This window comes from Mucilaginibacter panaciglaebae, assembly GCF_039539265.1.
GTDB lineage: Bacteria > Bacteroidota > Bacteroidia > Sphingobacteriales > Sphingobacteriaceae > Mucilaginibacter > Mucilaginibacter panaciglaebae.
Map to the genome: position 1 here is coordinate 172,281 of NZ_BAABCV010000009.1, position 57,671 is coordinate 229,951.

Annotated in this window: 42 protein-coding genes (2 of these 42 cut by a window edge); 20 read left to right on the plus strand and 22 right to left on the minus strand. The window is 44.9% G+C overall.

Annotation, left to right across the window (positions count from 1 at the left end):
• From ABD772_RS13600 to ABD772_RS13610, 3 genes are all read right to left on the minus strand, one after another.
• Positions 1-238, minus strand: the 5' end (the start) of a protein-coding gene (locus ABD772_RS13600) for a Gfo/Idh/MocA family protein (protein ID WP_345105389.1). Its footprint begins 911 nt before the window's first position; only the first 238 of its 1,149 coding nucleotides appear in the window; the start codon lies at positions 236-238; its stop codon lies off the left edge, out of view.
• Positions 239-414: 176 nt separating this feature from the next.
• Positions 415-1,245 carry a class I fructose-bisphosphate aldolase gene (locus ABD772_RS13605; RefSeq protein WP_345105393.1) on the minus strand — a complete coding sequence of 277 codons (831 nt, stop codon included), beginning with the start codon at positions 1,243-1,245 and terminating at the stop codon, positions 415-417.
• A gap of 46 nt (positions 1,246-1,291) precedes the next feature.
• Complete coding sequence (locus tag ABD772_RS13610; RefSeq protein WP_345105396.1) at positions 1,292-3,532, minus strand: GH92 family glycosyl hydrolase; 2,241 nt, start codon at positions 3,530-3,532, stop codon at positions 1,292-1,294.
• 176 nt (positions 3,533-3,708) lie between these two features.
• On the opposite strand from ABD772_RS13610, the gene ABD772_RS13615 reads away from it, so the two are divergent.
• Complete coding sequence (locus tag ABD772_RS13615; protein ID WP_345105399.1) at positions 3,709-4,425, plus strand: GntR family transcriptional regulator; 717 nt, start codon at positions 3,709-3,711, stop codon at positions 4,423-4,425.
• Here the strand turns inward: ABD772_RS13615 and ABD772_RS13620 are convergent.
• Genes ABD772_RS13620 through ABD772_RS13635 form a run of 4 tightly spaced genes read right to left on the minus strand, consistent with a single transcriptional unit; the run spans position 4,422 to position 10,777 of the window.
• Entirely contained in the window at positions 4,422-5,039 is a 618-nt protein-coding gene (locus ABD772_RS13620; protein WP_345105402.1) for an HAD family hydrolase, read from the minus strand. The two genes, ABD772_RS13615 and ABD772_RS13620, sit on opposite strands and share 4 nt — an antisense overlap.
• Before the next feature lie 57 nt (positions 5,040-5,096).
• The gene (locus tag ABD772_RS13625; RefSeq protein WP_345105405.1) at positions 5,097-8,396 is read right to left on the minus strand and encodes a DUF5107 domain-containing protein; all 3,300 of its coding nucleotides are present in this window, start codon (positions 8,394-8,396) and stop codon (positions 5,097-5,099) included.
• Positions 8,397-8,405: 9 nt separating this feature from the next.
• Positions 8,406-9,749: a sugar porter family MFS transporter gene (locus tag ABD772_RS13630; RefSeq protein ID WP_345105408.1), complete on the minus strand. Its 1,344-nt coding sequence runs from the start codon at positions 9,747-9,749 to the stop codon at positions 8,406-8,408.
• 17 nt (positions 9,750-9,766) lie between these two features.
• The gene (locus tag ABD772_RS13635) at positions 9,767-10,777 is read right to left on the minus strand and encodes an aldose epimerase family protein (protein WP_345105410.1); all 1,011 of its coding nucleotides are present in this window, start codon (positions 10,775-10,777) and stop codon (positions 9,767-9,769) included.
• 166 nt (positions 10,778-10,943) lie between these two features.
• Between ABD772_RS13635 and ABD772_RS13640 the strand changes: the two genes are divergently transcribed.
• The 3 genes from ABD772_RS13640 (at position 10,944) to ABD772_RS13650 (ending at position 16,607) form a co-directional block, all read left to right on the plus strand.
• Positions 10,944-11,837, plus strand: a complete 894-nt coding sequence (locus tag ABD772_RS13640) for an AraC family transcriptional regulator (RefSeq protein ID WP_345105413.1) — start codon at positions 10,944-10,946, stop codon at positions 11,835-11,837.
• A 182-nt stretch (positions 11,838-12,019) separates the two neighbouring features.
• Positions 12,020-14,359 carry a glycoside hydrolase family 95 protein gene (locus tag ABD772_RS13645; RefSeq protein ID WP_345105416.1) on the plus strand — a complete coding sequence of 780 codons (2,340 nt, stop codon included), beginning with the start codon at positions 12,020-12,022 and terminating at the stop codon, positions 14,357-14,359.
• Positions 14,360-14,417: 58 nt separating this feature from the next.
• On the plus strand, positions 14,418-16,607 hold the full coding sequence (locus ABD772_RS13650; RefSeq protein ID WP_345105419.1) for an alpha-galactosidase: 2,190 nt from the start codon (positions 14,418-14,420) through the stop codon (positions 16,605-16,607).
• Positions 16,608-16,743: 136 nt separating this feature from the next.
• Here ABD772_RS13650 and ABD772_RS13655 read toward each other — a convergent pair whose 3' ends face one another.
• Positions 16,744-17,472: a GntR family transcriptional regulator gene (locus ABD772_RS13655; RefSeq protein WP_345105422.1), complete on the minus strand. Its 729-nt coding sequence runs from the start codon at positions 17,470-17,472 to the stop codon at positions 16,744-16,746.
• A gap of 167 nt (positions 17,473-17,639) precedes the next feature.
• Here ABD772_RS13655 and ABD772_RS13660 point away from each other — a divergent pair, with 167 nt between their 5' ends.
• From ABD772_RS13660 to ABD772_RS13670, 3 genes are read left to right on the plus strand one after another with little or no spacing between them, the layout of a single operon-like run.
• The gene (locus tag ABD772_RS13660) at positions 17,640-19,460 is read left to right on the plus strand and encodes a class I mannose-6-phosphate isomerase (RefSeq protein WP_345105424.1); all 1,821 of its coding nucleotides are present in this window, start codon (positions 17,640-17,642) and stop codon (positions 19,458-19,460) included.
• A 2-nt stretch (positions 19,461-19,462) separates the two neighbouring features.
• Positions 19,463-20,860, plus strand: a complete 1,398-nt coding sequence (locus ABD772_RS13665; RefSeq protein ID WP_345105428.1) for a sugar porter family MFS transporter — start codon at positions 19,463-19,465, stop codon at positions 20,858-20,860.
• Between the two features lie 10 nt (positions 20,861-20,870).
• On the plus strand, positions 20,871-23,225 hold the full coding sequence (locus tag ABD772_RS13670) for a GH92 family glycosyl hydrolase (protein WP_345105431.1): 2,355 nt from the start codon (positions 20,871-20,873) through the stop codon (positions 23,223-23,225).
• A 37-nt stretch (positions 23,226-23,262) separates the two neighbouring features.
• On the opposite strand, the gene ABD772_RS13675 is transcribed toward ABD772_RS13670, so the two are convergent.
• Positions 23,263-23,838, minus strand: a complete 576-nt coding sequence (locus ABD772_RS13675) for a DUF1543 domain-containing protein (protein ID WP_345105434.1) — start codon at positions 23,836-23,838, stop codon at positions 23,263-23,265.
• Between the two features lie 140 nt (positions 23,839-23,978).
• On the opposite strand from ABD772_RS13675, the gene ABD772_RS13680 reads away from it, so the two are divergent.
• The gene (locus ABD772_RS13680; RefSeq protein ID WP_345105436.1) at positions 23,979-25,472 is read left to right on the plus strand and encodes a glycoside hydrolase family 76 protein; all 1,494 of its coding nucleotides are present in this window, start codon (positions 23,979-23,981) and stop codon (positions 25,470-25,472) included.
• Between the two features lie 140 nt (positions 25,473-25,612).
• Here the strand turns inward: ABD772_RS13680 and ABD772_RS13685 are convergent, their stop codons facing one another.
• The 4 genes from ABD772_RS13685 to ABD772_RS13700 form a co-directional block, all read right to left on the minus strand.
• Positions 25,613-26,656, minus strand: coding sequence for a phosphotransferase enzyme family protein (locus tag ABD772_RS13685; RefSeq protein WP_345105439.1), 1,044 nt, complete (start codon positions 26,654-26,656; stop codon positions 25,613-25,615).
• Between the two features lie 79 nt (positions 26,657-26,735).
• Complete coding sequence (bshA, locus tag ABD772_RS13690) at positions 26,736-27,875, minus strand: N-acetyl-alpha-D-glucosaminyl L-malate synthase BshA (RefSeq protein WP_345105444.1); 1,140 nt, start codon at positions 27,873-27,875, stop codon at positions 26,736-26,738.
• 110 nt (positions 27,876-27,985) lie between these two features.
• Positions 27,986-29,779, minus strand: coding sequence for a serine hydrolase domain-containing protein (locus ABD772_RS13695; protein WP_345105447.1), 1,794 nt, complete (start codon positions 29,777-29,779; stop codon positions 27,986-27,988).
• Positions 29,766-31,397: an amidohydrolase gene (locus ABD772_RS13700; protein ID WP_345105450.1), complete on the minus strand. Its 1,632-nt coding sequence runs from the start codon at positions 31,395-31,397 to the stop codon at positions 29,766-29,768. Before ABD772_RS13700 ends, ABD772_RS13695 begins: the two co-directional genes overlap by 14 nt.
• Positions 31,398-31,620: 223 nt before the next feature.
• Here ABD772_RS13700 and mutL point away from each other — a divergent pair, with 223 nt between their 5' ends.
• From mutL to ABD772_RS13730, 6 genes are all read left to right on the plus strand, one after another.
• Entirely contained in the window at positions 31,621-33,504 is a 1,884-nt protein-coding gene (gene mutL / locus ABD772_RS13705; RefSeq protein ID WP_345105453.1) for a DNA mismatch repair endonuclease MutL, read from the plus strand.
• Between the two features lie 29 nt (positions 33,505-33,533).
• Positions 33,534-34,256, plus strand: coding sequence for a rhomboid family intramembrane serine protease (locus tag ABD772_RS13710; RefSeq protein ID WP_345105457.1), 723 nt, complete (start codon positions 33,534-33,536; stop codon positions 34,254-34,256).
• 18 nt (positions 34,257-34,274) lie between these two features.
• Positions 34,275-35,159 carry a rhomboid family intramembrane serine protease gene (locus ABD772_RS13715; protein ID WP_345105460.1) on the plus strand — a complete coding sequence of 295 codons (885 nt, stop codon included), beginning with the start codon at positions 34,275-34,277 and terminating at the stop codon, positions 35,157-35,159.
• Positions 35,137-36,255: an endonuclease/exonuclease/phosphatase family protein gene (locus ABD772_RS13720; protein WP_345105462.1), complete on the plus strand. Its 1,119-nt coding sequence runs from the start codon at positions 35,137-35,139 to the stop codon at positions 36,253-36,255. The genes ABD772_RS13715 and ABD772_RS13720 overlap by 23 nt, the downstream gene beginning before the upstream one ends.
• A 123-nt stretch (positions 36,256-36,378) precedes the next feature.
• Positions 36,379-37,839 carry a cysteine--tRNA ligase gene (gene cysS, locus ABD772_RS13725; RefSeq protein WP_345105464.1) on the plus strand — a complete coding sequence of 487 codons (1,461 nt, stop codon included), beginning with the start codon at positions 36,379-36,381 and terminating at the stop codon, positions 37,837-37,839.
• A gap of 92 nt (positions 37,840-37,931) precedes the next feature.
• Positions 37,932-38,798, plus strand: a complete 867-nt coding sequence (locus ABD772_RS13730; RefSeq protein WP_345105467.1) for a Cif family virulence factor — start codon at positions 37,932-37,934, stop codon at positions 38,796-38,798.
• Positions 38,799-38,920: 122 nt separating this feature from the next.
• Here the strand turns inward: ABD772_RS13730 and ABD772_RS13735 are convergent, their stop codons facing one another.
• Complete coding sequence (locus tag ABD772_RS13735) at positions 38,921-39,883, minus strand: AAA family ATPase (protein WP_345105470.1); 963 nt, start codon at positions 39,881-39,883, stop codon at positions 38,921-38,923.
• A 10-nt stretch (positions 39,884-39,893) separates the two neighbouring features.
• Positions 39,894-41,285, minus strand: a complete 1,392-nt coding sequence (locus tag ABD772_RS13740; RefSeq protein ID WP_345105473.1) for a peptidylprolyl isomerase — start codon at positions 41,283-41,285, stop codon at positions 39,894-39,896.
• A 172-nt stretch (positions 41,286-41,457) separates the two neighbouring features.
• Here ABD772_RS13740 and ABD772_RS13745 point away from each other — a divergent pair, with 172 nt between their 5' ends.
• Both ABD772_RS13745 and ABD772_RS13750 read left to right on the plus strand, forming a co-directional pair.
• Positions 41,458-42,045 carry a hypothetical protein gene (locus ABD772_RS13745; RefSeq protein ID WP_345105475.1) on the plus strand — a complete coding sequence of 196 codons (588 nt, stop codon included), beginning with the start codon at positions 41,458-41,460 and terminating at the stop codon, positions 42,043-42,045.
• 1 nt (position 42,046) lies between these two features.
• Entirely contained in the window at positions 42,047-42,625 is a 579-nt protein-coding gene (locus ABD772_RS13750; protein WP_345105479.1) for a non-canonical purine NTP diphosphatase, read from the plus strand.
• Here ABD772_RS13750 and ABD772_RS13755 read toward each other — a convergent pair.
• Complete coding sequence (locus ABD772_RS13755; protein WP_345105482.1) at positions 42,622-45,300, minus strand: OstA-like protein; 2,679 nt, start codon at positions 45,298-45,300, stop codon at positions 42,622-42,624. The two genes, ABD772_RS13750 and ABD772_RS13755, sit on opposite strands and share 4 nt — an antisense overlap.
• 50 nt (positions 45,301-45,350) lie before the next feature.
• On the opposite strand from ABD772_RS13755, the gene tilS reads away from it, so the two are divergent.
• The 3 genes from tilS to ABD772_RS13770 all read left to right on the plus strand — a co-directional run bounded on the left by tilS (position 45,351) and on the right by ABD772_RS13770 (position 48,589).
• Positions 45,351-46,688, plus strand: a complete 1,338-nt coding sequence (gene tilS / locus ABD772_RS13760) for a tRNA lysidine(34) synthetase TilS (protein ID WP_345105485.1) — start codon at positions 45,351-45,353, stop codon at positions 46,686-46,688.
• A gap of 79 nt (positions 46,689-46,767) precedes the next feature.
• On the plus strand, positions 46,768-47,256 hold the full coding sequence (locus ABD772_RS13765; RefSeq protein WP_345105489.1) for a hypothetical protein: 489 nt from the start codon (positions 46,768-46,770) through the stop codon (positions 47,254-47,256).
• Between the two features lie 22 nt (positions 47,257-47,278).
• Entirely contained in the window at positions 47,279-48,589 is a 1,311-nt protein-coding gene (locus tag ABD772_RS13770) for a DUF3472 domain-containing protein (protein ID WP_345105492.1), read from the plus strand.
• 65 nt (positions 48,590-48,654) lie between these two features.
• On the opposite strand, the gene ABD772_RS13775 is transcribed toward ABD772_RS13770, so the two are convergent.
• Positions 48,655-49,620 (minus strand): isopenicillin N synthase family dioxygenase, encoded by a 966-nt coding sequence (locus tag ABD772_RS13775; RefSeq protein WP_345105495.1) that lies wholly within the window; start codon positions 49,618-49,620, stop codon positions 48,655-48,657.
• Positions 49,621-49,852: 232 nt separating this feature from the next.
• On the opposite strand from ABD772_RS13775, the gene ABD772_RS13780 reads away from it, so the two are divergent.
• The gene (locus ABD772_RS13780; protein ID WP_345105498.1) at positions 49,853-51,796 is read left to right on the plus strand and encodes a DUF6600 domain-containing protein; all 1,944 of its coding nucleotides are present in this window, start codon (positions 49,853-49,855) and stop codon (positions 51,794-51,796) included.
• A 520-nt stretch (positions 51,797-52,316) separates the two neighbouring features.
• On the opposite strand, the gene ABD772_RS13785 is transcribed toward ABD772_RS13780, so the two are convergent.
• The 5 genes from ABD772_RS13785 to ileS all read right to left on the minus strand — a co-directional run.
• Entirely contained in the window at positions 52,317-52,682 is a 366-nt protein-coding gene (locus ABD772_RS13785; protein WP_345105501.1) for a hypothetical protein, read from the minus strand.
• Positions 52,683-52,853: 171 nt separating this feature from the next.
• Positions 52,854-54,161: an ammonium transporter gene (locus tag ABD772_RS13790; protein ID WP_345105504.1), complete on the minus strand. Its 1,308-nt coding sequence runs from the start codon at positions 54,159-54,161 to the stop codon at positions 52,854-52,856.
• Between the two features lie 607 nt (positions 54,162-54,768).
• Positions 54,769-55,374 carry a lipoprotein signal peptidase gene (locus tag ABD772_RS13795; RefSeq protein WP_345105507.1) on the minus strand — a complete coding sequence of 202 codons (606 nt, stop codon included), beginning with the start codon at positions 55,372-55,374 and terminating at the stop codon, positions 54,769-54,771.
• Positions 55,375-55,758, minus strand: coding sequence for a TraR/DksA family transcriptional regulator (locus ABD772_RS13800; RefSeq protein ID WP_345105510.1), 384 nt, complete (start codon positions 55,756-55,758; stop codon positions 55,375-55,377).
• A protein-coding gene (gene ileS / locus ABD772_RS13805; protein WP_345105513.1) for an isoleucine--tRNA ligase crosses the window boundary here: on the minus strand, positions 55,755-57,671 show its 3' portion. 1,695 nt of this gene lie beyond the right edge of the window; only the last 1,917 of its 3,612 coding nucleotides appear in the window; its start codon lies off the right edge, out of view; its stop codon occupies positions 55,755-55,757. Before ileS ends, ABD772_RS13800 begins: the two co-directional genes overlap by 4 nt.

Here is a 57,671-nt window from a genome sequence, read left to right on the forward strand (position 1 = left end):
GGGCCACGTAAACCACGTCGATATCGTCACGCTGTAACAATTCTTTATAATCGGCGGTCAATAAGTCGACTGACGAAATATTTTTATACCACTCCAACACTTGCGGATTCAGATCGCAAACAGCCTTCAATGCCACCTGTGCCGGGAAATCATTCAGCGCAAACCAGCGGCCAAACGAACTGGCAGCCTCGCGGCCCATCAGTCCGCCACCTATAATACCTATGTTGATTGTTTTCATTGTAAATGTGAGTTTTTACTTATAAATACCTTTTTCGCTATTGCATAGCATCACAAATCCTTTTTGTCATGCTGTCGAGCAAAGCATCTGCCGACTTGCAATAATCGCCTTGCTATGCATAGTTTGCAGATTCTTCGCCCCCGCTCGGAAGGACAATTTTTTTATCACCTAACTGATTATTTCAACAAATGCATTACATCAGCCGGTTTGGCGCCATCGTGCACCAGGGCCATCAGGGCTTTGGTCATACCAGCCGGGTTAGCGTGCTGTATCACGTTGCGGCCGTACACAATGCCTTTAACGCCTTGCTGCATCAGGCCGTAAGTTCTTTGCATGATCTCTTCGTCGCTGGCCTTGCCGCCGCCACGCACCAGTACCGGGATATTACCCGCAACTTCAACCACACGGTGATATTGATTAACGTCGTCGGTTGGGTCCGCCTTAATAATGTCGGCACCCAGCTCAACACCTTGCCTTACCAATGGGATGATCTTTGACGGGTCGCCATCAACCATATAGCCACCGGCTTCGGTATTAGGGCGGAATACCAATGGCTCAATCATCAGCGGCATAGCATATTGCTCGCACACCGGTTTTATTTTCAGGATGTTTTGGATACATTGATCGGCAACCTCCGGTTCGCCCGGAATGCTGAATAAATTTACCACTACGCAAGTAGCATCTAAACGCAAAGCCTGCTCAACCGGGTTTTCAATCATGCGGCTGAACAATGCTCTTGGCAAATCCTTGCCATACACGTTAGCTACGTCGGTACGCAGTACCAATGACGGTTTTTGTCGGCCGGGAATTGACTGCAAGTACTGCGCCTGACCAATGGTTAGCTGTATGGCGTCCGGAGCAGCATCAACCAAAACGTCGACTGCTTTTTTGATATTTTCAATCCCATTTAAGAACGGATATTCGTTAAAAAATCCATGATCTATCGCTACGTCAAAGCAATTGCCCGAGCGGCCGTTAAATAATCTGTTTAATCTGTAGGTCTTCATTCTTCAAAGATATGTCTTTATGGGTTGTGTATACAAGTTAATGGGTTTATTTATGGCTATCTGATAGATAAACATTCATTACGCCGCCTTTTGCAATGGTTTTGTAAGCAATACTATTCAATTTATAATTGGCGCCGTTTAAGTTTACGGACCTAATATAAACTGAAGATGCCGTATTTTTAGACACATTGATGATAAACTTTTTACCATTGTCCAAATTGATCACCGCCTTTTTAAATAGCGGCGTACCCAGCTGATAATCGGCAGAGACCGGATCGACCGGGTAAAAACCCAAAGACGAGAAAATATACCAGGCGCTCATCTGCCCCGAATCGTCGTTACCGCTCAGGCCGCCAGGGCCGTCAGTATATTCTTCTTCACGTACGCGGGCAACAACCTGCTGGGTTTTCCAGGAATGATTGGTAAAATTGTACATGTATGGCGTTTGATGTCCCGGTTCATTGCCATGCCAGTATTCATCTTTTATAAAAATACTGTCGAGCGCGTTTTCCAGTTTGTCCTTGCCGCCCATCAACTGCGTCAAACCTGCCACATCCTGCGGGACATAAAAAGTATATTGCCGGGCTGTACCCTCTGTGATATAAGATGTTTTTTTGTCAGGATAAAAAGGAGTGATCCAAGTACCATCGGCATGTTTGCCGCGCACTAAACCGGTAGACGCATCGAAAACATTTTTATAATTTTTTGAGCGGGACAACAGTTGATCGTAATCCGCTTTATCACCCAATGCTTCAGCGAATTTAGCCAGCGCATAATCGTCATAAGCATATTCCAACGTACGCGACACCTGTTCATTGCGATGCGGCGCATCTTTAACCTCATCTTCTAAGGGGATGTAACCGTATTTAAGGTATGAGTCCAATGCGCGGCGGCCTTTGCCGGCCTCATAATCTGCCTCTGGCGCTGCATCAAAAGCGTTTTGCCTTAGCAGGCGATACGCTTCTCTTACATCATAATCAGCAATCCCTCTTAAATACGCCGAAGCAACAAACGGTGCAACATGATCGCCGATCATGGCACTGGTATAGCTGTTCCATATCGGGAATATCGGCATCCAGCCGCCCTGTTGTCCTTTCAGGATCATGGAATGGATGATATTGCTTACCAGTTTGGGTTGTAGTATCTCCAGCAATGGCAGCTCTGCCCGATAAATATCCCACATCGACAAATCATCATAATAATTTTTTCCTGCGGATAGCTGAGCATTTTGATACTGATGTGAGAACTTTGGATAGGTACCGTCAACATCATTATATAATCTCGGCATAATCATGCTGTGATACATGGCGGAGTAAAAAATGTGCTTATTCTTTTCGCTTGGGTCAGTAATCTCAATTTTGTGCAATGCTTTTTCCCAGGCCAAGGCCGCTTGTTGGCGTACCTGGTTAAAGTTCCAACCGGCAATTTCGGCATCCAGATTCTTTCGGGCTTCAGCAATACCGGTAAATGAGGTGCCGATCTTAATACGGATCACTTCACCCTTCTTCACTTTAAAACCGGTAAAAGCACCAATATCTTTCTTATCAGCGATGCTATCTGCTTTAGAATGCTCCGCACCTGCAAAAGTGCCGCCGTTAGATAACTGCTTTTCAAATCGAATAACAAAATAACCGCTAAAACCGGCAGGCTTACCGCTACCGGTATAAATGCGATAGGCCGGATTATAGCCCGATATTTCATTTTTTTGCCGGTTTACATAAACATGCGCCTTGCCTTTATCGCTATTGGGCGATACCAGTAAGTAAAGGCTGTCGTCTGCGGCGGCGGTAAATTGTATGATGGCGCAGCGGGCGGTAGCTGTTATTTCGGTCTTTAATTGATTTTCGGTAAAAATCACCCGGTAGTAATCAGGACGGGTTAGCTCATCAGAGTGCAAAAATGTGGCGGTGGTTTCAGCGGTAGCTGTTCGTAATTTGCCGGTAACAGGCATAACAGTAAAACTTCCATAATCCGGCACACAAGAGCCGCTGAGCCAGTGCGTGCCTCTAAAGCCGCTTATTTTATTATCGCGATAAATGTAGGGTGGTATGCATTTGGTCTCTAGTCGCTGAGTTTGGGGCACCCATTGCGTCATACCAAAGGGTACGCAAACCTCGGGTATGGTGTTGGCCTGCAACTCAGTACCCCCGCCATGTTTAGCTGCCGACAAAGTGGTGCTTGGCGCAGTACCTACGTATGGATCAACATATTGCAATAAGCTTTTATGCTGTGCAAATAATCCGTTTACAACCATGAGGAGTGCGATTGTCACAAACGCTCTTTGCATAATGATGTTTAAGTTTATTTAAAATACACCGCGGTTTTGCGGTGCCAGTTGGTTTGTCAAAACCAAACATAATAAGTTTATCTTGTATATACAAGCAAATACCGTAGGTTTTTAATCTCCTGTATACGTTGCGTTATCAACATTTTATTACATTTGTAATCGACCCGCCTAAATCCATGAGTAAGAAAGAAGTAATCCATTTATATAAAAAAATAATTGACGACCTTAAAGCTTTAATAGAAAGCGGGGAGTACAAAAAGGATGATCTGCTGCCGTCAGAAAACGAGCTTTGCAAAAAGTACGACACTACGCGGGCAACCATCAGGCAGGCTTTATCCGCTTTGGCTAATATGGGTTATATTACCCGTAAACATGGCAAAGGCAGTATCGTATCCGAACCTAAAAGCGGCTTGGGTATACTTTCGTTAAGCGGGGTTACTGCCGGCATAGGCGACCGCAAACTAACTACCACCATCCTTCAAAAACCCATTAAAAAAGCCTGGCCAGATGATTTCTTTTTTGAATTGGATGAAGATGAACTGAATGCAGGTTGTATCTTTTTTTCGCGTTTAAGGTATATCAATAATCACCCGGTATTGTATGAAGAAACACACATCACTAATATTGATTTGCCGCATTTTTCGTCAAGAAGTTTAGAAAACCGCTCGCTTTTCAAGATCCTGAAAGAGCATTATAAAATTGAAGTTAAAGAAGGCGAGCAAAAAATTTGGGCTATACACGCCGATAAAAACATCAGCCATTTATTAAACATAAAGACAACCCACCCCGTGGTGCACATGAAACGCCGCCTGCAAACCAATAATAAGGGCGTCCGTATTTACTCGTCTTTATACTGTAACACCGAAGAAAATTTCCTGCAGGACAGTTTTTAGTCAAGCTGATCTATACGCACCCAATCCATACCGGCGGCAATGGCCGATTGAACACCCGGATCGCCATCTTCAAACACCAGGCAATGTTTTGGGTCGACGCCTAATTTTACAGCCGCAGCCAGAAACGGATCAGGGTACGGTTTACCGTGCGGAGTCTCGCCGGCGCAAACCAAAGTTTCCACAAGATCGGCAATACCCAAAACATTCAAAGTTTTCTCGACCGCTTCGCGAGACCCGCCCGATACTACCGCAATAGGCACTTTACCGTAATGTGCTTTCAGGTGGTCAACCACATGCTCAACCGGGGTTATCTTAGCAATGTATTCATCATGATATAGTTTCTGGCGAATTTCTGCGAATTCTTCAGGATCCATGTTTGAGCCATAACGTTTATTGATCTCTTTAACCACAGCAGGCACAGGCCAGCCTGCCAACTCATCAATGATTTCGCCGTTAATATGAACGCCCTGGTCGGCGGCGACTTTTATATAGGTAAGCGCATGGGCTTTCATGTTGTCGGCAAGGGTGCCGTCGCAATCATAAAGGAACGCTTTATAGCCTTTATCGCTGCGTTCTAATAGTTTTTCGTATTTAGATGGTGATGTAATTTCCATAGGCGGCAAAGGTAAACAAATGGGTGTAGAGACGCAATGTATTACGTCTCTATTAGGCTAACGCCCGGCCATTTTCAAATGCAGGTTAGCGCCAAAATGCGCAGCGTCTATGGCCAGTACTTTGTTGAATATTTGCACGGCTTTGTCATGCTGCCCAAGCCCCAGATAACCTAAACCCTGTATGTAGAAGCAATGCGCTTTGTTGCGCACGTTCAAGTCATCATCAAAGATCAATAGATTAGGCAGTGACACCGCGAAGTAATCGATCTTTACCTCATCGTCCAAATGCTTTTGACCAAACGCCACCAGCTTATTAAAAATCTCTTGGGCTTTGGCTTCTTCACCCAGTTTGTTCCAGGCCAGGCCCTGGTAAAAGATCTTGTCGGGCTGCTGGTCGTTGTAGAAAATTGCCGCCGATGGCTCGTCTAAACCTTCCGTAGCTTTGCGGAAAAACCATTGGGCCTGCTCTTTGGCGTTAAGGCCCTCGTTGGCACAGCCCAGCCAGTAGAAGAGGTCGTTCTCGGCCGCACCGAATAACTTACCCTCGCCAAGGTTATGCGGGTACACCTGTGCTTTTTCCAACAGGTCGATAGCTACGGTAAACTCGCCGTTATTCAGCTTCTCGCTGGCAATGGCTACCAGGCTGTAAACGTACTGACCGGATGCCTTACCCTCGCCGCCCTCCCAGGGGTGAAACTGGCGCTCGCTGATCAGGCCCAGGGCTTTTTCGTGATGGCCTAAGAAATTAAGAATAGCCGCGCGCTCCAGGTAAATATCATCGCGCTCAAGAGTAGTAGTTAAGTTACTTTCAAGTACTTTTAAGCGATCAACCGGGGCGTGGTTAAGGCGTTTATAGAGCTGATCGAGTTCCATTAATACCCGCGCGTCGGTTTTATCCAGGCTGAACGCTTTTTCAAAATAGGTCACCGCTTTTTCGTGCTCATTGCGTTTGTTGAAATAAGCGATTGCCAGATTCCGCAGTACCGTCGGGAATTGATCATCCAATTTGGCAGAAAGTTCCCACGCGGCAATAGCATCATCATACTGGCGCTTGTCATACCATAAATTACCCAAATAGTAAGGCGCTTTGGCATCCGCCGGATTTAGCTGCGAAGCTAATTGTAAGGCATTAATATCCTCTAACCGATCAGGGAAACACAGGTAAGGATCGGCAGCGGCAGCTTTTTTCAATAGCCCGATAGCCTGATCTTCATTACCTGACTGATACTGAAAATTAGCCAAGTGATAGTATATCATCGGATTCGTTGCATCACCAGCAACCCCATATTTCAGTAAATCAGCAGCTTCATTAAATAAACCTGCATTGGCATAATCCAAAGCGTATTCAATAAAGTTTTGATCCCAACCGCGCGATAGTTGAACGAGTTTATCCAAATAAGTCTTATCGCCTTTCGCCAGGTATAATTCAAACAGCGCTCCCAGGTTAAAGCCATCGCGTTTTAAAGCTTGGTTACAAACCTCGACAGCTTCAGCAATTCTATCCAACTTGCGGTAAGCAGCAGCTTGCAATACATAAGCCTTGCTGTTATTGGCATTACGATCAATAGCCGACTGGATATGATCCAACGCCAGTTCATAATTCTGATTCAGCAAATCCAACTGCGCTACCATAAAGAAGCCGCTATCTTTCCAGGCATTGCTCCAGCTGGCTTTGTAAAAGGCATCGTAAGCCTCTTTGTTCTTGCCCTGAAATTTTAGCGATAGCCCCAGGTTGTAATAAGGCTCGCTATCGTACGGATTTGAGTTTCTTTGGATGCTGGTCTCGACAGCATTGCGGAAATACGGTTCGCTTTGCGCAAATTTCCCGCGGCGCAGATACCAGGCGCCTAAGGCATTGTTGTTACGGATATCTTTCGGGTCGTGACGCAGCGCCTCTTCATAATACGGTACCGGACTATAAGTAGCATGGCGATATTGCTCCAAATGCTGTGCGGTCAGGAACAACTGCTCGGCATTCTCTACTTCGGTTGGTTGCAAGGCCGGCTTAGCCGGCTCAGGTATGTTATTTAGTTTGTTGCTTGACGGGTCATATCTTAATAATTCTTTGCCTTGCGATGATGTGATAATGGTCAGCAATCGGTGCTCATCAATATTTGCAGCGTTGATAATTTTGTTATAGATCCGCTCTGGACTGATATCGGCTACCTCCTCCAATAAGGTTTTACCCCCATAGCTAAGTTTTATTTTTAGCGCCTTTTGTTCGCTTGTAGTATAAACTTTCAGGCTGATAACCTTATCTGTATAATCCAAAGCCAGCAGCATGTCCTTACTCGCATTTTTAATCACGCCCAGGTAACTGTAAGGCATAAAGTATTGCGTAAAATGCTTTTCCTCGTTCGGCATCAGCCAGCTAAAGTCGGGTTGGTTGTCGGTGAACATTCCCGTCATCAGCTCAATGTATGGGCCGTCCTCATCGGTCAGGTTGCGGTCCCAGGCCTGCCCAAAATCGCTGTGGCCCCAGGTCCACTGTTTTTTGCCGGGTGATACATGGTGATTAGCCACATGCAGCAAGCCGCCCTGCGAGTCGTGCTCATATCCCCCCACAAAATCATAAGCCGAGTTGATGGCCATGTACGAAGTGGGCACCGGAATATTTTTATAACGAGAGATATCCGTGCCTGGCGAATAATCTACTTTGTAGTATGTACTGGTAGCAATAGGAAAAGTAGATACATCGCGCTTGCCATGATCATACACCGCATTCACATCAGGCGGGAAAACGGATTGGTAATCATCATTCACCTTAACCGCCGGATTGGCCCACCACAAAAAGGTTTGCGGCAGGTACGAGCGGTTAAGCAATTTGGCTTTAATCTCGATGTAAGCCTTGTCAGGATACAACGTAAAACCCGTCATGCCCTTGGTGTGGAACATGCGTTCTATTTCGTTTGTCCAGATGGTTTTGCTGCCATCGGGATTGCTTTCTATCTTATAATCAACCGGTTCAAAAGTGCTGGGGCGATGATGTTGCGGCCAATTGAACTCTATTCCTCCCGATATCCACGGGCCAGTTAAACCTACTAACGCAGGTTTGATCACCTGGTTATAATAAACAAAGTGCCGGTTGTGTACCTTATCATAAGCCATCTGGATACGCCCGCCAAGCTCAGGCAGGACCATGATCTTGAGATACTTGTTTTCCAAAAACAGGCCGGTGTATTCCCTATCCTCTTTTTCATCATAGATCTTCTCAATCACCGGGTTTGGGTATACCTTGCCGCTGCTGCCCTGGTATACGCGTTTCTCAAAAAACATCGGGTTCTTGTCAGGTTTGCCGATGCCGTAGGTTGGGATGCTTACTTTTTCTTCCCAGATATTTACAAATAGATCGCTCATTGTAATAGATCAATGTCTTATTAAATTATCTTCCAGCTCCTCCAAAGTTTGACCTTTGGTTTCTTTAACTTTTGTTTTGATGAATAAAAATCCGCCGAAACAGATAGCGGCGTACAGGTAAAACGGACCGTAAGTACCCAGCACCTTAGCCAGTATCGGGAAAGTGAACACCAGGATAAAGTAGGCGCCCCATAATGATATCACGGCTACAGTTGATGCCTCGCTGCGAATTTTATTCGGGAATATTTCTGAAATTAATACCCAGGTGATGGGCGCTATCGAGATAGCGTAAATGCTTATCGCCAGCAAAACCGATATCGATACCCAAACTGCGGCCGCATGGCTTTGCAGTAAAAACGCTAACGCGATATAGAGGATAGCCAACCCAAGCGAGCCGATCAGCATCAACGGGCGACGTCCCAGTTTATCCACCTGCCAAATCGCCAGCAGTGTAAACAGCAGGTTGACGATACCAATAGATACTGTCTCAAACAACTGCTGGTTCAGACTGGAACCTACCGAAGCAAATATGGTTGAGGTATAATTAAACACCACGTTAATGCCGCAAAACTGTTGGAAAACGGCCAAAGTTATACCCACCAAAACCGCAGGTCGCACTGCCTTTGCAAACACCGCTTTGAAACTTTGCTTAGTGCCACCAGCTAACGATTTTTGAATAGCCTGCATGGTATCATCTGCGAAATTGCCTGAACCTATACGGTTAAGGACTGCCCTTGCTCTATCCGTTTTCCCGGCTTTGGTTAACCAGCGGGGGCTTTCGGGCAGCCAGGTCACGCCCAATAAAAATATAGCTGACGGTATTACGCCCAAACCAAACATCCAGCGCCAGGCATCGGGGCCGGTGTCCGCTAAAAAATAGTTACACAAATTTGTAATCAGAATACCAAGTACTACCGTGAGTTGATTTATGGCGACATTCCGCCCCCGCACCGCAGCCGGCGATATCTCGGCAATGTACATAGGGCAGAGCATCGAAGCCATGCCTACGCCTATACCCGCCGCAAAGCGCATGATCACAAAAAAAACTAAACCTTTTGACAGGGCAATGCCCAATGACGATATAGCGAAGATGAAAGCCGAGACCATTAATCCCGGGCGACGGCCGTAGCGCTCGGAAATATTTCCGGCGATAAGGCATCCTACCATACACCCCAAAGCCAGGGAGCCAGTCAAAAACCCCTCCCACAGCGGGTCGAGCAAAAACTCTTTACGCAAAAACGGCAGTGCGCCCGATATCACCGCAAAATCAAACCCAAACAAATACCCCCCCAGGGCGGATATAAACGAGATGCCGATAATGTAAGTGCCGTTAAACGATGTTGTCTTTTCCATTAATTGATTAATTAGGTTTATAAGGTATCGTGTGGTATCAAACCGAATTTTAAACTGATAAATTCATCATAAACATGGTGTTTCCGTAACAGCGCCGATGGGAACTCAGGCCTGTTCATGCTATCGGGATAATGCTGGCACTCCAGGCACAAGCCCTCAAACGGTTGGCAATAGCGATTATCTAAATTCGGGTGCCTGCTGTTCAGGTAATCGCCGGTGTATAAAAACATACCGGGATAACTGGTATTAACGGTCAGTATGCGGCCAGATGAAGGGTCGATCAATCTGGCTGCAAATCCATCGGCATCCGGTTTATCCTCATTTAATATGTAATAGGAGTTAATGCCTTTAGCGCGGTCCAGTATGATCTTGCCGGCAGGGATAATTTCGCCTGTCGGTATGTAGTCGTCGGTTGCTGCAACAACTTCATCGGCGTTTATTTGCAATTGATGATCCAGAATGGTCAGGTCGCCATTAGACAGATTAAAATAGGCATGATTGGTAAAATTAGCATAGGTATCTTTATCGCTGATGGATTTATAGCTGATGATCAATTCGTTATCAACGGTCCACATATAAGTTACCCGTAAACTTAAATTGCCGGGATAACCGCCCTCGCCGTCATCACTGTGTATTAAAAAGGTAACGCCCTCGCCCTCGTATATCTCAAAACCAAACACCTTGCTATTAAAACCACTTGAGGCACTATGGTTGGAGTTTGCGCCGTCGTTAGCTTCTAATTGATAAGTTTCTCCATGCAGCGTAAAACGCGCATTGCTTATACGGTTGGCGTAGCGACCAATGGTTGACCCAACGTAACAGTTATCGTCCAGATAGCTTTCTAATGCCGGAAAACCGATAATGGTGTTGCCCGGTTTGCCGTGCTTATCCGGAACGTTTATGCTAACAAGTGTAGCCCCATAATTAGTCACCTCGACAAAGGCGCCGCTGCTGTTTGTTAAACTGAACAGAAAAATATCTTTACCCTGCGTGGTTCCCCAGGCTTTATAGGTGACGGTAGTACTCATAATTTGTTTACTCGGCTAGTAAAAGTACGGTTTGCGCCATTGGCAAAAATGGACAAAGTAAACTATTAAATGGACAATATCATCATTTAATAAGATACCATTTCCTTATTTAAGCTCTGGAAATGTACATTTGATACATCGCAAGCCAATTATATTATCAGCACTGATGAACAATATTACCCAAAGCAGGAAGATCAAAGAAGGCTTTGTTGGCCAGCGCATGATTGTACTGCCGCCAAACCTGAAGCGGATAGTAACCAACAACCCGCTGATCCGTAATTTTTATTTGACGGCTATTGGTTATTACCCTAAAGCCACCTATCATGATCGCGAACGCAAGACCGGCAGCAGCCAGTACATCCTTTTATATTGCGTGGATGGCGAAGGCACCGTTTATCTGGGCGAAGATACGTACCTGCTTAAACCTAATACCTATATCATTATCCCCAAAAATGTGGGGCACCGGTACAAAAGCTCAAACAATAATCCCTGGAGCATTTACTGGGTACATTTCAGCGGTTTAAGTGCCGATGCTTTATATGAGCGTTCGGCGGTGCAGGGTTTACCACAGGTACATGCTATTCCATATGATGACAGCCGCATCAGGCTGTTTGAGCAGATTTATAGTATTTTAGAACACAGCTTTCATGAAAAGGAACTGGAGATCACTAACCTGTACTTACAGCATTTTGTTACCTCGCTCATTTATTATAAGGAGCTTGACCCTATGGTTTATGAGACGGATACAGTGAGCCTGTCTATTGCCTACATGAAAAAGCATATCGATAAAAAACTGTTGATTGACGATCTGGCAAAGCAATGCGGCATTTCGGTATCGCATTACTCACGGCTTTTCCATCAACGTACAGGCTCATCGCCCATTAATTATTTTAATTTATTGAAGATACAGGCCTCGTGCCAGCATCTGTATTTTACGGATAGAAGTATTAAAGAGATTGCCATCACGCTGGGATTTGATGACCAGTATTATTTTTCGAGGCTGTTTGCCAAATTGATCGGCATGTCGCCGTTGAAATATCGCAAGACACATAAAAAGTAGCGACAGGTTTCAAATCCATAGCTACTTAAATATTTGTCATTCTGAGCGAAGCGAAGAATGACAAGATGATTATAAGATAGAATCGTCCATCTTTAAGCCAATTTTGTCTATTTTTAGCGCTGATTTTCAGGATAGATTTACACCGTTTTATAAACCTCAAATTTTCCAACACTTTGCGTCTGATGAATTTTAAAAGATTTATACCCGCTGTGGCATGTTTTGTTTTGCTGTCGATGACCGCCGTTGGCCAGAAGCAACTACAGTTACATTATGATAAACCGGCAGCCAACTGGGAGCAAACCTTGCCGCTGGGCAATGGCCGTCTGGGCATGATGCCTACCAGCGGCATCACCGACGATCAGATCACGTTGAACGATATTACCCTATGGTCGGGCTCACCGCAGGATGCTAATAATTACGATGCCTACAAAAAACTGCCTCAGATAAAAGAGCTGTTACTGGCAGGCAAGAACGTTGACGCTCAAACCCTGATCGATAAGGATTTTGTGTGCAAAGGTCCGGGCTCTGGCGGTAAGCAGTGGGGCTGTTTCCAAACTTTGGGTAATCTGAATCTGAAATTTGATTATGGCAATGCCTATGCATCCGCATATACCAATTATTACCGCCGCTTATCATTAAATAAGGCTATCGCGACAGCAACTTATAAATTAGGCAATACAACTTACACCCGCGAGTACTTTACCAGTTTTAGCGGCGATGTGGATGTGGTCCGACTAACTGTGGATAAGCCAGGTAAACTGAACCTGAGTATTGGTATGGATCGCCCGGAGCGCTTTACGACAACCACCAAAGGCAGCATACTGCAAATGGAAGGCCGGCTAAATAACGGAACCGACGGCAACGGCATGCAGTACATCGCCAATGCCAAAGTGAAACAGACCGGCGGTACTTTAACCGCCGAAGGTAATATGTTGGTAGTCAAGCGGGCAACATCGGTTGTCATTTATCTATCAGCTACAACCGATTTTCGGGACCCTGATTTCAAGGCCCTGATGGCGAGAAATCTAAGCGCTGCCATGCAAAAGCCTTACGCCCAACTCAAGCAAGAACATATCGCTAAGTTTCAAAAATCATTTAATCGTGTCAATATTGACCTGGGTAAAGCCAACGATACCGAAACAACCGACCAACGCCTTATCAGCTTTCATAATAATCCTGATGCAGATAAATTACTGCCTGTGCTATTTTATCAGTTTGGCCGCTATTTAAATATTTGCAGTACCCGCGTGGGTCTTTTGCCGCCAAACCTGCAGGGGCTTTGGGCCAATCAAACACAAACGCCCTGGAACGGCGACTACCACCTGGATGTAAATGTGCAGATGAACCAGTTTCCGGTAGAGGTTTCCAATCTGTCAGAATTGAACCTGCCATTGGTTGAGCTGGTACGCGGACTGGTAAAGCCGGGCGAACGCACCGCCAGAGCTTATTACAATGCCGATGGCTGGGTAGCTCACGTCATCACCAATGTTTGGGGCTGGACAGAACCTGGCGAGAGCGCCTCATGGGGTATTACCAAAGCCGGCTCAGGCTGGTTGTGTAGTAATTTGTGGGATCACTACGCGTTTACTAACGACCAGGCTTACCTGAAAAGCATCTACCCCATACTAAAGGGCTCTGCACAATTTTATAACAGCATTTTAGTTAAAGACCCCAAGAGCGGTTATATGGTAACCATACCATCGTCATCGCCGGAGAATAGTTTCATGATGCCCGACGGTAGCGGTCGCCACGCCAGTATCTGTATTGGCGCTACCATAGATAACCAGATCATGCGCGAGCTTTTTGCTAATGTCATCACGGCTTCTGAAACGTTAGGTATTGACCCCGGCTTTCGCACGCAGTTGAAGAAACGTCTTACAGAAATCCCGCCGGCAGGCATCATTAGCAAAGATGGCCGTATACAAGAGTGGCTGGAAGATTACCAGGAAGTTGAACCAACGCATCGCCACATTTCGCACCTATATGGTGTTTACCCCGCGTCAGAGATCACTGCCGATGGCACCCCTAAATTAGCTGAAGCTGCCCGAAAAACTTTGAATGTTCGTGGCGATGACGGACCGAGTTGGTCTATAGCTTATAAATTGTTATTCTGGGCCAGGCTTCATGACGGTAACCGCGCCTTCAAATTATTCCATGAGCTGATGAAACCCGTCACCTCAACAGGAATTAACTACACAGCAGGTGGCGGTATCTACCCTAATATGTTATCTGCGGGTCCGCCGTTTCAAATTGACGGCAACTTTGGTGGCGAGGCCGGTATTGCCGAAATGCTGATACAAAGCCACGAGGGATACATCAACTTGCTGCCTGCCATTCCGGATTGCTGGAAAGCGCAGGGCAGCGTACAAGGCTTAAAAGCACGCGGCAATTTTACAGTCAATTTTGCGTGGAAAAATGGCAAAGTAACCAGTTACCAGATCACATCGCCGCAAGCAAAAAATGTAAAAGTGAAGGTAAATGGTAAATTTGAGATAATTAATAGCCGTAAAAGTTTATCATAATTTTAAAGCAATTGCTTAAATATGCAGGCCGGAAACCGGCAACCAATAACGACAAACCATGAAATTTAAATTATCCTACTTTTTGCTGCCGCTGGTGTTAATGGCGCTAAAAAATAACGCAAACGCACAGTCTGTGGTCATTCCTATTGAAACCGCTAATAATGCATTGGTGCTTCAGGCTAACGACAAGCACGACGTCAACACCGTATACTTTGGCCCCAAACTGGCCGACAGCAAAGAATACAACCATCTGGCTGCTGCTTTTGGCAAAGATAACGACTATACGGGCCAAATGGCTTCGGCGTATACCCCGGCAGGCTCACGCAATTTATTGGAACCGGCCATAGCGGTAACGCATGCCGACGGCAATCAGTCGCTCGATTTGAAATATGTAAGCCATAAGGTTGATAAAGTGACTGATGATGTAAGTTTGCTGACTGTTGTGCTAAAAGACCCGGTGTACAATACCGAAGTTACACTTTACTATACGTCATACTTTAAAGATGATGTAATTGAGCAATGGAGCACTATCCGTAATGGCGAAAAAGGGACTATCACCTTAAATAAGTTTGCATCGGCAAATCTGTATCTGAAAGCCGGTTCTTTCTGGCTAACCCAATATCATGGCGACTGGGCTAAAGAAATGCGCCCCGAAACGTCGCAGCTTACGCACGGTATAAAAACGCTGGACAGCAAGTTAGGCACCCGTGCCGACCTATTCCAGCCGCCAGTATTTATGGTGTCGATGGATAAGCCGGCAACTGAAGATGATGGGACGGTTTTATACGGCTCGATAGAGTGGAGTGGCAACTACCGCACCGACCTGGAGGTTGACCCCGAGAACAACCTGCGTATAATATCGGGCATCAATAACTATGCATCAGCTTACCAATTGAAAGCCAACGAGAGCTTTACTACCCCGGCATTTTTGTCGGTATTATCAAGGAATGGCAAAGGCGAGGCCAGCCGTAAGTTACAACACTGGGCGCGTACCTATAAAGTACTGGACGGAAACGGCAACCGTTTAACGTTGCTGAATAACTGGGAGAGCACCTATTTTGATTTTGACGAAACCAAGCTGGCTGCTTTGTTAAAAGACACCAAAAAACTTGGCGTGGATATGTTTTTACTGGACGATGGCTGGTTTGGCAACAAATACCCGCGCAACGGCGACCACTCGGGCCTGGGCGATTGGCAGGAAACCAAAACCAAACTGCCAAATGGCATTGCCGCTTTGGTTAAAGGCGCCGGCGATAATGGCGTAAAATTCGGCATCTGGGTAGAGCCCGAGATGGTGAATCCTAAGAGTGAACTGTATGAGAAACATCCGGACTGGGTAATTAAACAACCTAAACGCGATGAATATTATTTCCGTAATCAGCTCGTGCTTGATCTGAGCAATCCGCAAGTACAGGATTTTGTATTTGGTATTGTTGACGGCTTGTTTACCAAAAACCCCGACCTGGCTTATATAAAGTGGGATTGCAATGCAGTGATCTACAATGCTTACTCGGCGCATTTAAAACATCAATCGCAGTTTTATGTAGATTATGTGGAGGGATTGTACAAGGTGCTGTCGCGCATTCGCGCTAAATACGCTAAGGTGCCCATGATGCTATGCTCGGGCGGTGGCGGCCGTGTAGACTACAACGCATTGCAATATTTTACCGAGTTTTGGCCAAGTGATAATACCGACCCGCTGGAACGCGTGTTTATCCAGTGGGAATACTCTTATTTCTACCCGGCTATCACCAGTTCAAACCATGTTACCGACTGGAGCAAGCTGCCTATCAAATACCGTGTTGATGTTGCCTCTATGGGGAAACTGGGCTTCGATATTGTGATCAGTAAACTGCCCGAGAACGATTTGAAGTTTGTGCAGGACGCGGTTAAAAACTTTAACGGATTTAAAGACATCGTTTGGCATGGCGACCAATACCGCCTGCTCGACCCGCGCGAAAATCCCGTAGCCTCGGTAGCTTATGTAAATGCGGCCAGGACATCGGCAGTTATGTTTAATTACCTGGTAAATTATCGCTATGACGAAGGCAGCAAACAGCCTATCCGCCTTAAAGGCCTTGACCCGGCTAAACAGTATAAAATCAAAGAAACTAATTTATATCCCGGCTCACGTCCCGGCATAAATGAGAGCCAAACTTATAGCGGCGATTTCCTGATGAAGATCGGTATTAATCCGCACGTAAACTCGGGGCGTAGCAGTGTCGTATTGCTGATTGACGCGGAATAAACTGTTTTGTTTTACCCGGGTGTGAAACAAAGGGGACATGAAAAAGATACCCCAGTCTTTTCTATGCAATTCGTTACGCTGCCGGAAGTGTATTCTTTGTAGAGACGCAATGCATCGCGTCTCTACACACTGTATGTTACCGCAAACTCTCCACCGTATAAACAAAGCTATCGGCTTTATAAAAGCCCAGGTTGTACTCGATGGGCCTTTCGCCGTGGTCGTACACAAAACGTTTTCTGAAGAGCACCGGGCTGCCCAGCGGGATTTGTAGCTTTTCGGCAATAAAGCTGTCGGCGGCAATGGCGCTAATCTCTTCTTTGGACAGCGTGGCAATGACCGAATGCTCTTGTTCCAGCATTTCGTACAACGGCTGGGTGAAATTCTCATCGCCGGTTAGGCCGACGCGAGGGTGAAAGTAAGATACAAAGTAAACAAATGGCCCCTCGGGTTTGCCGCGCAGCTTTTCCATTTTAAGCACCTGGCGTTCGGGTTTGATCTCGAAGAAATCACTCACCTCATCATCGGGTGACACCCACGCAATATTAGTTTCAAAATTTTTGATGGTGATGCCGCGCAACTTCATTTCCTGCGAAAAGCTGAGCCAGTTGTTTGATCGCGAGCTTACCACACTTTTAGCTACCTTAGTACCTGTACGTTTGCGGCGAACCAGCAATCCCTCAAAAACGAGTTTATTAATAGCCTGGCGCAGAGTTGAACGGGATATGGCTAGTTGCTTGGCTAATTCGATCTCGTTCGGGAATACTTTACCGTTTTGATATTCTTCTTCCCCGATCATTTGGCGCAACAGCATCTCGGCCTGCGAATGCAGGGGGACCGGGCTTTTATGATCGATGGAGTAACGCATATATATCTGCAATTATAAGTTTTTTACAGACTTGATGGTTACGATAATAAATTTATATGTTTGTACATAACATCATATAAGCCGACTTGTTGAAATTTTCAGGGCATAAAAAATATCACCCGGAAAAAAACAATTAGTCGATATGTACATACATTACAACATTTAAAATGAATAATACTTCTGCCGCCTCTTCATACGAAACACAAGCCCATTTGGAACAATTGCGTAAAACCACGCAGTATTTAATGCCGGACAAGCTGAATGATTTTAACGATGGCGAGGTTTACAACATCTACCCGGTAACCGAATTGGCCGACGGCAAAATTTTTAACGGTTATGCGGCATTGGCTCAATACATTGCTGAACAAAAAACGGTGGTAATAGACGGATATGCCGGTGTTTGGTGGGGGCTGGTAAAAAATTCGTTAAAGGCCGAACTGGAAAAAACCGGCCTTACGGTTAACTTTATTGAAACGTCTAAGTATCTCAAACCATCTGCAGAAATAGAAAACATGGTACAGCCTTTCCTGGGCACACCATCATCAGTATGGGGTGCCAAATGTACCTTGCAGCTACAAGACGTATTCAACTATAATGAATTAAAAAATAATGGTCCTGATAAAGCCTTTGATATTAACATTATTATTGGCACTGGTGCTGCCTTAGCCGATTGGGACGCTGCTTTGGTTTATATCGATGTGCCTAAAAACGAGATACAGTTCAGGATGCGTGCGGGCTCCGTTACTAACTTAGGCAGCCAGCAAATACAGGAACCTGCGCGGATGTACAAGCGCTTTTATTTTGTTGACTGGGTACTGTGCAGCGCGCATAAAAAAGCCATTCTTGATAAAATTGATGTCATAGCCGACGGGCAATGGCCTGATACCATAACCTGGATGCATAAAGCCGATTTTATCGCAGGATTGAACCAAATGGGTAAGTCGGTTATCCGTGTTCGGCCCTGGTTTGAGCCAGGGGCCTGGGGTGGGCAGTGGATAAAAGAGCGCATTCCCGGATTAAATAAAGATGCCATTAATTACGCATGGTCGTTCGAGCTGATCGTACCCGAAAACGGCATCGTATTTAAAAGCGGTGACAACGTGCTGGAGGTTTCTTTTGATTTCCTGATGTTCCATAACAACCGCCAGGTGCTGGGTAAACATGCCGATAGGTTTGGCGACGAGTTTCCCATCCGTTTTGACTTTTTGGACACTTACGATGGCGGTAATCTGTCCATTCAATGTCACCCGCATTTAAAATACATTCAGGATAATTTCGGCGAGACGATCACGCAGGACGAAACTTACTACATTCTTGATTGCAAGCCTGGTAATGCCACCGTCTATCTTGGTTTTCAGGAAGATATCAATTCTCAGAAATTTAAAGAAGCGCTCATTGGCAGCCAAAAAAATAACGTCGAACTTCAAATTACCGATTATGTACAAGCGCATACCGCCAAAAAACACGACCTGTTCCTGATTCCTAACGGTACCATCCATAGTGCCGGTGCTAACAACCTGGTTTTAGAGATCAGCGCGACACCCTATATCTTTACTTTTAAAATGTACGACTGGCTGCGTCTGGATCTGGACGGAAATCCACGCCCTATTAATATCGACCACGCCTTTAACAATTTGGTGTTTGATCGTAAGGGCGATAAGGTGCAGCAGGAGCTGATATCTAAACCAGCTGTAATTGAACAAGGTGACGGCTATGAACTGATTCATCTGCCTACGCATGCCGAACATTTTTATGATGTGCATCGCCTTGATTTCGACAATAAAGTGAATGTAACCACTGGTAGCAGCTGCCACGTAATGATGTTGGTTGAAGGCGAATCGGTTTTATTAGAAACGGCTGACGGTACCAAACATGCCTTTGCCTACGCCGAAACATTTGTGATACCGGAGGCCGCGAAAAGCTATACCCTTACCAATTTGGGCAAAAGCAAGGCACGCGTTATAAAAGCATTTTTAAAAGACATATAGCAATGACCACAACAAAACAAAGCAGCACTTACCTGTACCTGGTATGCCTGGTAGCCGCCCTGGGGGGCTTTTTATTTGGTTTCGACACGGCCGTAATTTCCGGCACTGTGAGTTTAGTAAAAAAAGATTTTAATCTGGATGTAGTAAACGAGGGCTGGTTTGTGAGTTGTGCTTTGCTGGGCTGCATTATTGGTGTAAGCATATCCGGAAAGCTGAGCGATAAGTATGGTAGAAAGCTCATTATGATTCTGTCAGCGGTATTGTTTCTGGCCTCGGCGATAGGTTGTACGTTCGTAAGTTCGTTTTCGCAACTGATCATTTTCCGTTTGATAGGCGGCCTGGGGATCGGTGTCGCGTCCATGGTATCGCCGCTTTATATTTCAGAGTTTTCTCCATCACGCTACCGCGGGATGATGGTCTCGCTGTATCAGTTAGCACTGACTATTGGTATAGTGATCTCTTATTTCAGCAATGCCTACCTGGCGGCCCATGCGGGCGACGCCTTTAGCAGTGCGGGTATGCAAAAAATGTTTGGCACCGAAGTATGGCGCGCCATGTTGGGCTTGGGCATTTTCCCTTCGGGTATATTTTTATTATCGCTGTTCCTCGTGCCCGAGTCGCCGCGCTGGCTGCTGCTGCATGGACAGGAAGCAAAGGCAAAAGATATACTTATAAAAGTTGATGGAGCCGAGGCTGCCAAACGCGAAATAGCCGCAGTAAAAGAAACTAAAAATACAGAAACCACCGGATTGAAAGAACTATTTAAGCCCGTTTACCGCCGCGCTTTGTGGATTGGATTGCTGTTGCCTTTCCTGTCGCAGGTTTGCGGCATCAATGCGGTGATTTACTACGGCCCTAAGATACTGGAACAAGCCGGCTTTACGCTGAACAGCGCCCTGGGCGGTCAGGTAACCATCGGTTTGGTAAATGTGGTATTTACCTTTGTTGCCATTTTTACAGTTGATAAATGGGGCCGTCGCCCGCTGCTATTTGTGGGAATAGGTGGGGCGGTATTTGCCTTACTGGTGATTGGCATTTTGTTTGCCGCGGGTGTAACTACCGGGCCGTGGATATTGATATTTATTTTGTTGTTTATTTCGTGCTTTGCCTTTTCATTTGGACCGGTTTGTTGGGTGGTTATCGGCGAAATATTCCCGAATGCCATTCGCGGCAAGGCTATGGCTTTGGCGACGCTTTCATTATGGGTTGCCAACTTTTTGGTTGGGCAATTAACACCGTTAATGCTCGAAGATCTTGGTTCGTCAGTAACCTTTTGGTTGTTTGCTATTTGCTGCTCGCCGGCTTTATGGATCACCTGGAAACTGATACCCGAAACCAAAGGCCGATCATTGGAAAATATCGACAATTACTGGAAAGAAACTTATAACGCTGCTCAATAAATATTACCTCATGAAAACAGTTATCAGATCAGCATTCGCAATTGCCGCGCTATCCTTATCTACAATAAACCTGCAAGCGCAGGATATACTTAATTATGTCGATCCAAACATTGGCACAGCCCATAGTCGCTGGTTTTTTTATACGCCTGCGGCAGTACCCTACGGCATGGCCAAATTGGCACCATCAACCAATGGGCACTATGGTAACCCGAGTGGTTGGGAAGCAGTGGGCTATGACACCCGCCACAATTCGATAGAAGGTTTTGTTCATTTTCACGAATGGCAGGTAGGCGGGGTAAGCATAATGCCTGCCACCGGCGAGCTGAAAGTAAATCCGGGCGAACTGGAAAAGCCCGGTAGTGGCTATCGTTCGCATTTTGATCGCAAAAATCAAGTGGCGCAACCCGGCTATTACAAAGTGTTACTGGATGATTATAACATCACTGCCGAATTGACGGCAACAAAGCACGTGGGCTTTCATCGCTATACTTTTCCAAAAAACGACCGCTCACGCATCATCTTCGACATCGGTAATACCCAGGGCGAAAGTGGCGCCGTACGCGATGCCGGTGTTAAAATGACTGATGCTACGCATTTTGAGGGTTACGTAGTTACCTACCCTAAGTACGTCAAAAAATATGATCCGGACGGCGAGGTACGCATGTATTTTTACGGCGAGGTGAGCAAAGTGCCGCTGTCAGTCGGCTCATTTAATGCTGAAGGTATACAAGAGAACTCGAAAGAAGGCAAAGGCAAAGGCGCCGGTATTTTCCTCAATTATAAGACGCAGGCCAATGAGGCTATTGAGTTGAAAGTTGGATTGTCATACACCTCTATCGTCAATGCTAAAAATAATCTGATTGCCGAAGCAAGCAGATTAACATTCGATAAAGCTAAACAGCAAGCTCAGGCTACCTGGCGCGCTGAGCTGGGTAAGATGGTGGTGCAAACCACCAACCGCGATGATAAGGTTAAATTTTATACAGGCTTGTTCCATGCGCTATTGGGCCGGGGCATTGCCAGCGATGTTAACGGCTCGTTTCCGAGACACGACGGTACCGCCGGTAGGCTGCCTAAGGACAAGCAAGGTCGGTTTAGCTACAACTTTTATAATACCGACGCTATCTGGGGCGCTTACTGGAACCTGACCCAATTATGGGCGCTGTCATATCCAAGCCATTATAATGATTACGTACATACCGAGCTCGAAATTTATAAAGAACGGGGTTGGTTTGGCGACGGCATAGCCAACAGTAACTTTGTGTCAGGAGTGGGTACTAATATGGTGGGGCTGGCTATTGCCGGTGCCTACCAGGTGGGTATTCGCGATTATGATGTGAATTTGGCTTATAAGGCAATACGGGCCAATGAGCTGTCGGGCAAAGATCGTAAAGAAGGTTCGGGCAAGATGGATGTAGAGGCTTTTTTAAAGTATGGTTACTCGCCTTATGTAGATAAAGACAGCCCGGATTCAGTCGGCGCGCATTTTTCTGCATCGCATACGCTGGAGTATAGTTTCAGTGCTTTTGCTGCCGCACAAATGGCTAAAAAGTTGGGTAAAACCGATGACTATAATCTGCTCATTAAAAACTCAAACGGCTGGCGATACCTGTATGATAAAGATCAAAAACTGATACACCCCAAACGTGCCGACGGCACGTTTATTGGCAAATTTGACCCAACCGAGGCCTGGCGCGGTTTTCAAGAAGGCAATGCTATCCAGTACACTTTCTTTGTTCCCCAAAACCCGAAGGGCTTGATCGATGCCATGGGCAAGGATGAATTCAATACGCGCCTGAATGATATCTTCGCAACTTCAGAAAAAGACGGCTTTAGTGGAGGCAAAACCATCAATGCTTTCGCCGGTATCAAATCGCTTTATAACCACGGTAACCAGCCCTGCCTACATGAGAGCTGGTTATTCAACTTCTCGGGCAAACCCTGGTACACTCAAAAATGGACCCGCGCTATTTGCAATGAGTTTTATGGCGTGGAGCCTATTCACGGCTATGGTTACGGTCAGGACGAAGATCAGGGGCAACTGGGCTCCTGGTACGTAATGGCATCACTGGGATTGTTCGACGTAAAAGGTTTTTCTGATCTGCGTCCAATTGTTGAGCTAAGCAGCCCGGTATTTGCTAATGCCAATATTGCTTTAGGTAACGGTAAGAAATTGATTATCCAAGCCCTCAACAATTCCAAAAGCAATGTGTATATCCAATCAGTAACGTTTAACGGCAAGCCGCTTAATAACTGCTGGTTATATCGCGATGAGTTGATGAAAGGCGGTAAGCTAGTATTTAAAATGGGCAGCAAGCCTAACGAGGCCTGGGGTGTAAAAGTTCCGCCGCCGTCGGTGCAGTAATGACAAAGAGTAATGGATGACACCGTTTTATTAACTTCTATAGCTTATTCAACGGAAAATATCCTAAATGCACTTTATCGTCAGCTAAGCCCTCAGCTGGGGTAATTCGAATACGATATTTAGCTTTTTGGGCCGGTGTGAGCATTTCTGTAATGTTATAAATATCATCCACATCAAACCCATATTTATCATCGATATGAGCGTTGGCTTCTCTATTACCGGCGATGGTATTGGTTTCAAAAAAGGCCGTATCCCTGGCGTCCTGAAGGGCTTGCGCGCGACTGGCCTTTACGCTCAGGATGACGTGATGCTGTTCTGCAAATTTGCCGGCCACATATCCGCCTAAGTTAATAAAGAACAGCTTGTTTGCTTGCTCTGTGGTGGTTCCATCCCTGGGGATAATTTCGATTTTATAACCGTCTACATAGTTTACTTCGCGATAAGCATCAATATGCAGATTACCCGTCGCACCGCGCCAGAATGCTTTAATATCGGGCACCAGCTGTTTGAGCGAGGAGGCTATCCCAAAGAAAAAATCATGCTGCTCTACATGGCGGCCCGGGGCTTTTGAGCCGAGTAATAGCATATACAGTTTTGCCGATTGTTGATCCATCTTGATATGTGAGGTGAAACTTACAAAAATTAAGCCTCAAAATGTACAAACGCTTGCTGTGTAACATCTTCAAAACATTGACTTAAAAATGGTTTTTTATAGGGAATATTGTTTGAAATAACCAAGCAGAACTCCCCAAAATGAAGAAACTTTACTCTCTTACTTTAGCTGCAATAGGCTTGTTGACAAGCGTCAGCTTTGCGCAAACCGGCGGCATCACCTCGGGCGCTATTTATTCAATGCAATCGAAAGCCGGTCATAAAATGCTGGATGTAACTAATTCGTCAGTCGATAACGGCGCGACGGTAGATGCGTGGACCGATACCAAATCGGATGCTCAGCGATGGATAGTTAAGCTGGTCAAAAAAAATACGTATACGCTGACAAATGTAGGCAGCGGAAAAATGCTGCATGTACCTTCGGCCCCTGCTGATTCTGTAGGAATAGATCAAAGCGATGATACCCATGGCGACGATGTAAAATGGGTGATTACCAAAGGCGGCGGGGCTTACGTTCTGCAGTCGGCGGCTAACCCTAAGTTTGCCTTAACCCTGAGTAGCGGTACTGCCGATGGCGCTAAGGTTAAACTGGCAGCGTCTGCAAAAACCGATGCGCAGAAATGGGTTTTCCGCAAGGAAACCCCGCAGGAAACTGCGCCGACATTAGCTACCGCAACTAAGGCATTTGACGATTGGTATAACGGTTACCAGATTGAAAACCACACCGGTTTTTGGGATCAGGCCGAGATGATGGAAACCGTTCTCGATGCATACGAAGTAACCAAAGACCCGAAATACAAAGACAAATTTGCTACGTTGTACGCCAACTTCATCAAGAACCACAAAGAAGATTGGATGTATAACAAATACAACGACGACATTACCTGGGCGGTGTTGTTTTGCGTGCGTGGTTATTTGCTTACCGGTAACAAAGCTTACCTGGAAAAAGGCAAAGACCAATACGATAAAATGTATAAAAGGGCCTTTAATAATAAATATGGCGGCGGTTTGCTTTGGTTCCAGGGCAAGACTTCGAAAAACGCTTGTATTGAAGGCCCGGCTGCGGTGGCTGCGTGTTACCTGGCCGAAGCTACCGGCGACAGTACTTATTACGATAAAGCCGTTGCCTTGTATAACTGGTCTAAAATTTACCTGTTAAACATGACTACCGGCAAAGTTAAAGACAACGTAGATGTAAACAGACGGACCGGCTTGCTTAGAACCAGTAACGTAAGCTTTACTTATAATGAAGGTACTTTTTTAGGCGCGGCCACCATGCTTTATAAACACACCAAAGAAGCAACTTATTTAGAAGAAGCAAAAAAAATTGCCCAGTTTAGCCGCGACAGCATTTATCGGGGCAAAGTAATGAACAATGAAGATAGCGGTGGTGACTTGCCCGGTTTTAAAGGGATCTTTGCCCGCTATGCACGCAAGTACACTCAGGAAACCGGCAATACCGACCTGGTTGATTGGCTGGACCTGAATGCTAAGGTGGCTTATAATAATCGTAACAGCCGTGGCATTATTCAAACCAAATGGGCAACCCGCAATATCGAAGAGCAACCAAAGCTGAAAAAAGGCTTCGGCCCGTCAACGGCTGTTTCGCTGCTGTTTAATACATTGAAGAAGTAAAAGTATATTTCGGCGAGGAACGGCGAGAAATCTATACAGGCGTTCATAAGCATTGTAGAGATTTCTGCCGTTGGTCAATGACAAAACAGAATTTCATAGCTCAATACAGGCCGTTCCGGAATCATCCGGGCGGCTTTTTTTTATTGAGTGTCGACGCCTAATCGCTGATAGGTCTTCATTAACTCACTCAATAGCCTTAACTGATTCTGTGCCCGTTTTAGATTTTGGCCGGGATAGGTAGTATGGTAATAAATGTCGTTATTTAAATAATCCGTCAGAAAACGCATGGCTTGCATATAGATCATGAACTTGCCGGAATAGTAGAACAGCGCTTTTTCGGCAGGAGTTAGCACATCGCGCATTTCTGACATGTAGCCATCATGAATTGCTTTCAAATAATCTTCGCGGATACAGACTTTATCCAGTTCCTGTTCCTCCTCATTTGCCGGCGACAGATAGGTGCGCATCATATCGCCTGCGTCACTAATGTAATAACCGGGCATTACGGTATCCAGATCAATCACGCATAAACCTTTGTCGTCAGCATCAAATAACACATTATTGATCTTGGTGTCGTGATGAATAACTCGGAGTGGAATAGTCGCGTTTTTGGTTATATCGACATAAGTTTGGGTAATATCCTGATAATTTTTAATGGCTTCTATTTCTGTGGATGCAATGTTTAACCTTTCCTGATCGGCATGCTTTAAAGCCGATTGAAATTGCTGCGCCCGCAGACTCAGATTATGAAAATCGGGCAGGGTGTATTTCAACTGCGAGGCATCAAAATCATTCAGCAGTCTCGAAAATTTACCAAACTGCCTTGCAGCCTCAAAAGCCTGTGACGGCTCGGTAGCAACGTCAACTGAATGCGAGTTTTTTACGAAAGGCAACAAGCGGTAGTACCTCCCGTCATCAATTACTAGATAGGTATTATCTGAAGTTGACAGCGGTGTCGGGAAAAGATAGCCGGGAGTTGTTGCATGCAGATATTTTTGTAAGGCTAATAAATTATCAGCAATAGCCTGGGGCGATTTGAATACGGCGATATTGATGCACTGTAGGATGTATTGCTCATCATTACACCTGATCTTCCAGGTATGATTGATTAGTCCTGAACCAAACGGTGCAATGGTACAGTCGTCTGTATTTAAATTATAAGCCGCGAGTATTTTTGGGAACATAATGTAGCACAAACCCAAACTTAGCAAAAAGCACTGTTAGTTCTAAGGCCCGGATTGTAATTCGGGCCTAACGTAAAGATTAATTAGCCTGCTTACTTTTCTCAATCACCTCGATGTAGTATTTCTCATACACCGGCAATATTTTAGATAAATCAAATTGTTTGGCGCGGGCAAGGGCGTTTTCTTTAAAAGTTGCCAGACGTGTCTCATCACTCAAAATGTAAACGGCACTTTCTGCCATACCTTGTATGTCGCCAACGTCTTTCAGATAGCCGGTTACGCCATCCAGATTCAGTTCGGGTAACCCGCCTGCATTCGAACTTATTACGGGTACCTTGCAAGCCATAGCTTCTAAAGCTGCTAAACCAAAGCTTTCAGACTGCGACGGCATAAGGAACAAATCTGATACAGACAGGATCTCCTCTATCGCGTCCTGTTTACCCAGGAAACGTACGTCATCGCCTACACCCAGATCGCGACATAGCTGCTCGCAGTCGCTGCGCTCGCCGCCATCGCCTACCATTAATAGTTTTGATGGGATCTTTTCGCGGATTTGTGCAAAAATCCTCACCACATCATCGGTTCGTTTTACCTTACGGAAGTTCGAGGTATGTATCAGTATTTTTTCGCCCTCGGGTGCTATGGCTCTTTTGAAGTGGTCCTTAGCTTTCAGGCTAAAGCGTTTCAGGTCGATGAAGTTAGGGATCACCCTGATGTCATTCTCAATATCAAAAAATTCGTAAGTATCTTTCTTCAGATTTTCTGAAACCGCGGTAACACCGTCAGACTTATTAATAGAGAAAGTAACCACCGGTTTGTAGGTGCGGTCTTTACCTACCAGCGTAATATCAGTACCATGCAGCGTAGTTACTACCGGGATATAAATACCATAGGTTAATAAGATCTGCTTTGCCATAAATGCGGCCGAAGCATGCGGAATAGCGTAGTGTACATGCAGCACATCCAGCTTTTCAAAGCGTACTACATCAACCAGCCTGCTGGCCAGGGCCAGCTCGTATGGCGGATAATCAAACAACGGATAGTTAGACACCGAAACTTCGTGATAGAAAAGATTTTCAGAAAAAAAATCCAGGCGGGCCGGCTGATTATAGGTGATAAAATGCACCTGGTGCCCGTTATCGGCAAGGGCCTTGCCCAGCTCGGTGGCTACAACACCGCTACCGCCAAAGGTTGGATAACAGACAATTCCGATTTTCATTAATACAGATCTGGTTGTTGTGATAAATAATTATGCAAGTTTAACAGCAATTCGGCGGATAAGTGTTTGCATTTTGTAATATTAATATTGGGTAGCGGCCTTTTGTTTTGCTAAAGCCCCTTTGCAAGGGCCTTATACACAACATCCTGTATACGCGGACGAATATTCAGGCTGCTCAGCTTACTGCTTACCTTAGGATAGCAGCGGTTTGACAGGAAAACATATACCAGGTTATATTTCGGGTCGACCCATACGCAGGTGCCGGTATAGCCGGTATGTCCAAAGCTTTCCGGTGATGCCAGCTCTGACGGGTAGTGGCGCTCAGGTATCGGGTCCCAGCGATCAAAACCCAGGCCCCGGCGGCTTACGGCAGATTGTTTGCCAGTGAACAGGTCAACCGTCTCCGGTCTGAAAAATATATCACCGCCATAACTGCCCTTGTTCAACAGCATTTGGTAAAGTATAGCTATATCGTTAGCGCTGGCAAACACACCTGCATGCCCGGCAACACCACCCATCAGGGCAGCAGTTGGGTCGTTTACATACCCAACTAATTCTGAATGCCTGAATTCTTCTTCATCCTCCGACGGAATGATCCTGTCTGGCGAGAAACGGTACAATGGCAGAAAACCAGCGGTTTGCATGCTTAAGCGGTCATAAAATTGCTGCTGCACATAGGCATTCAGCGGTGTTTTGGTAACGCCCTCAATTACCTGCTGCATAAAGATCATACTTAAATCGCTGTATACATATTGGCCCCGTGTCCTCAATGGCGAGTTAAGCATGGCCGGCAACATGATATCGGCATAATAATTCTTACGCAAAAAATAGTTATTGTTAACTTTAATGGGATATGCGGCAGAAGAGTCAATGCTATGATCGGCAGTCTTTATTCTTTCGAAGGTCGGGATGTCGGGGATCAGCCCCGCCTGATGGGTCAATATTTCACGTATCAGCAGGCTGGCTTTGTCAGTGTTTTTGGTGACGGGCCAGTAGTAAGAGATCGTCGAATCGAGATTCAACTTACCCTCATCATACAACTGCATGGCAGCCATAGTAGTGGCCGATGTCTTGGTCATTGAGGCTATATCGAAAATATCGGTAATCTTATCAGGGGCATCTGCCGAGTAGGTATGGTACCCATAAGCTTTATTGAAGATCACTTTACCATCTTTAGCTACCAGCACAACGCAGCCGGGTGTAGCGTGTGCATTCATAGCTTCGCGGGCTATTTTGTCAATGTCCTGAAGGCTGCTGCTGCTGATGCCTGCGGCCTCGGGAACGGTATATTCCAAACGGGTTTTTTCGGTGATATAACCCATGCCCGTTCGGTAATGAGGGCTGATGGTGGATGATAATTTCTGGCTGATTGCTACTCCGCCAAATATAGCCTGGGCAGCAAATTGCGCCGCTACTTCGGTAGCTTTTCCCGAACAGATGATGGGCGCACTTACATCGTTTAGTTTATTCAGACCTTTTTCTTTACCAAAATAGGCTACGATGACATTTTTTTTCTTCTGATTATCGGTAATAAGTCTTATTAATGCCGGGTTGCTTAGATCAGCCTCGTTAGCCTGAATGATGAGTGTGTTATATGTGTCGAAGTTGAAGGCACTACGAATGGCCCGGGTTGTCAAATCAACCGGGGTAACGGCAGTATATTTATTCAGCAAGCTATCAAAAGCACGGGCATAAGGATTTAAAAAATGTACGCTGACGATCTTTAAATTGCCGATGTTTCGGAGGGGGATCAGGTAATTATCATTATTTAAAAGTACCGTAGATTTCTCGACCTGTTTTTCCTCCTTTAAATAAGCCTGACCGGAGCTTTGCGCACATGCTGAATTGAATAAGGTAAATGCAAATAGAATAGTTAGTAAGCAGTTCATCTTATTTTCTTTCATATACTTCCTCTCCGTTGATGTAGGTTTTTAATACTTTGATGTTTGGTAGTTCCGCATCACCGGCTTTCATCAGGTCTTTATCTGTAATTACAAAATCGGCATACTTGCCTACCTCAATGCTGCCTTTTTCTTTCTCCTCAAAATTAGCTTTTGCCGCCCAAATGGTCATGCCTCTTAGGGCTTCCTGGCGTGTCAGTGCATTTTCCATCTGAAAACCTTTGGCCGGATAGCCCTTCAGATCCTTACGTACCACCGCAGCATAAAACGTATAAAGCGGGTTGATATTCTCCACCGGGAAATCGGTACCTAAAGGTATCCAGCCATTTTGTGCCAATAGCTGTTTATTGGCATAAGCGGTTTTTAAACGCTGTGGCCCCAGGCGCCGGCCGGCCCAATACATGTCAGATGTAGCGTGTGTAGGTTGTACCGATGGGATGATGCTGTATTTGCCAAATAAGGCAATATCCTCCGGGGCTAGTACTTGCGAGTGTTCTATTCGCCAACGGCGATCATTTTTGCCTTTGAGTACATTGGCATATATCTTTAATATCACCCGGTTGGCCGAGTCGCCGATGGCATGGGTACACATCTGGAAGCCTTTGTCGGCGATCATTTTGGCGACGTCCTCAAAATGCTTCTGGCTGCTGCGTAAAAATCCATTCCAGTTAGGCTGGTCGGTATAGGGTTTTAATAAGCAGGCCCCGCGCGAACCCAGCGCACCATCCGCATAAACCTTGAAACCGCGCACGTTCAGCCGTGGCGTCTTAAATACGCCGCGTTTAAACAGATAATCATAGTTTTCCTGCTTGTCAGACAAGAGCACATACATGCGCATTTTTAACGAGCCGCGGTGCTGCAACTCTGAAATGGTATTTACCATGGTATAGGGTAAGCCGCAATCGTCCACAGTAGTAAGCCCCACGGCAATGCAGTTACGTTGTGCGCTAAGCAGTGCGCTTTGTATCAGCGTGTCGCCTGGGTCGGGCACTTTGCGGGTAACAACGCCTATTGCGTTATCTAACAAAATACCGGTAAGCTTTCCATTAATGGTTTCAATTTCTCCGCCGGTTATAGTTTGTCCGGGTTTGATGCCGGCAATATTTAATGCGGCCTGGTTTACAATGGCGCCATGACCATCAACGCGGTTTAAAATAACCGGTCGCACCGGAAACAGCGCATCTAACTTTGTCTTATCCGGAAACTTATGCCCTTCCCACAGGTTTTGGTCCCAGCCATTTCCAATTATCCAGCCTTCAGGGTTTCGGGCGGCATATTCTTTCACGGTATCAAGTACCTGTTGCCAGCTTTTTAAGCCTTTCAGGTTCACCTCTTGTAAACCCAGTCCGTATTCTAAAAAATGTGCATGTGCATCAATAAAGCCGGGATAAATGGTTTTGCCTTTCGCATCGACAACCTCGCGGGGCAGGTATTTTTCTGTGAGGGTGCTTGAGTCGCCTACGGCAATAATCTTACCGTTATCAACCACAAACGCATTGGTAACGGTAAAAGCGCTGTCCGCTGTATAAACAACGGCATTTTTTACTAACAGATCAGCATTGTATTCCTTTTGCTTACAGGCTGTCAAAGCAAGCAAAAGCAGCGGCCATAATTTATTCATATAGTAGATATGAGCTGTAAATATAAAGGTATATACAACTACTACCTCATAAAGTTAGGCGATATCTTAAATTTAGGGCTTAACCCGGCAACTGCGGGGCTTATATGCAGCAAGGTGGAAAAAAATATAAAAACTGATTGCGCCCCGAGCCTGGTAAGAAGCTTAACTGTGCTACTAAATAGCTAATTTAGCAGCGCAAAGAAATTGAAGGGAAATTACATAAATGTCAGATATCATTCAGCTTTTACCGGATTCAGTAGCTAACCAGATTGCCGCAGGCGAGGTGGTGCAGCGGCCGTCATCTGCTGTTAAGGAGCTGATTGAAAATGCTATTGACGCCGGAGCAGATAAAATACAATTGATTGTTAAAGATGCCGGCAAAGCGTTAATACAGGTAATAGATAACGGCTGCGGCATGAGCGGTACTGATGCCCGGATGTGCTTTGAACGCCATGCTACATCTAAAATACGAAAGGCCGAGGATCTGTTTGCTATCCGCACTATGGGTTTCAGGGGTGAGGCAATGGCATCCATTGCTGCTGTGGCGCAGGTTGAGCTGAAAACCCGGCGCCATGAAGATGAACTGGGCAGTCAAATATTTATTGAAGCTTCGGAAGTTATCAAGCAAGAGCCTTGCTCTACCACCGCCGGGACGTCAATATGTATTAAAAACTTATTTTATAACATACCCGCACGCCGTAACTTTTTAAAAAGTAATCCGGTCGAGATGCGCCATATTATCGATGAGTTTCAGCGTGTGGCATTGGCGCATCCCGAAGTGTTTTTTACCCTGCATCATGACGGGCAGGAAGTTTATCACCTGCCGGCGAGCGCATTAAAACAGCGCATTATCCACCTGTTTGGCAGCAACTATAACCAACGCCTGGTGCCGGTTGAAGAAGATACCACCATTATTAACCTGCGTGGTTTTGTGGGTAAGCCGGAGTTTGCCAAACGTACGCGGGGCGAGCAGTTTTTCTTTGTCAACAACCGCTTTATCAAAGACCCGTACCTGAACCACGCGGTGCTAACGGCATTTGAGGAGTTGCTGCCGGATGATACTTATCCGCTGTATGTTTTATTTATTGATATTGATCCGTCGAAAATTGACATCAATGTACATCCCACAAAAACAGAAATTAAATACCAGGACGAGAAGGCTATTTACGCCATTATCCGCTCGGCTGTAAAACGTTCGTTAGGTAGATATAACATTACACCAAGCCTGGATTTTGATCAGGAAAATAGTATTGAGCATCTCATCACTCCAAAACCTTTTGAAGAAATTGTAGCACCGGTGATAGCCTTTAATCCTGATTTTAATCCATTTGCCAAAACCGATCGCGAAATTCCATTTGAAAGAGGAGGCGGAAACAGCAATAGCGGCGGTAGTTATACTGATCGTAGCAGCCGTAGCAATCCTATCCCGAAAAATTGGGAAACACTGTACGAGATCAGCAAGCGCGATGCATCTGCTGTGCAGGCTGAGCTGCATGCCGGTGAAAGCGTAACGGTTAATGAGCAGGAGATCGCTAAATCGAGCGATAAGCAGTTTTTTCAGATCCATAACCGCTTTATCATGTCGCAGATCAAGTCGGGTTTTATGCTGATCAACCAGCAGGCGGCGCATGAGCGTATTTTATATGAGCGATTTTTAAACCAGCTGCAAAACCAGTCGGGCGTTAGCCAGCAAAGCCTGTTTCCGCAGTCGCTCACACTAAACGGTGCCGATTTTGAGTTATTGAAAGAGCTGATGCCTGATATCCGTGCGCTGGGTTTTGATATCCGCGAGTTTGGAAAAAATACCGTGGTGGTTGAAGGTATACCGGCCGATTTAAACAATGTGGGCGAGCACGAGTTATTAGAGCATTTGCTGGAAGGATTTAAAAATAATCAAACCTTATTAAAGCTGGACAGACGGGATAACCTGGCCCGGTCATTAGCGCGTAACGCAGCAGTAAAAGCGGGTACCAAGTTATCACCTGAGGAAATGAATCAGTTAACCGATCAGTTGTTTGCCTGCCAGATGCCTAACGTGGCGCTTAACGGCAAGCCTGTGATCAGTACATTTACATTAAATGAATTATTAGAGCGGTTTGAAAAATAGCATCCGCAGAAAAAAGACATAGACAACCCATGCAATCACCCTTTTCCAACCTGCCTCCGGTTTTAAAAAACCTGCTTATCATTAATATTTTGTGTTTCATTCCCTCGCTGTATTACAGTCACGGTTTTTCGGGCGTTGCCGATCCGGTTGGCGAACATTTTGGTGTATATTATTTTAACTCGCCCATGTTCAGGCCCTGGCAGTTAATTACCTATATGTTTTTGCATGGCGGCTGGGAACATATCATCTTTAACATGTTTGCCCTGTATTCGTTCGGGGCCATATTGGAGTATACCATGACCTCACAAAGGTTCCTGGCCTTTTATTTTATTTGCGGTATCGGTGCGGTGGTTTTCCAAATGATTGTGCAGGCTTATGAGGTACATGCCATAACAGGGCAGCTAAATCTAGCCTTCCCCGATCTGGAATCGTCGTACCTGCAATACGGGCCTAATGCGCAAAAGCTCTATGATATTTTTCATACACCGATGGTAGGGGCCTCGGGTGCTATCTTTGGTGTATTGATTGCTTTTGGGATGATCTATCCTAACGCAGAACTGATGATTCTGTTTATACCGGTGCCTGTTAAAGCAAAATATATCATTCCGGTGTATATATTGATAGAGATATCGTTAGGGGTTACACAATTTGGTGGCGATAATGTGGCACATTTTGCGCACATTGGCGGGGCAATACTGGGCTTTATACTGGTAAAAATGTGGCGACTGCAAGGTCCGCGTAATTTTATTTAATAAAAGTATTTATCGGATATGAGCTTCTGGCAAAATATATATTATAAGGTGTTTAAATCGGGCAGTAAATTATACCTGCTCATAGGCATTAATGTTATCGTATTTCTGGCCGTTAGTATCGCATCAATTATTGAAAACTTATTATTAACTACAGACCGGGTATCTGCCTTAACTTATAATTACCTTACGCTTCCGGCATATTTACCGCGGCTGCTGGCTCATTTCTGGACGCCGCTTACTTATATGTTTATGCATGCTGATATATGGCATGTGTTGTTTAACATGCTTTGGCTGTACTGGATGGGGCAGATCTTTGAGGAGTTTTTGGGCAACCGGCGTATTCTTGGCTTATACCTTTTGGGGGGATTTGCCGGCGCAGTATTTTTTGTAGCCAGCTATAACCTGTTCCCGATGTTTACGCAAAGCGGGGCGTATATAGTTGCATCGGTGGTGGGGGCATCGGCCGGCGTAATGGCTATTATTGCTGGCGCAGCCACCATTGCCCCAAACTATGAGATCATGCTTTTCGGTGTTGTGCCCATCCGGATAAAGTGGATAGCCGTATTTTATGTAGCCTTGGGTTTTTGGGGCATCAAAGGTTCAAATGCCGGTGGCGAGATAGCTCACCTGGGTGGCGCACTAATGGGCTTTATTTATGTAAAGCAGTTGCAAAAAGGTAACGACTGGATAAGCGTTATAGCCGGTTTGTTTAAATTTAAGAGCCGATCAAAGCTGAAAGTTGCCTCAACTAATCGTAATATTGTTGACGACGATATACCCAGACAGGAAGAGATTGACCGTATATTGGACAAGATTTCGACAACGGGCTATGATAACCTGAGCAAGCAGGAAAAAGAAACATTATTTCGCGCCAGCAAAAATGAAGGCAAAGAAAAAAGGTAAGCTACCGCTAATTGATAAGATCTTTTTATGGATAAACTGCGGTTTATGCCTTGCGTTGCTTGTTTCTTATTTAGCCCCGGTTACTGACCCGCGTAAGTTTTGGCTCATAGCATTTTTCGGGTTGGCTTATCCGCCAATTTTGCTAACTAATTTATTAATGATCTTTTATTGGGCGCTGCGTAAAAGGTGGTTTGCCCTTATATCGCTTATAGGCATTGTCTGTGGATGGGGTGTATTAAAAAACAACGTAGGCCTGCATCCGGGAAATAGTAATCAGCCCAAATCATCAAATACCAATGTCATCAGGATGATGACCTATAACGTACACGACTTTAAAAAGTATGGGGGCGTTAAAGACATATCGACAAAGCACGAGATTTTAAATATCATTGCCGATAAACAACCTGACGTTATTGGCATCGAGGAGTTTTACAGCCGCAAGCGGGGCAAGTTTGCTATGGTTGATTCTATAAGAAAAATTATGGGGTCTGACAATTGTTACGTTGAAAGTTTTGGGGGTAATGAAACTGTTACTATAGGAATAGGTATCTTTTCAAGATATCCGATAATTGCCAAAGGCATGATTCAATTAGCACCACTTTTTAGCGGTAACCAGTGTTTGTATGCCGATGTTAAAAAAGGCAACAAAATATTCCGGCTATATAGCGTGCATTTGCAATCTATCAATTTTGATCCTGAGGATTATCGTTACATCGATACAGTGGCTAAAAGTGGTAAGCCCGATTTAGGTTCGACCAAGCGCCTGGGTAGTAAGCTGAAACGGGCCTTCCTGAAACGTGCCGAGCAGGTGGTCAAGATCAAAGAACATGCCAGGCAATGTCCCTATCCATACATCATCGCCGGCGACTTTAACGATACGCCTTCGTCATTCGCTGTAAATCAAATGGCAAAGGGTTTAAAAAATACTTTTTACGAAAAAGGGTTTGGGTTGGGCCGTACTTATAACGGCGATTTTCCGAACTATCAGATCGATTATATCATGGTTACCCCACAATTTGATGTAGCCAGTTATACGGTAATTGAAAAAAAGCTGTCAGACCATTTCCCGGTTTATGCCGATTTGGTTTTGAAGTAGTTTATAGCTGAGTGGTTAGTTAAGTAATTGGTTAGTCATAGCAATTTAAAACCGTTAATTCAATCAACGCAATCAACCACTCACATTTACCACATTCAACCTAAATATCGTAAGTTTGCCACTATGCAGCAAAATTTATTTGTTTACAATACTTTATCCCGCAAAAAAGAGAAGTTTGAGCCGCTTAATGCGCCGCATGTTGGCATGTATGTTTGTGGCCCCACTGTTTACAGCGATGTTCATTTAGGCAACTGCCGCACCTATATATCATTTGATTTGATATTTCGTTACCTCACTCAAGTTGGCTATAAAGTACGTTATGTACGCAATATTACTGATGCAGGTCATCTTGAAGGAGATACCGATCAGGGCGAAGATAAGATATCAAAAAAAGCTAAACTGGCCCAGTTAGAGCCCATGGAGATTGTGCAAAAATTTACTGTCGGATTTCGAGAAGTACTGCAAATATTTAACTGCTTGCCGCCAAGTATTGAGCCTACCGCTACCGGCCATATTATCGAGCAAATTGAGCTCATCAAAGTTATGCTTGAACGCGGTTATGCTTATGAGGTTGACGGCTCTGTTTATTTTGATGTTGAAAAATATAACAGCACGCATGACTATGGTGTATTGAATGGCCGTAACCTGGAAGATCTGCTAAATAATACCCGCGCATTGGGCGGTCAGGACGATAAAAAGGGTAAACTTGATTTTGCCCTTTGGATAAAAGCCAAGCCAGAGCACCTAATGAAATGGCCCTCGCCCTGGAGCATAGGCTTCCCGGGATGGCACCTGGAGTGCTCGGCGATGAGCCATAAGTATCTGGGCGATCAATTTGACATTCATGGAGGTGGTATTGACCTGGTGCCTACGCATCACACCAACGAGATTGCACAAAATATTGCCTGCTGCGATAAGAACCCGGCGCGCTATTGGATACATACCAATATGCTTACGGTTAATGGGCAAAAAATGTCAAAATCATTAGGTAATAGCTTTTTGCCGCATGAGTTGTTTACAGGCGAGCATTCCATATTGGAGCGCGGCTACAGCCCGATGACCGTACGTTTCTTTATTTTGCAGGCACATTATCGCAGTACGCTCGATTTTGGTAATGAGGCCATGGATGCATCAGACAAAGGCTTTAAACGCCTGATGAATGCGATTACATTGCTTGATACTTTAAAGGCATCGGGCAGCTCGGACATTGATATTACACCGTTAAGGCAACACTGTTATGACGCCATGAACGATGACTTTAACAGCCCTGTTTTAATTGCCGAACTGTTTGAAGCAGTGCGCATTATTAATTCTGTACACGACGGCAAAATGAAGATTGATGCAGCTAATCTTGAAATTTTAAAAAACACCATTCAAATTTTTGTGTTTGATGTGTTGGGTTTAGAAAACGAACAGGCTGCCAATGATGACCTGCCTAAAGTGATGGATCTGGTGATAAACTTACGTAACGAAGCCAAGATAAACCGCGACTATGCCACCTCTGATAAAATACGCGATGGCTTGCAGAAAATAGGTTTTCAGCTAAAGGATAGCAAAGAAGGCACTAACTGGAGTAAAATTTAATTCAGTTATTAACGTTTAACAAAAAGCAAATACTTGAATCCTGGAACAGGATAAAAACATCAAAATCAATATTCCCCTCTAACTCACACAAAATGAAAAAAATTGCACTGGCTACCCTCTCATTTATTTGTTACACCGCTGTTGCCGTAGCTCAGGCGCCTGCACAGGTGAGTAAAGTAGTTCAAGCCGAGGAAGCCTTTAACAAATTGGTGGCCCGCAAAGGCATCAAAAACGGTTTTTTAGCAGTTGCTGATCCTGAAGGTATTGTATTTAAACCCAAAGTTGTTAAGATCACTGATTTTTACGAAGGTGTTGAAAAACAGCCCGGTACTTTACAATGGACACCCAAAATAGCGCGTATATCATATGACGGCGACCTGGCTTTCACTGCAGGTCCCTACGTTTACCAAAACGGTAAAAGTGAGGACGATAAAGTATTTGGCGACTATGTTTCAGTATGGCATGCTGACGGCGATGGTAAACTGAAATTGCTGATAGACCTGGGCATTCAGCATCCTGAAATGGAAAAGGAAGCCACAACTGATTTTAAGGACCCGGACCCTTCGAAAAAGCCGGTAAAGAATAAAGACCCGTTCAATGGAAAAAACATTATCCTGGCTACTGATAAAATGTTAAATCAGGCATTGACGATATCATCATTGGGCGCTTACAAAGAATTTTTAAGTGCCGAAGGCCGTTATTATTTCCCGGGTTTTGAGCCAATGATGGGTACAGACCAGGTATTAAAGTTTTTAAATAATGAAGCGATAAATATTTCTGCCGAAACTATTAGCGGCGGCCGCTCAACCAGTAATGACCTGGCTTATACCTATGGGCGCGCCCGCATTAAAAAAGGCGAAATTGTAAGCAACTACAACTACGTGCGTATCTGGGAGCTTGATGCTACCAAGCATACCTGGAATATCCTGCTGGAGGTTTTCTCGGCGATCGAGAACTAAGGATTGGTTAAACAATCGATAAATAACTAACGGTGATAAAAGAAAAGCGGCCTATTAAAGTAAGCCGCTTTTCTTTTATAAAATAGTATACCAATCTTTAATCTCTAATAACCAATCTTCAACTAAAACAATCGCTCAATTATATCATCTGTCGACAATCCCTCTGCCTCGGCATGATAGCTGCGAACGATACGATGGCTCAGGATAGGTTTAGCTACGGCTTTTACGTCCTCAATATCCGGCGAGTATTTGCCGTTAATAACCGCATGGCATTTAGCACCCAGGATCAGGAATTGCGATGCCCGGGGGCCTGCGCCCCAGTTTAACAGACGTTTTACATCAGGTGCCGCTAATTCGCCGTCAGGCCGGGTTTTGGAAACCAGCTTAACGGCGTATTCCAATACATTGTCTGCTACCGGGATGTTTCTTACCAGCTGCTGGAAATACATTATCTGCTCGGCGTTCAATACCTTTTCTACCGTTTGATTTAGCGTGCTGGTGGTGTTTTTTACAATCTCCAGCTCTTCTTTAAACGACGGGTAATTTAGTGATACCTTGAACATAAAACGGTCCAACTGCGCTTCGGGTAATGGGTACGTGCCTTCTTGTTCTATAGGGTTTTGGGTAGCCAGTACAAAGAACGGCTGAGCCAGCTTATGTGTAATACCCGCAGCGGTAACCGCTTTTTCCTGCATAGCTTCTAATAAAGCTGCCTGCGTTTTTGGCGGCGTACGGTTAATCTCGTCGGCCAGGATGATGTTTGAAAATACCGGCCCTGCTATAAATTTAAAATTTCTATCCTCGCCCAATATTTCTGAGCCGATGATGTCGGACGGCATCAGATCGGGCGTAAATTGTATGCGGTTAAAGTCCAGGTCAAGCACCTGCGATATGGTTTGTACCAATAAGGTCTTGGCCAATCCGGGTACACCAACCAGTAAACAATGCCCATTGCTGAAAATAGAGATCAGCACAAATTTTACCACCTCATCCTGCCCGACAATTACGTTACTTATTTCAGCGCGTATTTTCTGATAAGCCTGCTTTAGCGCGTCTGCTGCTTCTACGTCGGATTGGTGTTGCATAGTTTAAGGTTTATTGTGCCTGGCTGCTAACCGCTGGTTGAGGTTGTTCTGGCGATGCCCAGTTCTTCAGCACGGGGCAGCCACTCTGAAACTGCGGATCAACCCTGATATAGGTATCTTTTCTTTTTTTTGCGAACCAGTCGGCTATAGTGCGGTTTACTTTGTCGGCAGTGGCATAGTCTTTAATCTTGGCAAAGTCTTGCTCCAAATTAGCTTTATGCGCATCAACTACCGACTTAAGATAAAATATACGATAGCTTTTTTTGCCCTGGCGATCAGTAAATAATACCGGTTTTGATATGCCACCAACCTTCATGGTGTCAATAACCGCTTCAACCTGCGGATCAAGTTTGTCGGTGGGGATAAAGCTGGTGCGGTTTTCAACACCTTCTGAGGTCATCAGCAAACCGCCATTGTATTTGGTTTCTTTGTTATCCGAATAAAATGATGCCGCGCTTGCAAAAAAGTCAACCTTTCGGTTTTTATCCAATAGGTTATAAATAGTATCGGCGCGACCTTTTGCGCGGTCCAGACTTTCGGGGGTAATTGGTGGCGCAATCAATATGTGCCGTGTGTGTACCTGCTCGCCGCGGCGTTCTAATACCTGCAGAAAGAAAAAGCCATAATCGGGCGATTCGAATACCGGTGATAATTCGCCGGCTTTTAATCTGAACGCCCAGCCGGTAAATTCTTTCACGTACATATTACGGTCAATAAAACCATCATCACCACCCTGTGAGGCCGTGCCAGGGTCTTGCGAATACGCAGTTGCCAAAGCGCCAAAGTCGTCACCTTTTTTAACACGGTCTAACAAGTCTTGTGCCTTGTCGCGATAAACATCTTTTTCTTGTTTAGTTAGTTTCGGCTCAAATACAATCTCGGCAACCTCAACCTCCTTGTTAAAGGTTGGCAGGCTGTCTTTGGGTAATTTTCTGAAATAATCTCTTACGTCCTGCGGGGTAGTGTTCAGCTTCTCTGTAATGTGCTGACGCATGCGTTGGGCAATCAACATTTCCCTTACATCGGGCCTGATCTCTTCTTTGTACTGTAATAAGGAACGACCCAGCAATTGCTCCAGGCGATCCTGCCCGCCAGCGCGTTGTAAAGAGTAACGCACACGCCGGTCAATCTCTGCATCTATCTCGTCATCTTTAACCTCTATACTGTCAATAGCCGCCTGTTGTACTAATATTTTGGTTGATATCTGATCTTGCACCAGTACACATTTATCAACGTGCTGGCCTTGATACAGCGCCTGGGCATTCATGCCTTCTATATCAGACTGCAGTACAATGCTATTGCCTATAACCGCAACAATTTTATCTAATTGTATTTTGCGTTGCGCAGTGGCAACGGTAGTAAACAAAACAATACCTAAAACTACTAACCCAAACTTTCTCATTTATACTTTTTAAATACCAACAGGCAGTGCCTGTAAAACGCCCGAATTTCGGGAAAATTTATCAATATATAACTGTAAAACCCAGTCTTTTAATATCTATGGTTTTATAATTATGCGAATATGCCAATAAAGCATCAAACACTTTAACTATTTTTGGTTAAAATTTGTTAAAGTGAAGGCAGAGCACCCAGCAGCATTAAAATACATTTTTCAGGATGAAATTTATCTTTTGCCGGACGAAAAGTCATTTAAAAGCACCGCTGTTACACAGCTTGTGGAAACACCTGTAGCCGAAACAGCTATTAAACCTGTTGAAGAAGCAGGCCTGGTGCCGCCTGCTGCACAATCCGAGGCAGAGCCTATGGTACAAGCGCCCGTTTTATCGTTTTATTACCTGGGGACAAACAAAAAGGCGTTTTTAATTTTCACTCATTATCCTGACCTGGATTTTATAGCCAACGAACATTTAACAGCTCTCCAAAATATCCTGAAACGGAAGGGGTTTGAACTGGACGATGTGGCTATATTTAATACAGCCAAAAATGCAGTTAACGATTGGAATGAAATATTGAACTATTTTACGCCTGAAAAGGTGCTGTTATTAGGTAAAAGTGCGATACCTTCCGGGTTAGATCTACCGCCGCTAAATCAACTTAAACAAATGCCAGATTATACATTGCTGTATAGTTTTAGTTTTGATGAGATGATGACAAGCACCGATAACAAAAAAGCCTTTTGGGATCAGATGAAAAACCTGTAATATGCAACAACTGGTATTTGCCACCAACAATGCACATAAGCTTGAAGAAATACAAGCCAAACTGGCGGGACGCATTGAACTACTCAGCCTCGACGATATTAATTGCCACGATGATATTGAAGAAACCGGCCTAACCTTTGCCGAAAATGCAGCCATTAAAAGCAGATTTATTTATGATAAATATCAGGTTAATTGTTTTGGCGATGACAGCGGCCTGGAAATAGATGCCCTTGGCGGAGAGCCGGGTGTCTACTCGGCGCGCTATGCTGGCAAGCATGGCGATCATGCTGCTAATATTGCCAAAGTTTTAAATAACCTGAAAGATAAGTCTGATCGCACGGCGCGTTTCCGTACGGTGATTTCATTGATTTGGAACGGCGAAGAGCGTTTTTTTGACGGGGCGGTTGAAGGTACCATCCGCATGGAACCAAGTGGCAATGGCGGATTTGGTTATGATCCCATTTTTCAGCCCGATGGCTACCATATAACTTTTGCTGAAATGAGCCTGCAAGAAAAAAATAATATCAGCCACCGCGCTATCGCTGTAGAAAAACTCGCTGAATTCTTAAATAAGTTTTAATGCTTTGTGATAGCCGGCTTCTTTAACGGCGAAGTATCTCTGCGTACACTATCACCACTGTTTTTTATGGCCGGAGCGCTTTGAACCGTATCGCGTGGTGTGTTAGGTTTGGCAGTGCCGGGTCTAACCAGCGGTGCCAAGCCCCGTTTTAATCGCAGTTGATTTAATTGCTGTAATTTTTTGTCGAGGCTATCGGTCGTTGTTTTAGCACCTGCAGATTCACCGGTCAAACTGTCTGCGGCAGATTTGACATCAGTAGAATCTGCGGACGCTTTAGCTGCCCCCGGTTTTTTAATGGCAGTCTTATCCGTACCAGATTTGGCTGCCCCTTTTTTCATGGCAGCCGCTTTGGTATTACGATGCGATAAAATTGCCGCCTTGGATGCAGGCCTATCCTTAGGTTTCCAGATAAATCCTTTTAGTATTTTATCCTCTTCTTTAACTTTTCCCATCGGAATGCCTTTCGCTTCATATTTTTCATTAAAGGCGATGCTGCTTATCTCCCCATTTTCAAAGTTAAAATACGCCCTCCCGCTTTGTGTATGCGACATATCGGTCACTACATTTTTAACGGTATCGCGCTTAAAATAAATGGTTTCGGCATTGCCTATGATGGTAAAGGCGCTTAGTTTGCCATTTTTAAACGTACCATGCATGAATTTGCCGGCGGCCTGGTTAAAATGCGTGGAGTCATTTTTTTCGATGTTGACAATAAAGGCCGACGGGAACATATCAAGGTTGTCCAGCTTTTTATGCTTCATCTGCAAGTTGATGGTATCGCCGGATAACTGCGATTTCTGTGTCCAGATCATCGGGTTGACATACATGCGGATAGTAGAGTCGGCGCTCGAATAGAACATTGAATCGGCTTTAGCCTGCAGGTCAGACTTAAAGATCTTGGCGTGATTATACACATTCACAATCCTGATGCGGGTAGTATCAGGCATTTCTTTTGCCGCCGCTACAGCCGTCAGCGAATCGGCCTTTTGTTTGATTTTAAGCGAATCGCTCGCTGTCGGTTTTGGAGCAGCAACCTTACCTGCGCCCGAAGCCATTGAAGCGGGCTGCCTCGGAGGGGGCAATGTCAATACCCTGATGTTTGCCCAGGGGCTTGGCATACCGGCAAAATAGTCGTAGTACCGGAAAGCCGTATCTATCGCTATCGAGAACGGCAGAGGCTCAATATACTTTGATGGTTTAGCAGAAACTTCGGGCTTTGTTGTTTTTGCAGCTGCCGCCGTTTTTTTAATAGTGGTGTCCGGATGGGCTAATTCGTACTGGCGCTTTTTCAGCAGCTTAAAATCCTTAAAGGTGATCATCCGTGTCTTGAATGTGTCGCCAGCCATAAATAAGGAATCATAACGAATGTTAGAATTCAGTTTAGGCTTGGCTTTTGCCGTATCGGCGAAGCGGTAAACAGGCGTCTCCAATTTAGGAATAGGTTTTCCCTGCATAACAGGGGCAATGACCGCCGCCGCCCGCTTTTTCGACACCGGCGCTTTGCCGGCCCCGCCCATATTTTGGGCTTTAGGTAGCTGCCTGGTCACTGAATCTTTTATCCCTTGCAGCGTTAGCTTTTTATCAGCTACATTGGTTGGGTTTAGTTTTTTTACAGCTTTGCTCAAGCTGTCTACAGCGTCTTTATTATTTTTAACTAATGAATCAATAGCCGCCTTTTTCGCTCCTGGCATGAATGTTTTAGCGCCCGGTATTAATTTGCGCAGGCTATCGGCCTTAACCAACCTGAGGTTGCCTCCGGCCTTTGCGGTGTCCGTTGAGGTCGTTTTAACGCTATCCTCGGTCACAAATATCATGTAGGCGTTTTGGGTTACAATTGCCTCCTCATTGCTTTTAAAATACTCGCCAAAATCGCCCAAAAGGGTAGTTTTTTGCTCGGTATCAGTAAAAATTACGTGTTTGACAGCGCGGCCATAACCCTTAAGGCGGTCATAATACAAGCTATCGCCTTTGAGCGACTTGGTTTTGCTGGTGTACAGGTTATTTTTGCCAAAGGCAGCCTGCTTTAAAATGGTATTGTAAGTCCCGTTTTCCGTATACAGATTGTCTTTATCTTTCCCCGTAATAATAGTAGGCCCGTAAAAATAATTAATGCGTGTACCCGAGTTATACCGCATAGTATCGGTTTTAATTACCGCATCGGGGGTTTTACAAACCACATCGTACCTGAAATATGCATCGCGGGTAAAAGCAAAATAATAGCCGTTTTTACTGGTTAAGGTGTTATCCTTGTTAACCAGTTTACCACCATCGACATAGGTGCCTATGCGGGTAGCTGTATTGTAAGTGAAATTATTGGTAGTGAGTGTAGCGTCCTTATCCACCATTATTACGTGGTCTGTAAGTACCGCTATCTTGGTGTTGCCGTTATAATTGAGCTTGTCTGAGTAAATATGTACCGTATCGCCCTGATTTATGACCACATGACCAAAGGCATCGACCATATTTTGGTCCGGGTAGAAATAAGCGCTGTCTGAAGTTAGGGTAGAGTAGTCTTGTTTAAAGACGCCATTGTGTACTTTGATGATACGGCTGCCATTTGGGCCCGGCGCTGATCGTAAAGTGGTTGAGCTAATTAGGTTAACCCTTGATTTGCTTTGGCCCAAAACTGACAAAGTCGCCAGCAAAAAAAAGAAACTTAAGACGTATTTATTCACTACTGCAAAATTAGTTTTTTGTCGGGGTTATTAAATTAATAATTTTGACGATGCTTCCGCTTCAACAATTCACCCGTTTTATTGAACAGAATCGTCTATTTGACTACAACGGAACTGTCCTGGCAGCAGTTAGCGGTGGTATGGACTCTGTTTTAATGGTGCATTTACTAAAAGCGGCCGGTTATCAATTTGCCATTGCCCATTGCAATTTTCAACTAAGAGGTAATGACGCCATCGCCGACCAGGCCTTTTGCGCAGCATTAGCCAATCAAAATAATATCCCTTTTCACACCATCAATTTTAATACCCAAAAATACGCCACCGAAAACAAGGTTTCTATTCAGATGGCCGCGCGTGAGCTGCGGTACAACTGGTTTGAACAACTGAGGCAACAAAATCAATACACCGCTATTGCGCTTGCGCATCACCAAAACGACGCAATTGAAACAATATTGTTAAACCTGGTACGCGGCACGGGTATAGCCGGCATGCATGGTATTTTGCCAAAAAATGGCGCACTGGTAAGGCCACTTTTATTTTTGAACCGCGAGGAAATTGAACAGCTTATTAATGACAATGGCCTTGAATATGTTGAAGATAGCTCAAACGCGTCAACCAAATATGCACGCAATAAACTGCGGCATGAAGTAATCCCGAAACTGCGCGAATTAAATCCGGCACTTGAAAATACTTTTCAAAACAACCTGGAGCGCTTTAAAGATCTGGAAACTTTATTGGATCTGCGCATAGCCGAGTTGAAGGCGGGCTTACTAACGCAAACGGGTGGTGAAATTCACATTCGAATATCGGCAGTTAAAGCTTTAAATCCGCAGCGCTTGTTGCTGTTTAAACTCTTACAACCCTACGGTTTTAATGAGACGACGATTGATGATCTGATCTCATCGTTGAATAAGCATTCGGGCCGGGTGTTTGAGTCGGCAATTTTTAGGTTGATACTTGACCGCGACAAGCTGATCATTGCGCCGTTAGATAAACCTGTTCATCAAGTGGTAAGCATTTCAGAAATGGAAAGGACGGCAATTTACGGTGGTTACAGACTTAATATTTTGCACGACGAAGCGCCGGTCATTATTAAAGATAACCCCATGGTGGTGTCGATAGATGCAGCTAAATTGGTTTATCCCCTCAGCATTCGTGCCTGGGAGCAAAGCGATAGTTTTTATCCGCTGGGGATGAAAACGCGCAAAAAGCTGAGCGATTTTTTCATCGGTCTTAAAATACCGGTACATCAAAAAACACAGATACCACTGGTGATTAACGGCAATGGCGATGTGATATGGATTGGAGGCTATCGGCCCGACGATCGTTATAAAGTAACAGAAAACACCAAAAAAGTAACTATCTTCGAACTATATAAAGCAGGTTGATTTGAAGTTGTGTTAATTGAGGATTTGAAAATCGTGCGATCGTTTCAATTCCCATATCTTCAAATCTCAAATTAAAGAGATGAGCGAAAAAGTAGTTTTTACCGAAAATCAATACCTCGGCCGCGAGTTTATTCCATTATGTATACGCCTGGTATTGGCTATTTTTTGTTTTGCAGCCTATACTTTCACCGATGTAGGGGACAAAACCGGCGACCTGCTGGCGGTGGTTGGCTTTGCCATCCTGATCATCTGCATCATAATGGGGTTCTTGCTGCATTTCAGAACCCGCGTCGAAAATAAAAGCATTTTTTTAAATGGCTTGTGGACAACCCGCCTGGTAAAAATCGACCTGAATAGTATCGTTAAAGCCGAGGTTGCTCCTTACAGCCGTTATCTTTTTAATAATCCGGTTTATAATCTGCATAGCAAAGGCACCATTCGTTTTTTTGCAGCCGGCAGAAATGCAGTACACCTGACGGATCGTGACGGACTGGTTTATATCATTGGCTCGCAACACCCTTATGAGCTGTACCGCGCTATCAAAGCCGAAACCGGCGATAAGTTATAACTGCTTAAAATCTCTTTTTGATATGAGCCGTAAACTGACTGTTAACATGATGACGATGTTAGCTGCGGTGTTGTGGTTTGTGCCGGGTAAATCTTTTGCGCAGGGCAACGATTCCACTATTATTATTCCATTAGGCGGTAACGCCTGGGTTGGCCCCAACGCCCGTGCGGCGATCAAAAATGCCGGTTTGGTTAGCTGGACGTCGGCGCGTGACACAGCATATGTATATGTGCGTGTCGAAACCGGCGGCAAATTAAATGTAGGGCTAAATTTGCAGGTGCCATTGGGCGAAAGTAAGATAGCCATTAAATTTTTGGGCGAAACCCTGACCAAAACGGTTTCAGGCAGCCCGGATTTTAAACGGGTTGATTTTGGTGAGATTAACATTCATAAACCCGGATACTTGAAAATCCAGTTGGTAGGTCTTGCTAAAACCGGGGATGTTTTTGCGGCAGTGTCAGACTTGGTATTAACCGGCCCTGCCCTGGGGCGCGGCGCGGCGTACGTGCATAATAACCGGGGTAATTATTTTTATTGGGGTCGCCGCGGCCCGTCCGTTCATCTGAATTATGAGGTGCCCAATAAACCTATCGAATGGTTTTATAACGAAGTGACCGTCCCGGTCGGGAGGGATATCGCCGGGTCCTATTTTATGGCCGATGGATTTAGCGGTGGTTATTTCGGCATGCAGGTTAATTCGGCAACTGAGCGGCGGTTGCTGTTTTCGGTATGGAGCCCATATGAGACTAATGACCCCAAGAGCATACCCGATAATATGAAGGTACAGCTGCTTAAAAAGGGAGATGCTGTTCATGCCGGTGAGTTTGGCGGAGAAGGTTCGGGCGGGCAAAGCTATACGCTGTATCCTTGGGTGGCAGGCAAAACCTATTGTTTTTTGGTACATGCTCAGGGCGATATCGCTGCCGAAACAACTATCTATACTGCTTATTTTAAACCAAAGGAAAAGGGGCAGTGGCAACTCATAGCCTGCTTTAAGCGTCCGCAATCCGGCTCTTATTTAAAAGGCCTGCATTCATTTGTCGAAAATTTTGATCCGGAAAACGGCGATAAAACCCGTATGGCATTATTTGCCAATCAATGGACGATAGATATTGAAGGCAAATGGAGCCCGGTGTATTTTGCAACATTTACCGGCGATGCAACGGCAAAGATCAATTATCGTAAAGATTATGCGGGCAAGCCAGACTCCAAAGGGTTTTATCTGCTTAATGGTGGGTTCTTTAACGATTTTACACCGCTAAATACCCGATTTAATACGGATACTCACAATTTAAGGACGCCCCCCGAAATTGATTTCAATAAACTCCCCTAAAACAACACAGCCGTCATGTCCCGGTGGAGTATGACGGCTGGTTGAAATGAGTTGAAATTTGCTGGTTATTTTTTCAATCCAATTTCACGTAAGCGCTCATCCAGGTATTCGCCTGCAGTGATGTCGCTATATATTTTAGGATGTTCGGCATCAATAGTTGATGGAAGCGAGGTCAGATCCATATCAGACTTAGGGTGCAGAAAGAAGGGCACCGAATAGCGGGAAAACTTCATCAGCTCGCGTGGTGGGTTAACCACACGGTGAGTGGTTGATTTTAGCTTGTTATTAGTTAAGCGTTGCAGCATGTCGCCTACGTTTACTACCAGGTCTTCGCCATGCGCTTTTACCGGGAACCATTTACCATCGCGGGTAAGCAATTCAAGGCCGTCGGCACTGGCGCCTATCAGCAACGTAATAAGATTAATGTCCTCATGTGCTCCGGCGCGAACGGCATCAGCAGGCACGGCATCCGGGTTTTCAATAGGGAAATAGTGCAGCGTGCGCAATATAGAATTACCATTATTTACCTTGTCGTCAAAGTAGTGCTCATCAAGGCCTAAGTATACCGCAATAGCGCGCAGCAATTCCTTACCCGCAGCTTCCAGCTTTCTATAAACCTCTAAAGTAACCTCATTAAATTTCGGCAACTCTTTTACCTGGAGGTTGTCAGGATACTGTTCTTTCAGTTTATCATCGCCTTCAATAGTTTGGCCTATTTGCCAAAACTCTTTCAAATCGGGCGTTTTAAAACCTTTGGCGGTTTCTTTGCCCTTACCTGTGTAGCCGCGCTGACCTGCCAGCTCAGGTATCTCATAGCTTGATTTTACATCATCGGGTAAGGCAAAAAGGGCTTTAACCTGTGTATATAAATCGTCTATCAGTTGTTTGCTCAAACCATGGTTGGTGATGGTAACAAAACCGGTTTCATTAAAAGCCTTACCAATAGCCTCCGAAAATTGTTTACGCTCGGCATCACCACCGTTAATATAGGTATTTAGGTCAAGGCGTGGAATATTTACTTCTGTGCTCATAGTGTATAATGATAAAACGTAAAATTATCGAAATAAATATGGTTTAATGTAAAGGTGGAAAAGTTTGTTGACGGCGCTGACCTATTTGTGTAACCAATTAAACAAGAGGCTTTGTTTTTTGGTGATTTAGGTTTGCCATGGATATGTAACAAAACAATTGGCCAACTAAACGTTTTATATTTTAATAGTCGAAATAATGAACCCAAATCTTACACCTCAAAAACTTAATGGTATGAAAATCGTAAAAAAAATATGGGGAATAAGCTTGTTGGCGATATTGCTGATAGTTGCGGCCCCACGCATAACTTCGGCCCAGGATGAAGCAATTACCGAACAGGATTTTTATGACGCCCTGGCGCCATATGGTACCTGGGTTTATGATAATAATTATGGCGATGTTTGGCTACCCGATATCGACGAAAGTTTTAGACCGTATCAAACCGGAGGGTATTGGGTGATGACCGAATATGGCAATACCTGGGTGTCTGACTATGCCTGGGGATGGGCTACCTTTCACTACGGCCGCTGGCGCTTTGACGACTATTATGGATGGGAGTGGATACCTGGCTACGAGTGGGCTCCTGCCTGGGTGAGCTGGCGGTCGGGCGACGGTTATTATGGTTGGGCTCCGCTGTCACCCGACGTGGATTTCAGCGGATCTATCGGCAGCGGTAACTATTACGATTATTGGGCATTTGCACCGGCGGCTTATATCAACAATCAAAGTATCTATAATTACTATATTCCTCACAACAGGGTAGCAAATGTTATTCGCCACACCACGGTAGTTAACAATGTATTTGTCCGCAATGGGCATCAATATATAGGGGGGCCGCGTGCTACAGATATAGAAAGGTATACACACCGCAGGCCAAAGGTTTATACAGTTACCGATGCAAGCCGGCCAGGCATTACAGTGGGTACTAAAACGGTCAGTATTTTCAGGCCAAATATAAGCCGGTCAGGTGATGCGCGCCCTCAACGTGTGGTTGACGGCAAAGCTTATCAACAACAAAACCCTAATCAGCGTATAGCCCGTGGAGGAGGAAGCTTAACTTTTAGCCGTAATAACGCGCAAAGGCTTGCTATGGAGGCCCGTAGCTCAAACCCCAACACCAATATTGTGCGGATAAATGGCCAGTCTGCAACGCGGCCTAATCAGCAGCCGGTACAAGCGCCACAACGCCGTCCGCAGCCAACAGGTAATGTTGAGCAGTTACAAAGAGGCAATGCAAATTCAACACAACAAAATCGGGCAAGTCAGCCTCAACAAAACAATAATGTAATAACAAGGCCGCTTTATCGTGGTCGCCGGGAGAACAGGCCAAATGTAACGCCGCCACGCATACAGGAGGGAAACAATACGCCGCAGCAAAGGCAGCAGCGTGAGGCTCAACAACAGGCCATCCAGCAAAATCAAGCTCGCGGGCAAGCGCATCAGGATTTACAGCAAGCCACCCAGCAACAACAGGCTGCTCAACAAGCCGCCCAGCAGCAGCGCGACCAGCATCAGGCGCAGCAACAACAGGCTGCTCAACAAGCCGCCCAGCAGCAGCGCGACCAGCAACAGGCACAGCAACAGCAGGTGCAGCAACAACGCCGCGCGCAATTTGAACAGCAGAGGCAGCAACGCCAGGCGCAGCAAGCCACCCAGCAACAGCAGGCTACTCAACAAGCCGCCCAACAGCAGCGCGACCAGCAACAGGCGCAGCAACAGCAGGTGCAGCAACAACGCCGCGCGCAATTTGAACAGCAGAGGCAGCAACGCCAGGCGCAGCAAGCCACCCAGCAACAGCAGGAAAATCAGCAGACACAACAACGTGGTGCGCAATTTGGACAACAAAGGCAGCAACAACAGGCCGCACAGCGTCAGGCTGATCAACAACGCCAGGCGCAACAGCAGGCCGCGCAGCGTCAGGCCGATCAGCAACGCCAGGCGCAACAGCAGCAGGCACAACAACAAGCTGCTCAGCGTCAGGCCGATCAACAGCGCCAGGCGCAACAGCAGCAGGCACAACAACAAGCTGCTCAGCGTCAGGCTGATCAGCAGCGCCAGGCCCAACAGCAACAGGCACAACAACAAGCTGCTCAGCGTCAGGCCGATCAGCAACGCCAGGCGCAACAGCAGCAGGCACAGCAGCAGCATCGTCGTCCGCCTGAGCGCAGGCCTCAATAATGTAATGGTATAATGTGAAAAAAGCCTGCTCCTGAATTAACAGGTGGCAGGCTCTCACATTTAACCGATCAACAACAAACGATTAAAGCTCTTTAAAATATCGGGCTGCAGCATTACTATGTTTGAGTTACAGCGCCAGCTAAATTTGTTAAATTCTTGTACATCACTTGTAATTTACGGTAGCGACAAAACTTTAATAAGGCTGATCCTCTATCAGGACCAGCCTATCCTACTATTAAGTGAAATCCTTTTAACCGGCGAAGCAATCAACCTGGTGAAGGCCCATACTTACAATTTTTGTACCTATAGTTAGTATTGTTGTAGCAATCAATCAAATCTAAAATAGATGCTTGTAAGGCTTGCCAATAAAAGATCATTCAGAAGGCTGATTAATATCGGGTGCTGTAAACTTTGCTGATAAAAGCAAGAGGGATGATTGGCGAGATGTCTGTTAGTTAGGTGCGCTTGGCTGTAAAGCACTCCTGCAACAATTCAATTAACTAACAGAAATCTTTCGGTGCTACCAAAAGACATGGAAAGGAAACAGAAAGTCAGCGTTTTGAAGCGTATATCTGTGATCGTTATATCCGGAGAAGAAGTTAAAATACCTGATACAGGCAGTAGCGTTTTGCGGCACCAGGTAAGCCGCATAAACGGGGCTGTTTACTTTGTGAAGCTGGCGTATAGCTTCCTGGTTGTTGCCTGCCAGATTAAATTTAATTAAAGGATTAGCAGGCAGGTTATAAGCCCTGAAAACCCTAGAAATTTTTGTATTATGATTGTGTTGATAAGCAGACGCAAAGGGTTTGGCCTGGCCTGTAAAAAAGGCCCAGCAAACCAGCAGCAGGATAGATAGCTTTAAGAAATGTTTTGTGTCAAATCTCATTAAAACAATACGCTAATAGGCTAAATTTAGAAAAACTATTTGTTTTTTGGTTAATAATCTTCTTTTTTAATTTATTAACAGCTCTTTCTATCTGCATTGATTGACTGATTTTAAGAGGCAGTAAAAGGCCCGGCTGAGTGTTGCCCAGCCGGACGATATATTATATGTTGATCAAAGTTCTTCGTCGTGCTGGCTGATGTCAAGACCTGTAATCTCTTCTTCAGGGGTTACACGCAGTGTGCTGATCATATCGGTAACTTTTAGAAGGATAAATGATCCGACAAAAGCAAATACCGATACGGCAACTAAAGCTATAAGATGTTTAACAAACAAGCTGGTTTCGCCAAAAAACAAGCCGTTGGCCCCTGCGCTGTTTACACTTTTAGTGGCAAAAATGCCGGTCATCAGCATACCCATCATGCCACCCACGCCGTGACAAGGAAATACGTCAAGCGTATCGTCGATGTTGGTTCTGCTTCTCCAGATAACTACCAGGTTACTTACAACCGCAGCAACAATACCTACAATTAACGATTGCGATACAGTAACGTAACCCGCAGCAGGTGTTATAGCTACCAGGCCTACCACCGCGCCAATACAAGCGCCTAATGCCGATGGCTTTTTCCCTCTTAATATATCAAAGAAAACCCATGACATAGCAGCCGCAGCTGATGCTGTGGTCGTAGTAGCTAGTGCGGTTGAAGCTAACTCATTTGCGCCTAAGGCAGAGCCTGCGTTAAAACCAAACCAGCCGAACCATAATAAACCGGTACCTAAGATAACATAGCTTATACGTGCCGGAGCGTGCGACTCTGGGATCTCGGTGCGTTTTTTAAGATATAAAGCCGACGCCAAAGCTGCCCAGCCCGCCGACATATGCACCACAGTACCGCCGGCAAAGTCTAATACGCCCATTTTGTAGAAGATGCCCTCAGGGTGCCAGGTTGCGTGCGCCAGCGGCGCATAGATAAAGACAATAAACAGCGTGATAAAGATCAAATAAGAATTGAAGCGAATACGCTCGGCGAATGCGCCCGTGATTAATGCCGGAGTAATTACCGCAAACTTTAACTGAAACATAGCAAACAATATAACAGGAATGGTGCCGCCCAGCCAGGCTACGCCCAAAGTATGCTGCATCATAAAGAACGAACCCGGGTTGCCGATAATGCCGGCGCCGCCCACGTCCTGGCCAAATGCAAGGCTAAACCCAAAAACTACCCAGATAATGGTGATCAGGCCCATGCAGACAAAGCTTTGCAGCATGGTTGAGATAACGTTCTTTTTGCTAACCATGCCGCCATAAAAGAAGGCCAGGCCGGGTGTCATTAATAATACCAATGCGGTTGCGATAAGCATCCAGGCTATATCGGCCTTGTTTAGCGTGGTTGCAGCGGGTGTTGCTACAAAGTTACCCGGAAAGGCAAATGCCAGGATAACTACAATGATGAGAATGCCAAAGGGTACAAATTTTTTCATATCGGAATTGCTAACGTGATTTAATAATTAATAAGTGATTGTTTGAATACGAACTTGAAGATTTAGGCGCGCAGTTAAAACCGGTTGCCTGAATCAAATGCCGGGACGATAACGATGTCCGGATGGATTTGGGTTTGCCTGTCGGGATATATCCGATAACATATCCATTAAGGGTTTTTGAAAGAGGGTTTTTAAAATCATAGTTTAATTAGGTTAAGTAAAATCGAGTTTGTCATTTTTGGCATTAATATGCCTGAAATATTTAACAGAATTATAAAAAATCTATAAAAGAACGCTATGATTTGATTGATTGCTTTGCTAAATTAACAATACATTTTGGTTTTCATAATAAAATGGATAAAAATTTATATAAATCTTGACATTTATTGATTTATTATAACTTCTTGTTTCGGTTTTGTCGATATATTTTTATTCCATTTGTCTTTTCGCAAATTTATTATGGAATAAATAATATAATAATAACTTAATGATAGACAAAAGACAATTTTATACTTATGATTACGGAAGATAGTGTAAAAAAAGAACGCGCAAAAATAAAAAAGCCGCATAAAGCGGCTTTAAGTATTTAAACAATGAATGGTTTGATTTATTCCTCTACCATTTCGCTGTTTGGAGCGCTGGCTTCAGGTGTTTCGTGTTTAAAGTAGTGTTTTTGAAAGATCAATATCAAAATAACTCCTACCGATATCGAAGCATCGGCCAGGTTAAACACAGGGCGGAAGAAAATGAAATCCTCGCCACCCCAGATAGGAAACCATTGCGGGAAATTGCCCGATATCAATGGGAAATAGAACATGTCTACCACCCGGCCATGAAACAACGGCGCGTAGCGATAGATGACACCATAAAAGGTAGAATCAATGATATTGCCTACTGCTCCGGCCAGTATCAGCGCGCCGTTCATGATTAGTCCGCGATGATATTTATGTTTGATAAGGTAAACTATACCATAACCTATGCCTGCAACCGCAATAATTCTGAAAAGCGTAAGGGTTAATTTACCCCAGTCGCCTCCCAGTTCCATGCCGAATGCCATGCCATTATTTTCGGTATAATGCAGCATGCCGTGGTCACCCAGAAATTTGATTTCCTGGCCCTGATACATGTGCGAGTGAACCCAGATTTTAATTGCCTGGTCGGCAATAATAATTAATAAAGCAGTTAAAAAAGGTTTTATATAAACAGCCTTCATTTATTGCTTTAATTTGGCTTCCATGGTAAGGGTAGTATGCGGTACGGCTCGTAAACGCTCTTTAGGAATCAGTTTGCCGGTTTCGCGACAAATACCGTAAGTTTTATTTTCAATACGCACTAAAGCCGCTTCTAACTGCTCAATAAATTTTTTCTGACGGGCAGCTAATTGGTTGATCTGCTCTTTCTCTAATGTAGCTGACCCATCTTCCAGCGTTTTATAAGTACCGGCAGTGTCGTCCGTACCGTTAGCATTTGGTGCGCTTAATGATGAGGCTAAGGCATTCAACTCTTCTTTGGCACTGTTTAATTTATCTAATAACAGTTCTTTGAATTCTTTTAACTCAGAATCGCTATATCTGGTTTTTTCGTTTTCTACTTTCATATTACTTTATTAATAGCAATTATTATTTCATTATCATCAATTGTGGTTGTTTCGCCATCATTGATTTGGTTATCAACCACTATATTATCGGCTAAGATTTCTGCACTAATATAGGATAAATTGTTATTTAGGGCGCGGCTTATCAACAGGCTATCTGATAGTCTTACAGTTATCCTGTCCGTAACTTCGAAGCCATTGTTTTTGCGTAGGTTCTGTATTCGGTTTATTAACTCGCGAGATATTCCTTCCTCCTTTAATTCGTCGGTTATGGTAACATCTAAAGCCACGGTTAGTTTTCCTAAATTTGCTACCTGCCATCCCGGAACATCCTCGGCAATGATTTCTACGTCGCTAAGTAGTACTGAATACTTATCATCCAATATTAATATTGAGCCCTCGGTTTCCAGTTTAACGATATCTTCCTGACTAAAGTTACTGATGATGTCGGCAACCACCTTCATATCCTTACCAACCTTAGCGCCAAGAGCCTTGAAGTTTGGTTTGATTTTCTTTTTAATAAAGCCGGCGGTATCGGTAATGTATTCAATATCCTTGATATTGGTTTCTGAGAGGATCAGTTCTTTAACCTGGTCAACTTGTTGCTCGAATTCTATATCAAGTATCGGTAATAAAATTTTGCTTAATGGCTGGCGCACATTAATACCCACTTTTTTACGCAGCGACAGTACCAATGACGAGATGTCCTGAGCCAGTTGCATACGCTCTTCCAAAGCCTCATTTACCAGGGCGGCATTGTAATCAGGAAAGTAAGCGAGGTGAACCGATTCGAACGGCTCTTTTTGGGTTACGCTGTTTAAATCGGTATATAAACGCTCGGCAAAGAATGGCGCAATAGGCGACATTAGCTTAGCGACGGTTATTAAACAAGTGTATAAAGTCTGGTAAGCTGATAACTTGTCTTCCGAGTCGTCCGACTTCCAGAAACGACGACGGCTCAGGCGCACAAACCAGTTACTCAGGTTTACATCTACAAAATCCTGGATAGCACGGGCAGCCTTGGTAGGCTCGAAATCGGCATAAAAACCATCGACTTCTTTGCTCAGTGTATTTAATAAAGAGATGATCCAGCGGTCAATTTCAGGCCGGTCCTGGATTGGGATATCCGGCTCGCTGTAGGCGAACTTATCTATGTTAGCATACATCACAAAGAATGTATACGTATTATATAAGGTGCCAAAAAACTTACGCCGAACCTCATCGATACCATCTGCGTTAAATTTCAGGTTGTCCCATGGCGCAGCGTTGCTGATCATGTACCAGCGCGGCGCATCGGCGCCAAACTGCTCAATAGTCTCGAACGGATCTACACCATTACCCAGACGTTTGGACATTTTGTTGCCGTTTTTATCAAGCACCAAGCCGTTTGAGATAACGTTTTTAAATGATATTCCTTTATTGTCTACCTGCGCATTGATGGCTTTGATCTCGTCGCTGGTTTCGCTTAGCATTACCGCAATAGCATGCAGGGTAAAAAACCAGCCCCGGGTTTGGTCAACCCCTTCGGCAATGAAGTCGGCCGGGTATGCGTTTTTAAATTCTTCTTTATGCTCAAATGGGAAATGCCATTGCGCATAAGGCATGGCGCCACTGTCAAACCAAACGTCAATCAGGTCGGCCTCTCTGTAATAATAATAAGCTTCTCCATTAAAAAATTTTGAAAAGATGATGTTATCTACATAAGGTCTGTGCAGATCCATTTCAATATTTTCTTTCGCAAAAAACTCGTCAACAGAGGTCGAGAACTTTTTAACCAGGACATCTCTGTTCGGGCAAAAGTCAATGAAATTCCTTAATTCTAAACTGCCCTTTTTAAGACCGGCTTGAAGCTGCTGAATAGTGTCCAGATCTTCTTCAGAATCCTCGTCAGGCGGGATCGAAAGAAATTCCATTAT

Coding starts and splice junctions, on each gene's coding strand:
- ABD772_RS13660 (WP_345105424.1), top strand. CDS start 17,640: ATGAATAATACTTCTGCCGCCTCTTCATACGAAACACAAGCCCATTTG.
- mutL (WP_345105453.1), top strand. CDS start 31,621: ATGTCAGATATCATTCAGCTTTTACCGGATTCAGTAGCTAACCAGATT.
- ABD772_RS13655 (WP_345105422.1), bottom strand. CDS start 17,472: ATGCGTTACTCCATCGATCATAAAAGCCCGGTCCCCCTGCATTCGCAG.
- ABD772_RS13750 (WP_345105479.1), top strand. CDS start 42,047: ATGCAACAACTGGTATTTGCCACCAACAATGCACATAAGCTTGAAGAA.
- tilS (WP_345105485.1), top strand. CDS start 45,351: ATGCTTCCGCTTCAACAATTCACCCGTTTTATTGAACAGAATCGTCTA.
- ABD772_RS13680 (WP_345105436.1), top strand. CDS start 23,979: ATGAAGAAACTTTACTCTCTTACTTTAGCTGCAATAGGCTTGTTGACA.
- ABD772_RS13780 (WP_345105498.1), top strand. CDS start 49,853: ATGAAAATCGTAAAAAAAATATGGGGAATAAGCTTGTTGGCGATATTG.
- ABD772_RS13765 (WP_345105489.1), top strand. CDS start 46,768: ATGAGCGAAAAAGTAGTTTTTACCGAAAATCAATACCTCGGCCGCGAG.
- ABD772_RS13645 (WP_345105416.1), top strand. CDS start 12,020: ATGAATTTTAAAAGATTTATACCCGCTGTGGCATGTTTTGTTTTGCTG.
- ABD772_RS13650 (WP_345105419.1), top strand. CDS start 14,418: ATGAAATTTAAATTATCCTACTTTTTGCTGCCGCTGGTGTTAATGGCG.
- ABD772_RS13735 (WP_345105470.1), bottom strand. CDS start 39,883: ATGCAACACCAATCCGACGTAGAAGCAGCAGACGCGCTAAAGCAGGCT.
- ABD772_RS13710 (WP_345105457.1), top strand. CDS start 33,534: ATGCAATCACCCTTTTCCAACCTGCCTCCGGTTTTAAAAAACCTGCTT.
- ABD772_RS13625 (WP_345105405.1), bottom strand. CDS start 8,396: ATGAGCGATCTATTTGTAAATATCTGGGAAGAAAAAGTAAGCATCCCA.
- ABD772_RS13695 (WP_345105447.1), bottom strand. CDS start 29,779: ATGAAAGAAAATAAGATGAACTGCTTACTAACTATTCTATTTGCATTT.
- ABD772_RS13630 (WP_345105408.1), bottom strand. CDS start 9,749: ATGGAAAAGACAACATCGTTTAACGGCACTTACATTATCGGCATCTCG.
- ABD772_RS13620 (WP_345105402.1), bottom strand. CDS start 5,039: ATGGAAATTACATCACCATCTAAATACGAAAAACTATTAGAACGCAGC.
- ABD772_RS13675 (WP_345105434.1), bottom strand. CDS start 23,838: ATGGATCAACAATCGGCAAAACTGTATATGCTATTACTCGGCTCAAAA.
- ABD772_RS13715 (WP_345105460.1), top strand. CDS start 34,275: ATGAGCTTCTGGCAAAATATATATTATAAGGTGTTTAAATCGGGCAGT.
- ABD772_RS13730 (WP_345105467.1), top strand. CDS start 37,932: ATGAAAAAAATTGCACTGGCTACCCTCTCATTTATTTGTTACACCGCT.
- ABD772_RS13775 (WP_345105495.1), bottom strand. CDS start 49,620: ATGAGCACAGAAGTAAATATTCCACGCCTTGACCTAAATACCTATATT.
- ABD772_RS13615 (WP_345105399.1), top strand. CDS start 3,709: ATGAGTAAGAAAGAAGTAATCCATTTATATAAAAAAATAATTGACGAC.
- ABD772_RS13685 (WP_345105439.1), bottom strand. CDS start 26,656: ATGTTCCCAAAAATACTCGCGGCTTATAATTTAAATACAGACGACTGT.
- ABD772_RS13670 (WP_345105431.1), top strand. CDS start 20,871: ATGAAAACAGTTATCAGATCAGCATTCGCAATTGCCGCGCTATCCTTA.
- bshA (WP_345105444.1), bottom strand. CDS start 27,875: ATGAAAATCGGAATTGTCTGTTATCCAACCTTTGGCGGTAGCGGTGTT.
- ABD772_RS13790 (WP_345105504.1), bottom strand. CDS start 54,161: ATGAAAAAATTTGTACCCTTTGGCATTCTCATCATTGTAGTTATCCTG.
- ABD772_RS13605 (WP_345105393.1), bottom strand. CDS start 1,245: ATGAAGACCTACAGATTAAACAGATTATTTAACGGCCGCTCGGGCAAT.
- ABD772_RS13665 (WP_345105428.1), top strand. CDS start 19,463: ATGACCACAACAAAACAAAGCAGCACTTACCTGTACCTGGTATGCCTG.
- cysS (WP_345105464.1), top strand. CDS start 36,379: ATGCAGCAAAATTTATTTGTTTACAATACTTTATCCCGCAAAAAAGAG.
- ABD772_RS13770 (WP_345105492.1), top strand. CDS start 47,279: ATGAGCCGTAAACTGACTGTTAACATGATGACGATGTTAGCTGCGGTG.
- ABD772_RS13700 (WP_345105450.1), bottom strand. CDS start 31,397: ATGAATAAATTATGGCCGCTGCTTTTGCTTGCTTTGACAGCCTGTAAG.
- ABD772_RS13795 (WP_345105507.1), bottom strand. CDS start 55,374: ATGAAGGCTGTTTATATAAAACCTTTTTTAACTGCTTTATTAATTATT.
- ABD772_RS13610 (WP_345105396.1), bottom strand. CDS start 3,532: ATGCAAAGAGCGTTTGTGACAATCGCACTCCTCATGGTTGTAAACGGA.
- ABD772_RS13640 (WP_345105413.1), top strand. CDS start 10,944: ATGAACAATATTACCCAAAGCAGGAAGATCAAAGAAGGCTTTGTTGGC.
- ABD772_RS13720 (WP_345105462.1), top strand. CDS start 35,137: ATGAAGGCAAAGAAAAAAGGTAAGCTACCGCTAATTGATAAGATCTTT.
- ABD772_RS13785 (WP_345105501.1), bottom strand. CDS start 52,682: ATGAGATTTGACACAAAACATTTCTTAAAGCTATCTATCCTGCTGCTG.
- ABD772_RS13800 (WP_345105510.1), bottom strand. CDS start 55,758: ATGAAAGTAGAAAACGAAAAAACCAGATATAGCGATTCTGAGTTAAAA.
- ABD772_RS13740 (WP_345105473.1), bottom strand. CDS start 41,285: ATGAGAAAGTTTGGGTTAGTAGTTTTAGGTATTGTTTTGTTTACTACC.
- ABD772_RS13635 (WP_345105410.1), bottom strand. CDS start 10,777: ATGAGTACTACCGTCACCTATAAAGCCTGGGGAACCACGCAGGGTAAA.